The organism is Phytohalomonas tamaricis, from assembly GCF_003012345.1.
Taxonomy (GTDB): domain Bacteria; phylum Pseudomonadota; class Gammaproteobacteria; order Pseudomonadales; family Halomonadaceae; genus Phytohalomonas; species Phytohalomonas tamaricis.
On the sequence record NZ_PVRV01000024.1, the window covers coordinates 1 to 57,671 of the forward strand.

The following is a 57,671-nucleotide window of genomic DNA, read 5'->3' on the forward strand; positions in this document are numbered from 1 at the left end:
GCCATTCCGAAGAATTTTCCAAACAGAATCAATGTCTTGCGCTTCCTCCGCCACCGACCCGAAGGACTCGTCCCCGGCAGCGGATGCGTACTTTACGCCTCCCTCTCTTCGAGCGCAAGCGGTTTTTTGAAAGAAAAAAGATAGAGCTTTTCAGGCCTATCATGGAGCCTTCATATTTCGACCGACGAATAACTGCTTAGATCGAAAATAGCTCGGTGAAACGATGTACGGGCGTGGCCTCGAGCGCTTTTTGGTTCTTGCATAACGCGAAGATCTGCTCACAGCGCTGTGTCGGAAAACGGGTCGCCAGGTTTGCTCTGAACTTGGCCTCCAGCAGCGGTATCCCCTCCTCGCGGCGGCGGCGGTGACCCAGCGGATATTCTACCGCGACCTGTTCGGTACTTGAGCCATCCTTGAAGAATACCTGTATTGCGTTGGCAATCGAGCGCTTGTCAGCTTCAAGATACTCGTGGCTGTAACGCGGCTCTTCGACAATTTCCATCTTGCCGCGCAACTGATCGATGATCGGATGGGCGTGATGGAATGCATCTTCATAATGTTCGGCATTCAATTCACCAAAGACAAGCGGTACGGCAATCATGTACTGCAAGCAGTGGTCGCGATCGGCCGGGTTGGCTAACTGCCCGACTTTGGAGATGATGCGAATCGCCGACTCATGAGTAGTTACCACGATGCGCTCAATCTCGTTAAGCCTGCCTTCAAGCCGGGGATAGAGGCGTACAGCAGCTTCGGCCGCCGTCTGGGCATGAAACTCGGCCGGAAAGGAGATTTTGAACAGCACATTCTCCATCACGTAGGTACCGAACGACTGCGGCAGCTTGAAAGTCCGCTCCGCCTCCGTCTTCAGCCGCTGATCCTTGTTGGTCTTGGCAAACAGCACATCGTAAAAGCCCCACTGCGGCGCGGTGAGCACACTGGGAATGCCCATTTCTCCGCGCAGAGCAATATCAGCCAGCCTGACCCCACGTGACGTCGCATCCCCCGCCGCCCAGCTCTTGCGCGAACCAGCATTGGGTGCGTGACGATAGGTACGCAGACTCTGCCCATCGACGAAGGCGTGAGACAGCGCGGAAAGCAGCTGTTCACGATCAGTGCCCATCAGCTTGGCTGCAACTGCCGTCGAGGCGACCTTGACCAGCACGACGTGATCAAGCCCGACGCGATTGAACGAGTTCTCCAGCGCCAGTACGCCCTGAATCTCATGGGCCATAATCATCGCTTCGAGCACGGCCCGCATGGTCAGTGGCGCTTCACCCTGAGCGACACGCTTTTGTGACAAATGATCGGCCACAGCGAGAATGCCCCCCAGATTATCGGAGGGATGGCCCCACTCTGCCGCCAGCCAAGTGTCGTTGTAGTCGAGCCAGCGAATGATGCAACCAATGTCCCACGCTGCTTTGACTGGATCGAGCCGGAAAGAAGTACCTGGTACCCGTGCGCCATGTGGCACTACCGTGCCTTCAACGAGGGGACCGAGATGCTTGGTACACTCCGGGAAACGCAGCGCCAACAGACCACAGCCCAGCGTATCCATCAGACAGCTGCGTGCCGTATCGAGCGCCTCAACACTGTCGATGTGATACCCAAGCACATAGTCAGCGATCTTCTGCAGTACCTCGTCATAATCGGGGCGCACATTCACATCGACATTAGTACTCATCCAGATAATCTCTTGTTATTTCAATTATTAAACACTTAAGCGCGCTGCTCAGTTGGCACCCATTCACGCTGGTGCTCCCCGATGTAGTCAGCGCTCGGACGGATGATGCGATTGTTGGCGCGCTGCTCGAAAACATGGGCGCACCAGCCCGCGGCCCGTGCGCAGACGAAGATCGGCGTGAACAGCTTGGTTGGGATGCCCATGAAGTGATAAGCGCTGGCGTGATAGAAATCCGCGTTGGGAAACAGCTTCTTCTCGTCCCACATCAGCTGCTCACAGCGCTCGGAGACGGTAAAGAGCGTTTCATCACTCGTCTCGTCCGCGAGCCGCTGGGCCCAGGCCTTGATGATATCGCTACGCGGGTCATGGTCACAGTAGATCGCATGACCGAAGCCCATGATCTTCCCCTTGTTTGCCAGTATGCTTTTGAGACCACGCTCCGCCTCATCCGGGCTCTGCCACTGAGCGATCATATCCATCGCTGCCTCATTGGCTCCGCCATGCAGTGGGCCACGCAGCGAACCGATGGCTGCCGTCACGCAGGAATACAGATCGGACAGGGTCGAGGCGCAGACCCGCGCCGTAAACGTCGAGGCGTTGAACTCATGCTCGGCATAAAGAATAAGTGAGGTATTCATCACGGCGGCATGTAACTTACTTGCAGGCCGACCGTGTAGCAGATGAAGAAAATGCCCGCCGATCGATTCGTCGTCGGACTCAGTTTCGATACGCTCGCCGTGATGAGAGTAGCGATACCAGTAGAGCAGGATCGAGGGCAGCACGGCGAGCAGGCGATCGGCCCGCATCTGCTGCTCATCAAAGCTCATTTCCGGTTCAAGGTTGCCGAGCATTGAGACACCCGTACGCATCACATCCATCGGATGCGCCTCGCGCGGAATCTGTTCAAGCACGCTCTTGAGCGCCTCGGGTAATGCGCGCAGCCCCTTGAGCTTACCGATATAGTTAGCCAGCTCGTCACGTTTGGGCAATTCACCCTTGAGCAGTAGGTAAGCGACCTCCTCGAAACCTGCCTTGTCGGCCAGATCGTGAATATCGTAGCCGCGATAGGTTAGCCCCGAGCCCTCCTTGCCCACCGTGCACAGCGCTGTTTCACCTGCGCTCTGGCCTCTCAATCCCGCACCAGCAAGAACCTTACCTGCCATGGCGTGCCTCCTTGAACGTACTGGCCCTTTTGGTTACTGATGCCCATCGGCAGAGGCCGAAGAAAAGAGCGCGTCGAGTTTTTCTTCATAGGCGTGATAATCAAGAAATTCGTAAAGCTCATCGCGCGTCTGCATCAGCTCAACCACAGCCTTTTGATCACCGTTGTCGAGAATGCTGCGATAAACCTTAAGCGCTGCGGCGTTCATGGCGCGGAACGCCGACAACGGGTAGAGCACCATGCGGCAGCCGACCTCAGCCAGTTGTTGCTGATTGAACAGCGGCGTGGCGCCGAATTCGGTGATGTTAGCGAGTACGGGAGCATCGAGCCTGTCACAGAAGGCACGGTAGTCCTCCAGCGTATGCACTGCCTCGGCGAAGATGCCGTCGGCACCGGCCGCGAGACACGCCTGTGAACGCCCAATCGCCGCATCGAGCCCCTCCTTTTGGAAGGCGTCGGTACGGGCAATGATGAAGAAATCGGAATCGACGCGGGCATCGACCGCCGCCTTGATGCGATCGACCATTTCCGGCTGCGAGACGATGGCCTTATTGGGACGATGACCACAGCGCTTCTGTGCCACCTGATCCTCGATATGAATCGCCGCCACGCCGGCGCGTTCCATCTCACGGATCGTACGTGCAATATTGAACGCCCCGCCCCAACCGGTATCGACATCGACCAATAGCGGCAGCTCAGACGCAGCTGTGATCCGGCGTGCATCTTCGGTGACGTCATTCAATGTGGTCATTCCCAGATCGGGCAACCCGAACGAGGCATTGGCCACACCGCCTCCCGACAGATAAATCGCCTGATGACCTACCTTCTGCGCCATGAGAGCGGTATAGGCATTGATCGTACCCACAATAGGCAAGGGACGATGAGCGTCGAGTGCAGCGCGAAAACGCGCACCGGGAGTAAGCTGACTCATGGCGTGCGCCTCCGAGAAATAGGGTCGTTGTAATCCTCATCGTCCAGAGCCATCGCATAGCGCTCGGCCACACTCTTGCGCGATGCAGTGATATGGCGACGCATCAACATTTCCGCGAGTTCTTCATCGCCTGCTTCAATGGCATCGACAATGCGATGATGTTCGACAAACGCCCGCTGTGGCCGTGCGCCCTTGGCACTGAACTGGGTTCGATACAGCCGTACCAGATAATAAAGATCGTCACATAGCATTCTCACCAGCATGCGGTTGTGACTGCCATGTGCGATCAGATAGTGAAAATCAAGGTCTCCCTCGCGCTGAAAATAGGCCTCACCCTGCTGCATATCGCTCTGACGTTCATGCGTATTCAGCACTTCACGCAGCGCCCTGACCTCGTCAGCCGTCATATGACGCGCAGCAAGACGTGCCGCCATGCTTTCAAGCGCCTCACGCAAGTCAAAAAGCTCAAGTAGCTCACGCATCGACAGCTTGACGACACGGGCCCCCACATGAGGTTCGCGTTCAATCAGGCGATGCATTTCAAGGCGCCTCATGGCTTCTCGCAACGGCCCACGTGAAATACCATAAGTACGTGCAAGTCCAGGCTCGGTAATCTTGCTGCCGGCAGGCAACTCGCCCTTAACGATAGCTTGTTGCAACTGCTGGAAGACGCGCTCGGCGAGCGTACGGACTTCAGGGGAAGCGGGATCCTGATTAAATTCAGTCATGCTCATTGTCAACAATTGAGAACATCGCTCAAGATAACTTAACAGAGCAACTAATCAAGCAATACCAAGTCAGATTGCTATTTATCTTTAGTGGTATGCGACTATTCATACTTCTTAATTGTCAACACTCACAGCGCGAACCCTTTGTCACCACCCCACCGCTACTAACCCACTATAGAGGCCAGCCGCCGCGGCTTTTGAAAAGGCAGAGAGTGATCGGTTCCCGGTAACTCAATGAACGTCCAGTCAGCTCGCGCAGCCGCCAGTTCGCTGTGATAGCTCTTCATGGCAGCCAAGCTTTTGCCGCCCACCACACTTGTCACGTTACACTGTGCAACGAGCAGTGCATCACGGTCGAGCGTATTTACTGCATGAGTCACGCAATCGAGAGCGTTAGCGAACCCGAGATGGCGTCGTGCCAGACGGCTTATGGTCATTCTCTCTACACGTGGATTACGTGAGCGATGCGGTGAAATCAAATCAAGGAAACGAGTGATTCCCAGCTCTGGCGTGGGCGCACTACGAATTTCTTCGGCAGCCTCAGCATAGCCTTCGCGCACGCGTACCATCATGGCGTGATCGGCTCGCTCAAGCATTGCCGGTTCCAGTAGAGAGATTGCCGCGACCCGCTCCGGCATGCGCTGCTTGAGCCGCATTGCCACCAATCCGCCGAAGGAATAGCCGACCACATCGACACAAGCCAGCTGCTCATGATCAAGTAGCCCGATAATGTCATCGACTACCTGATCCAGCTCGAAGGGATCCTCACGCCCCTGAAGCGCGCGGGTCTCGCCCGCTCCTCTCAGGTCCGGAATGAATACTTGCCTGCGTGTATGAAGATGGGGACAAAACGGCCCCCAGGTCAGTACCCCCGCGACACCGGCGCCGTGCAACATCAACAATGGATACGCGCGGCCCGGCTCTACATTTTCGGGATACTGCCGCTCAAGACGCTGCCAGCAAAGATGTTGGTCAGAGAGCGTCACGTTAACCTGATGATGGTTAAACTGCTGAAAAAACGACTGGCGCATGATGATTTCGATCTAGGGGGGGCTATTCTCTTGCCATGCAAAGCGGCGGACAAATCGCCGCCCCACTTATAGAATGGCGCGTCACGTTTAATCTAGATGGATGCCCCTCATGCCGCAACGCCTAGAATGCCATCCGTTGACCTACCATCGCTCGCCTCTGGCCTATTTTGCTCAGCTGCGTCAGCGGCCGGGCGCGGTTCTACTCGATAGCGGCCGACCGGAGATCTCGAGCGGGCGATACGACATCATGTCGAGCGATCCGCTTTCCCTGCTTACGACGGATCAAAATGGCGCGGTAAGCTGTGACGCGTATCCCGATCTGTCTCCACATCCGGTCAAGGCACAGCGTGAGCTACTGGCACAGCTTGACCTTACTCTGCCGGAGACATCGCTACCCTTCACTGCCGGCCTGATCGGTTTCTGGAGCTATGACTTCGGACGTGTTGTTGAGCCGTTGCCTACTCAAGCCGTTGCCGATATCGACTTTCCGCTCTGTCGTCTCGGCCTTTATGACTGGTCAATCGTGCAAGATCATCAGCAGCGCACTTGCTGGCTACTGGCAACACCGGAACGCCGCAAGCAGGTACTAAACTGGCTGGCGCAGCCCCCTCCGCTTGACCGGCCTTTCACGTTAGCGTCACCTTTTCAGCCGACCATCACGCGTGCCGCGTATGGCCAGCGCTTTCATCGAATCCAGCACTATATTCATAGTGGCGACTGCTATCAGGTCAATTTTGCTCAACGTTTCTCGGCTTCCTACCAGGGGGATTTGTGGCACGCCTATCAAGCACTACGCGAGGCCACCCCAACGCCCTTTTCTGCATTCATGACCTGGCCAGACGATTCAAACCGCGAGTGCGGCGTGTTATCGCTGTCGCCTGAGCGCTTTTTGCGTATCGATCATGGTGAGATACTGACCCAGCCGATCAAGGGCACCCGTCCGCGTGGCGTGACGCCCGCGCTGGATGCACAGCTTGCGCACGATCTACAACACAGCACCAAGGACCGTGCCGAGAATGTGATGATCGTCGATCTGTTGCGCAACGATATTGGCCGTGTCGCGACACCTGGAAGCGTTCATGTCCCAGCTCTCGCAAAACTGGAAAGTTATGCCAATGTTCATCATCTGGTGAGTACGGTAACCGGCACACTGGCCACTGAGCATCACGCACTCGATGCATTGACGGCCGCCTTTCCCGGCGGATCGATCACCGGCGCGCCCAAGATACGGGCCATGCAAATCATCGATGAACTCGAACCCTTTCAGCGCAGCCTTTACTGCGGCAGCATCGGTTACGTCGATATTCGCGGTCACATGGATACTTCCATTGTGATCCGTACAGCAGTGGCTAGTCAGGGACAGCTTCACCTTTGGGGAGGAGGCGGTATTGTCGCTGACTCCAATGAACAAGCCGAATTCGATGAAACCTTGGCTAAAACCGGGCGTCTCATCGCCGCACTTGAAAAAACTGAAGGCTAATTACGACGATATGCGGCTGCCGTCGGTATCGCGACTGTACCCCTTTCCCGTTGACGTTTATGATTGAGAACGATTTTCGACCGCATTGTTGGCGTGTGTTCATCATCTGTTTTATGCGTTTCGTACGGCACGAGCTGCCATGGTGGCAGTCATACTGGTGCCGCAATCTGTGGTACACGCCTTCTTGGGACTCAGACGAATAGCCTGCGCCCCGGTAGCACAACACCGCTTCATCCACATTCCAAAGGGTCTGCAATGCCCCGTAGCCTGACTGCCGCAGCAACACATCACCCAGCTCCCGAGGACAGTATCAGTCGTTACCACGCCCGCCGTCGGCGTCATTACTGGCTGTTGGCAGCGATGGTCATCGTGACGATAGGCGCCGTGATTGCCGATATTTCGATCGGCCCCGGAAACTATCCCTTGCAGGACATCATTACTGCCGTCATCCATCCCAGTGAGGCCCCGCGCATTCTGGCCGTTGTCATCTGGGAAATTCGCCTGCCCGTCGCGCTGATGGCCATCGTGGTGGGCACCTCGCTTGCCGTCGCTGGCGCTGAAATGCAGACCATTCTTAATAATCCCTTGGCTGATCCCTTCAATCTCGGCATCACCCAAGCCGCGAGCTTCGGTGCAGCGCTTGCCATTGTGCTGGGTTTCGCAGTCATCCCCGGCTTTGGCCCATTATTGACCACCATCAACGCCTTCGTGTTGGCGATGTTCTCTTCCTTGATCATCTGGAGCATCAGCCGGTTGCGTGGCGTCAGCATCCAGACCATGGTACTGATGGGCATCGCGCTGATGTTTTTCTTCAATTCCCTGCAGGGCATTTTGCAATACATCGCCTCGGCCGAAGCGCTGCAACAATTGATTTTCTGGACACTGGGCTCACTGTCACGTTCGAGCTGGCCCAAGGTTGGACTCGCCGCATTGGCCCTGGTGATCACGCTGCCGTTCTTTTTCAGCGCGGGCTGGCGTCTGACGGCATTGCGCCTGGGAGACCTTCACGCTAAAGCGCTCGGCGTTAATGTCGGCCGATTGCGACTGACGGTACTGATGTGCAGCTCGCTGCTGGCTGCCACGGCCGTTGCCTTTGTCGGTGCCGTGCCCTTCGTCGGCTTGGTTGCCCCCCATATTGCACGGCTTCTGGTGGGTGAAGACCAACGCATCTTTCTACCGATGTCGGCCCTGACCGGAGCACTATTGATGTCCCTGACATCCATTTTGTCGAAGACATTGATCCCTGGCGTGCTATTGCCCATTGGCATCATTACCGCACTCATCGGCCTGCCCTTCTTCATCTCACTGATTTTGAAAAGTCGCAAGGAGCTGTGGTGATGAGTCTGACCGTCGAGAATCTCTCTGCCACGCTAGGTCGCACGCAAATCCTGCATGATGTCAGCGGTCTTCATGCCCGACCGGGAGAAGTCACTGCGTTGATCGGGCCCAACGGTGCCGGCAAATCGACATTGCTGAAGGCCATCGCCGGCATCGAGCGCGCACGTGGCAACATCATGCTTGATGATCATGACATGTCGTCTCTCGGCTTTGCAGAACGTGCTTCGCGCCTTTACTACCTGCCTCAGGATGTCGGCTCACGTGCGGCCCTCAGCGTATTTGAAGCCGTGTTGCTGGCACGACGTACCGTGGCGCTGCCCGGCCAACGCAGCAATGATCTCCAACTGACTCAAGATGCGCTGTATGCTCTGGAGCTTGAGCACTATGCCGAGCGTGAGCTCGGCCAGCTCTCTGGCGGTCAGCGTCAACGTGTCGCTATCGCTCAGGCCATAGTGCGCTCGCCACGTCTTCTCATGCTGGACGAACCTACCAGCGCACTCGATCTTCATCACCAGCTGCAAGTGCTTGACTGGCTGTCCTGCCTGGCGCGCGAGCGCAACATGATTATCATTATTGCCATCCATGACCTGAGCATGGCGGCGCGTTTTGCCTCCCACATCTGGGTCATGAAAGACGGCCGTACCGAAGCTACCGGCTCACCGCATGAGGTGCTGACGCCGGACAGATTGCGCGCAGTTTACGCCATAGAAACGCATGTTGAATGGCCAGAAGGCGAGCCACCTCGGATTACGCCTTTGGCCGCCACGCGCCGGTTGGGTGAACGCGAACACTGATCTGTCGTGTCAGGGCGCTCTAAGCTTCGAACCAATCGCTATTGGGTGTCGTACTCGGCTTTTTGCTAGGGTAGATGCATTCCTTGGAGGATCGTGAGGTTACCTGTCCTTGCGATCATGAGTTTACTTACCGGAGTGAGTGATGGACTTTGATCTCGATGCCATCAACCGTGATTTAGGCAATGATCCACAAAAACTGGTCGAGTGGGCGCTCGGCCTTGGCAAGCCAGCCATTTGCACTACCAATTTCCGCCCTTTCGAGGCGGTCATTTTACATATGGTGTCACGCGTTCAGCCTGACATTCCCGTCGTGTGGATGGATTCAGGCTATAACACGCCAGCGACCTATGCCTTCGCTGACGAAGTGACGCAAAAGCTGGGATTGAACCGTATCATCTATCTGCCCAAGCGCACCCGCGCCCACCGTGAAGCAGTCGAGGGTGAGCTGCCCAGCCTGGACGACCCACGCCATGCCGCCTTCACACAGGAGGTCAAACTCGAACCGTTTGAGCGTGCGCTGCGCGAGATGAACCCTACTGTCTGGTTTACGGCGCTACGTGCTTCTGACACGGCGGCCCGCGCCCAGATGCAGCCGGTCAGTATCAACAAAGATGGGCTGATAAAGGTCGCACCGGTGCTGCATTGGTCATCAAAAGATATGTATGACTATCTTGTCGCGCACGACCTGCCCAATAACTTCGATTATTTCGACCCTACCAAGGGTGAAGAAACACGCGAGTGTGGCTTGCATATCGAACATTGAGCTAATGGCTGAATGCCAGCAGACAAAAACGCCTGACTAGTTGATAGTCAGGCGTTTTTTTAGCCTAGCGATTTGCCAGCATTGTGCTGCGTAGCACCAGAGCTTGACGTCAGCGAACCGGCAACTCGACATGCTCGAATAAAGCCTGATCGGCACGCGGGCCAGCATAAAGCGCTGCTTCGACGGTATCGCGATCCAGGTGTGCGGCAAAACGCTGCAGAAAATCGAACATGTAGCTGCGCATGAAGGTGCCGCGCCTGATACCGATCTTGGTCGTCGAACTAGCAAACAGATGGCTGGCATCAATGACGACAAGATCACGATCTGCGACTGGATCGACTGCCATATGCGCGACGATGCCCACCCCCATGCCAAGCCGGACATACGTCTTGATGACATCGGCATCGGAAGCGGTCAGTACGACATTAGGCGTCAGGTCATGCTCGCGAAACGCATCATCAAGCTGTGAACGCCCGGTAAAACCAAAGGTATAAGTGACCAGCGGGTAGTCAGCCAACTGCTCGAGCCCCAGCTTTTTGGTACCCACCAACGGATGATCGCGCGGCACCAGGATACAGCGATTCCAACGGTAGCAAGGCAACAGCACCAGATCATTGAATAGCTCCAGCGACTCGGTACAGATGGCAAAATCAGCCAGCCCCTCCGACACCATCTGGGCAATCTGCTTGGGTGTCCCCTGCTGCATGTGCAGCGCCACATCCGGGTATTTCTGCGTGAACTCTCGAATCACCGGCGGCAATGCATAGCGTGCCTGAGTATGTGTCGTTGCAATCGATAAGCTGCCGCGGCGGTTGTCACTATGTTCCTGAGCAACATTTTTGATGTTTTCAACCGTGCGCAACACGCTGCCTGCCAGCTCGATGATTGAACGACCGGCAGGCGTTATCCGCGTCAGATGTTTGCCGCTACGCGCAAATATCTCAACGCCCAATTCATCTTCAAGCAGGCGAATCTGTTTGGAAATCCCCGGCTGGGAGGTAAATAGACTTTGCGCCGTAGCTGAAACGTTCAGCTGATGACGGGAGACCTCCCATATGTAGCGCAATTGTTGAAGCTTCAAAGCTCATCTCTCCTGACGAGATCACTTTTTTAATGCTATCAAGCAATAAAATAATGAACAATGATTCCTTTCGGATATATCGACGTCCGCGTAAATTATAGATCCGACCTTATAGGTATCAGGACAGCTTCAAGGATAGCTGATGCATTTCACAGACTTTATTTTATACGTACTCGCCGGTGCCGGAGTAGGCGTCGCGGTAGGCCTCACAGGTATTGGCGGTGGTTCATTGATGACGCCCTTGCTGCTGATGTTTGGTATCCCCCCCCATGTTGCTGTCGGCACCGATCTACTTTACGCCTCTATCACCAAGTTCAGCGGTATCTATAGCCATCAGCGCCAGGGCCATATCGACTGGCGGGTCATGAGCTGGCTGGCATACGGGAGCGTTCCGGCCGCCATCGTTACCGTAGTGGTGCTGGATCTATTTTTCGCCGATGCCAAAGGATACAGCGAACTCATTACCAGCATGCTGGGCATCATGCTGATCATGACCGCCATTATTTTGATCTTTCGCGGCCCATTGCAGCGCTACGCTGCCAATCATGACGCATGGATGTCACGTCATTCGAGAACCCTGACCATTATTTCAGGATTGATTCTAGGAGTCTGCGTCACGCTATCTTCAGTAGGTGCCGGTGTATTCGGCACTGCTGTATTAATGCTGCTGTACGTCAAATTCAGTCCGGGCCGTATTGTGGGCACCGATATTGCCCACGCCGTACCGCTAACCTTTGTCGCTGGGGCCGGACACCTTTTTCTAGGCAACATAGACTTTTGGTTGCTGGGGGCCCTACTAATAGGTTCTATACCCGCCATTCATCTTGGCGCGATGATGACGAAGCATGTCCCGGACAAGTTGCTACGCGCTTTCTTGACCACCCTGCTACTTGGATTAGGCATCCACTATGCTTTTTCCTGAATGTGCACTGACTTGCAGCGGCTCATTGAGCGCCTATATCATCATCATGACATCAACGCATTTGCCTCACTGAGTTGCAACCGCTACCATCACCCACAAAGCTGCTTAGCAGCGTAATGATATGGAGATCTTCCCATGGCAAATAATGTCGATGTCACCAATGCTAATTTTGAACAGGAAGTACTGCAGTCAGATAAGCCGGTTCTTCTGAAATTCTGGGCGCCGTGGTGCGGCCCTTGCAAGATGATGGCGCCTGTTGTCGAGGAAGTCGCCGCAGAGAAATCTGACGCAGTCAAGGTTGTCAGCATTAACGTTGACGATGCACCTGACATTGCTGCTGAACAGGGCGTCCGTGGTGTTCCTACCGTCGTCATGTTCAAGTCCGGCACCAAGGTCGCTTCATTGGTCGGCGCACAATCCAAGCCTCAACTGACGCAGTTTATTGATCAAAATATTTAAAGACGTTTGATGGCATTCATAGGGTCGTATGGCCTGACACCTTAACCGTATGATTGCTTATTATGTGGCGATTTGAATACTAGCACTAGCTTGATGAGACGCGGCCTGCCTTCGAAAGAAGGCAGGCCGCTTTTATTTAAGACTGCTTTTACTTAAAGCTGCTAGCCTCAGCTACGTTTCGGTTTTCGCTGCGTTGGGCCAATCATGATCGATAACCAGCGGGTATCAGGATGACTGTCGAGCGCTATCTTGAGCGACATCGTCAAGGGCACCGACAGGAACATGCCTACCGGGCCAAAGATCCATCCCCAGACGACCAACGACAAGAACGCTACCAAGGTTGACATACCCAACGTCTGCCCCATCACACGCGGCTCGATCAGGTTGCCTAACAGGAAGTTGATCGCCGTATACGCCCCTCCCAGCAGCAGTGCTTTAACCCCTCCTCCATCAGGCATGACCAAGGTCAGCATTACTGCTGGAATCGCGGCCAGAATCGAACCGATATTGGGAATGTAGTTAAGAAAGAAGGCTAATGCCCCCCAGAGAAAAGCAAACTCGATCTTGAGCAGCACACAGGAAAGGCTAACCAATGCACCGGTAATCAAGCTGATGATGGTTTTGACGATCAGGTAACGCTGAAGGGTTAGAGAAAATTGCGTAAAGCGCTTCAGGCTCGCATCAGGACGCTGCACGGCAAGTGCCAGTTTATTTGGAAAGTCGAGAATTTCGAACAGAAGAAAAATGATCATGATGAAGATGATCACGCTCTGCGAAAGAACATTGCCAATGCCGCCCAGTAACATTGGCATCATCTGGGTCAAGGTAGTGGGATCAAGCAACTGTGACGTAGCATCGGGATTGATCGGAATGCCTATATCATTAAACCAGCCCAGCAGTCCCGCATAATGATGGCGTAATTCTGATTCAAGTTTCGGCACCTCATCGCTGAACTCGCTCAAGCGGCTGATGACCAGAGAGGTAAATAAGCTTAATGCCAGCCCAAGCACGATCAGTACACAGCATACCGACCAGGTAACTCCTAATCCCCGGCGATGTAACCACTCAACGGGGCGTGCGCATAACACCGCGATAAAGGTAGCCAACAGGATCGGTACGAAAAGCGCCGTGCCGAGCTTCAGCCCCGCAACGATAACAACCAGCGAGGCACAGGTAAGCACCAGATGGTAAGGAAAGTGCGACGCTTTCTTTTCAGGGTCTTCCATGACCACCTCTTGCTTTGCCATAAGACCAAATTGGTCTGTGAGATGAGCGTCCCGCTTATTTGACAGTTTCAACCTCATCATGAGTAGACAACTACCTCTGCCAACTCATATCTATCAGTCAGTTATTGGCACGGGTCCTATCAGAACGCTTTTTACTTGAGCCTTTTGAGGCATCTCTTTGTGGTAAAACGGCCTCACAACCAATGCTTTATCATTACCATAGTCATAAAGTAGCCATGGTGGCATTCATCAAGCCTTACTAACTTTAGGCGTCAGCGTACGTATCAGTATATTAGCCAGCACGCTAGCACCCAGCATACCTATAACCATTGGCCATACACTGGGGATTTCGAAACCGCTGACCAAAAAGCCAACTAATCCCCCCGTAGTAAACTGAAGGCTGCCCAGCACCGCATTGGCAGTCGCACTCATCTTAGGAAAATGGTCAAGCATCGCCGAGACTGCATTAGGGGTGATCAGTCCGCCCACGCCAACAAACATCATGATCAAAACCATCATGACCAGCACGGTATCAAGACCGGCCGCGATGACCAGTACCAGCGCAATACCTGCAGTCAACTGAATGCCGAGCCCGATACGCAACAGGCGCTGAGGCGAATATTTACCGAGCAGACGAATATTGAGTCGGTTCGATGCCGCCATGACAATGATGTTAGCCCCGAACAGAAAAGGATATACCGAAGTCGAAACCCCATAATACGAGATATAGACATAAGGGGAGCTGGTGATAAAGGCAAACAGTCCAGCGAAGGAAAATGCGACGGCGGCAATATAGCCCATCGCCTCGCGATGCTTCAGTACACTGGCATAATTGCGCAATACCTGGCGTACGCCAGGCGGATGGGCTTCTCGGAGCTTCGTTTCGGGTAGTTGCGTAATCACCAGCCACAACAAAAAGGCGGCATAAACGCCTAGAAACGCAAAGATAAGCCACCACCCGCCCATCAGCAGCAACATACTGCCGATAGAGGGTGCAGCAAGCGGCGCTAACATGAGAATCAGCACCATTGTTGAAAGCACCTTGGCTGCTTCACGCCCTTGAAAACAGTCACGTACGATAGCAGGAGAATTCACCACACACGCCCCGCCACCCAGCGCCTGAATGAAGCGCAACAGCCATAACATTTGCAGGTCGTTGACCTGCGTAATGGCCAGGCTCGCCAGCATAAACGTTGTAATGCCGCCCAGCAGCACGGGCTTACGCCCTAAGCGATCCGAAAGTGGACCGAAAATGAGTTGCCCGAGCGCAAACCCCAGTAGAAAGACGCTAATGGATAGCTCGGTATGATGAACGCTGGCACCAACGTGCTCAGCCAGCGCGGGAATTGCTGGCAGATAGGCATCAATAGCCAGCGGCGCAAGCGCTGTATTGGCCGCGACCAACAATGCCAGGCGCCGTGCACCTATGAGTTGCAAGCGAAGCTCCTTAACTAAAAGGCAGGGTTTGACAAAATACTCTCATGACGCCATCCGGCACACGCGCTATGGAACGCGTATCCGCTTATTACCTGACAGCAACCGTATCGTGAAACCCACTATAACTAGTGGGCAGATCGATCCTTCCTCAAGGATGACTAACAGCCGCGTTGCTGCTCAAGTAGCTCGATCAACGGCTGGAACTCAACACGGTTATGCTCATTGAGCAAACCCAGCGTACGGTGAGCATCAAGAATACGAGTACGCAATTCTTCCTCGCCACTCTCGACGGGTGGCAGCTCATTTAACACGCTGGGTTCCATCGTGGGCGTCTCCACAATCGTTACATAGTCACGCAACCCCATAACTTCCAGCATTCTGATAACGTCAGGATGCTGCACAACGACCAAAGGGGATGCATGCAGATGCGCACGTACGGCCAGTGCTATCTTGGCGCAAAACCCCAGTGCGGTGGAGTCCATATTATTGACTAGGCGCAGGTCAATGATCACCTTGTCGAGCCCTGGCAATTCAGCAAGCGACTGCGCCTGCTGATCCAGGGTCGCACATAGCGTCAAGCGCACATCTCCAGACAGCTTAAGGACAAAAACGCCCTTTTCAAAAGCGGCCTGGATCCGTCCCTCATCCATCGTCGAATCCGGATAACGTCATAAAGGTGAGATCATCTGGCAGAGCATCAGCCAGCGCCAGCGAAGCGCGAAAAGCTGCGATGTCATCTGCCTCGGCTATTCGGCTTCGAAGCGCTTCCAAGCGTTCTTCAAGATTAGTGCCAGGAAGGCAATCGAGCACACCATCGGAACATAGCCATAATGTGAATTGCTCGGGCAACGTCACGCAGTAAGCGGGGTACTCGATATCGGGAAAAAGCCCCACCGGATGCCCTTCGCCTTCCAAAACCGTCACATTGCCATTGGCGCTTAAATAGGGCATCGGCAACTGGGCGCCCAACGAATAGTGAAGTTTACGCGTTTCGCGATCGATCACACCGATAAACAACGCAGCATGCTTGCCGACGCCTGTGCCCAGCAGCTCGCGATTGATGCGAGCCAGCCAGCGTGCGGGCAGAGCCTCGGGAGACCGGCCGTTCCAGAGCCCTTGCCAGCGTTGGAACAGCGCCTTGAGCAGTACCGTGACAAATGCTGAAGAAGCGCCATGGCCTGATACATCGGCAAAACAAAACACGGTGTAACGTTCACCCACCACTTGATAGTCGAGATAATCGCCTGACAGGTAAAGTGAAGGTGCCAGCCAGTAACTTCCTTGGACGCCGTTCAATTGTTGCTGGCTTGGTGGCAACAGCTTGCGCTGTATCTGACCACCGGCATGCAAATCGTGACGCAGCAACGCGAGATGAGTTTCAAGCTTCTCGTTAAGTTGCTCCAAACGCTCGCGATCGCGTTTATTCGCCAGCGCCATGCGCCGATATTCCAACGCACGACTCAACAGGCGACACAGTACCAAGCGATGCGCCAGAGGGTCGATGACATAATCAATTATGCCAGCATCAACGGCAGCAAGCAGGTCAGCGTCGTTTTTATGCTCACTTACCATGATCGTGGGACAGCGATTCGCAAGGAGCGCCCACTGCTCACGAGTGGTCACTCGCGCATGAGCCACCACCCCGTCGAGCTGTTCGGGCAAATCCACGACTTGATCCACCGCAATCACATCAAAAAGATGCTCGCGTTGCAGTTCGTCAAGCAGCGCATCACGATCAGCCCCTGGTTGATCAACAAGGCCAATCACCGGAATGGACTTAGGCATAGCGCGAAGTCACTTTCCTTGCAAAGGTGTTATTGCGCAAAATCGTCGTCGTTGATATCACCAAAATCCCCACTGGCAAACGGATCTTTACCGGGCTTGCCATCGTCAATCAGGAACTGACGACGCTGCAAATAAGTATCGCGGATGAAGCTGTAACGATCGCCTTGCATCAGCTTCTCCTGCTCGAGCAGGGCAGCACGCGTATTGACCAGATGTACAGCACGCACTCCCCAACGCGTGGTGTCATCTTTGACATATGCGACCGGATCGCTATACCAGTCCACCGGAAACCCTGCCGTATCACGTACCGTACTTGGGCCCAACAGCGGCAACATCACAAAAGGTCCCTGACCGACACCCCAGGTAGCCAATGTCTGGCCAAAATCTTCATCATGACGCTCCAGACCCATACGGCCTGCTGGATCAAGCACGCCACCTAGCCCCAATACCGTATTAATCACGAAGCGTGAGGTGGAGATACCCGCATTGGTCCACTTCCACTGCAAGACGCTATTAAGAGTGTTGCTGACCTCACCGAGGTTATTGAAAAAATTACCGACGCCTGTCTGAACCGGTTCAGGAGTCACGTAATCATATCCCTCAGCAACAGGCTTTAACGCGTAGTGATCAAGCGTATCGTTGAAGGCAAAAACACCGCGGTTAAATCCTTCCCATGGGTCGTTAGGGTTAGCGTCCTGAGTCTGCGTGCCTGCACAACCCGTCAGCGATACTGCAGCTGCCGTCGCGGCCGCTAAACTTATCCATGAATTCATGAGTCACCTTACAAAATTATACCATCTGTCTCGACGCATAGGCCCATGCGCTGCAGGTTGCAATGCTCAAGCAAACCCAAGGGTTCCGACACTCATAGCGCTCAGAGAAGAAAAGTATCGCTCCGGGCACTATCATCCTGCTTACCTATCCAAGGAGGAGAACGTAACGGCCTCCATCATGCAAAAGCACTTTACGCGCTCCTGACTTAAAAAGCTTACTTTATGACATGATTTTGCGCTTATCAGCACGCTATTAGCCAGACACATGCCAGCGATACTAAAATTGTTCGATCGCAACATGAACGGCGAAGATATCGCCCTCCCTGCAACGTCGCAAACACGAAACTAACCTGGCCGCCTCGTCCTTCAGCGTTGATTAAGCTGACGCTTACCCTTCCGTCAGCTCACGCCAGCGTTTCTCCAACCGCTTACCCGACACCGGTGCTTGCGTTCCGAGCTGTTGAGCAAAGAGTGATACTCGAAATTCCTCAAGCCACCAGCCAAAGTCGATAAGCTCCGGATCAATCAACCCATGACGGCGATCACGTCGCTCATCCAGACGCCGCTGGAAGGCATTGACCTCCTCCATCGCCAGCTGATCTCGACGCATCTCGCGCGGTGCTTTCTCAAGTCGAATCTCAGCGGCTTCCAGATAACGCGGATAGTGTTTGAGCCATTCTCCCGCTTCGCTGATAAATCCGGGATGCACCAGACGCTTCAATTGCACCTTCACATCGGAGAATGTCAGCGCCAGGGCAAAATTGACCTTACCCTTGAGCAGCTTGCTGACACGCAGATGGCCCTCAAGGGCTCGTTCAACCTGAGCAAGAAGCTCATTACCATGCTCGACAAGAAGTTCCCGACCCTTCTCGATACGTGCCTTCATCTCATCGGCATCGCGTGGCAGCGGATCGAAGGCGAATACCTGCAGGAAGGTCGCCTCGACGAAATCATCAATAAACTGTCGTTTGCTACCCACGTTGGTAAAGAGCAGCGCGCAGCGTTCAAGCCCCGGCAAATCACGTGATAGATAACGGACCTGATCAGGTAGCTGACGCATTGCCAGACGCTTGATACCGTGCCGATGCCGGACAATTGCCTTGCCCGGATGGTCGAACAGCTCAACGCCCAGCGTATCCCCCTCATCAACCAGCGCGGGATAGGCCTCTACACGAATGCCCGCCTGCGACTGGGTATAGGTCTCTGGCAGATGACCACGTGGCCAGTGTGTAAGTCCGCTCTGCGCCAATTCGCTGCCGGCAAGCGCCTGCGTGCTCTGAAGCGCCGCGTCAGCAAAGCGCTGTTCAAGTACATCAACATCACGCCCCTCACCCAGCACGTTGCCGTCATGATCGACAACGCGCACATTCATGACCAAATGCGTCTCGAGCTGATCGTAGCGCCACATATCCGGTGACAAGCGTACACCTGTCTTCTGACGCATGAATTCCGTCAATGCCGAACTCAACGAAACTTCATTACTGGGCACCAAGGCCTGAAGCGCTGCATCAACCCAATCAGGAATGGGCACTACCTGACGGCGATACTGTTTCGGCAAAGACTTCATCAGCGCGATAGCTTTTTCGCGGCGCAGCCCCGGCACCAGCCAGTCAAGACGCTCGCGAGGCAAGGTTGACAGCATCGACACCGGCACCGTAATGGTCACCCCATCATCACTTACCCCTGGTGCAAAGTGATAAGTCAGCGGATAGCGTACCCCCTTGATCTCTAACTCGTCAGGGTACTGCTCAACCGTCACCTCCTCGGCATCACGGGCCAACAGTGTCTGCTTGTCGAGAAACAGCACCTGAGGGTCGTGTTGCTCCGCCTTGCTGCGCCAGCGTTCAAAACTCTTGCCATTGTAGATATCCGCTGGCAGACGCTCATCGTAGAAATCGACCAGCGTTTCCTCATCAACGAGAATGTCGCGCTTGCGCGCGCGATCCTCGAGGTCCCCCACTTCCTCGATCAAGGCGCGATTGTGTTCAAAGAACGCGCCTTGGGTACGAAACTGTCCTTCGACCAGCGCTGCGCGAATGAATATCTGACGCGCCTCCTCAGGCGATAGCGGGCCATAATGCACCTTACGACGCGCAACAATCGGCAGGCCAAACAGGGTTACCTGCTCAAACGCCACTACCTGAGCACGCTTCATCTCCCAGTGCGGCTCGCTATAGCTGCGCTTGGTCAAATGCCTGGCTAAAGGCTCAACCCATTCCGGTTTAATCGCCGCCACTTCACGGGCGAACAAGCGTGTGGTCTCGACCAGTTCGCCAGCCATGATCCACTTCGGCGTTCGCTTGGCCAGCCCCGACCCGGGATGGATCATGAACTTGCGATTGCGCGCGCCGAGATAATCACGGTTTTCATGATGCAGACCAATGTTGGAGAGCAGACCAGCCAGCAACGCCTGATGAAGACGGGTGATATCGGCCGGCTCAACGTTTTCGGTTAAATCAAGCTCACGCGTCAGCTGTTTGAGCTGGCGATAAGTATCGTGCCACTCACGCAGACGCATGTAGCTTAAATAGTTTTCTCGGCACCACCGTCTGAGCTGGCTGCCGGAGAGCTCTTCGCGCTTTTCCTCAAAACCGCGCCATACGTTGAGCCAGGCTGCGAAGTCGGAATCCGGATCAAGCCATTGACGGTGCGCCTGGTCAGCCGCCTCACGCTTTTCTGCCGGCCGTTCACGCGGGTCCTGAATCGATAGCGCACTGGCGATGATCAGCGTTTCCTTGAGGCTGCCTACCTCACCACCAGCAAGCACCATTCTGGCCAGACGAGGGTCAATAGGCAGCCGTGCCAACTGGCGCCCTCGCGTGGTCAGATGAAACTGCTCATCGACAGCGCCTAATTCATGCAACAGGCGAAAGCCGTCCTTGACGAAGCGGCTGTCGGGTACATCAACGAAGGGGAATTTCTCAATGTCGCCGAGCTTGAGCGACAGCATCGACAATATGACTGACGCCAGATTGGTGCGCCGGATTTCCGGCTCGGTGTACTCGGGGCGCGACAGAAAGTCCTCTTCGCTGTAGAGGCGAATACAGACCCCTTCAGCAATACGACCACAACGCCCCTTGCGCTGATTGGCGCTGGCTTGGCTGACCGGCTCGATGGGCAGACGCTGCACCTTGGCGCGATAGCTATAGCGGCTGATCCGCACCAGGCCAGGGTCAATGACATAACGAATCCCCGGGACGGTCAACGATGTCTCGGCCACGTTGGTCGAGAGTACAATGCGTCGTCCGGTATGCGGAGAAAACACCCGGTTCTGCTCGGCATTGGATAGCCGCGCATAAAGCGGCAGCACTTCCGTGTCGCGCAGTTGGGCACGGCGTAGCGTATCGGCGGTTTCGCGAATTTCTCGCTCGCCAGGTAGAAAGATCAGTACGTCCCGTGGTCCGGTAAACCAGCGTTTTTCACGCTCGATCGCCTGTACCTCTTCCACGGCGCGCAAAATCCCTTCCTGCAGCGTCAGGTCTTCTTCATCGGCCTCTTCCCGCGCCAATGGCTGATAACGTGTCTCAACCGGGTAGGTACGCCCTGATACCTCAACGACCGGTGCTGGCCCCTGAGGTCCGGCAAAATGTTTCGCGAAGCGGTCTACATCAATCGTCGCGGAGGTGATGATGACCTTCAGGTCAGGCCGCCGCTCAAGCAGACGCTTCAAATACCCAAGCAAGAAATCGATGTTGAGGCTACGTTCGTGAGCCTCATCGATAATGATCGCCTCGTAACGTTCAAGGTCACGATCATGCTGGGTCTCGGCCAGCAAAATACCGTCCGTCATCAGCTTGATGAGGGTGGTATCGGCGGTCTGGTCAGTGAAGCGCACCTGATAACCGACCTGATTGCCCAGCGGTACGGCCAACTCTTCGGCCAGACGTGTGGCAACCGAACGCGCCGCAAGCCGACGCGGCTGGGTATGGCCAATCAGGCCACGGCGGCCAAGTCCGAGTTCAAGACATATCTTCGGCAGCTGGGTGGTTTTCCCCGAACCCGTTTCCCCGGCAACCACCACTACCTGATGATCACGGATCGCGGTCAGGATATCGTCGCGTTTCTCAGCAACGGGCAGCTCAGCGGGATACTGCAGCGTAAAGGGCTGGGCACGGCGTTTCTCGACGGCAGCTTCAGAGCGCTCAATATGACGCTCGATATCAGCCAAGGCGCGGTCGACCGGCTTGTTGCTCGCCAGTCGGCCGATCAGTTTGGCTAGACGGCGCTCTTGGTCATGTGCATCCGCCAGCAAACACTTGTCGAGTCGCTGGCGTAGCACGTCGAGTTTTTGACGGGAATCGATTGCGGTATCGCTCAAGACGTCCTCATGACGATGGAAATCCTCATGCAATGATTATCAACGGCACCGGAAACCGGGCCGTCTCCTTGCATGAGGATGATATAGATGGGATTACCGCTATTGTAGCGCTAGCATGTCCGCTCGCCTACACATGCGACTTCTGTCTGGCCTCGTCACGCAGCTCGCGCCTTAACACCTTGCCAACATTACTCTTGGGCAGTTCGTTACGAAACTCAACGTGGCGGGGTAACTTGTAACCTGTCAGGCGCTCCTTGCACCAGGCGCGCACCTTGGCCTGATCGAGCCTGTCATCCTTGGTGACGATAAATGCCTTGACCGCTTCACCCGATGCTTCGTCGGGTATACCGACCACTGCCGCTTCAATGATATCGGGATGGGCCATTAGCACGTCTTCAATTTCATTAGGATAGACGTTGAACCCTGACACGATAATCATGTCTTTCTTGCGATCGACGATACGAACGAAACCGTCCTCGGCAATCACGGCGATATCGCCTGATTTCACCCAACCATCAGCTGACAATGCCTTGGCGGTATCCTCGGGCCGATTCCAATAGCCCTTCATGACCTGCGGTCCTTTCACACACAGCTCTCCTGACGCGCCGATGTCCAGCGTCTCTCCTGCATCGTCAATGACCTTGAGCTGTGTATCTGCCACCGGCCGGCCGATGGTACCCAGCCGGATATCTTCGGGAGGGTTGACGCATACCACCGGCGATGTTTCGGTCATTCCATAGCCTTCAAGAATCTGGCAATTCGTTATCGCCTCCCAACGCTGCGCCACCGCCGAGCTGAGTGCCATTCCACCAGAGACGGACATCCGGAGGTTGGAAAAATCCAACGCCTTGAAATCATCGCGTTTGGACAGAGCTGCAAACAGTGTATTCAAGCCGATAAATACAGAGAAAGAGTGTTTGTGCAGCGTCTTGACGAAGCCATCAAGATCGCGCGGGTTAGGAATGAGGATACTGTGATTACCGGTCTTGCAGGCAAACATGCAGTTCAAGGTGAATGTATAGATATGATAGACCGGCAGTGGCGCGATGATGGTCTCGCGTCCCTCTTTCAACATCCCTTCCAACACTTGCCCGGTCTGCAGCATGTTGGCAATCAGATTGCGATGGCTCAGCATCGCTCCCTTGGCGACGCCGGTTGTCCCTCCTGTGTACTGCAGCACGGCGAGATCGTCTCCGTCGCGCCGTGGTGCCCGGTCGGTATTGCCCGTATTTGCCAGCGTGGTACGAAATCGTACGGCGTTAGGTAAGCGGTACTTCGGTACCAGACGCTTTACGTATTTGGCACCAAGATTGTAAAACCAGCGCTTGGGCCCGGGATGCAGATCGGCGATTTCGGTAATCACCACATGCGCGACCTGCGTCTTCTCAATGACCTTATCGAGCTTGTCCGCCATGTGGGCAAAGATCAGCGCGCCCTTTACACCGGCATCTTCGAACTGATGCTGAATCTCTTCCGGGGTATAAAGCGGATTGGTATTGACCACTACCAGTCCCGCACGCAGTGCCCCGAATACAGCCACCGGATACTGGAGCACATTGGGCAACAGAACTGCAAACCGGTCGCCCGGCTCAAGCGAGGTCTCGTTAACCAGCCAGCTCGCAAAGCGTCTGGACAAGCGATCCAGCTCTGTATAGTTCAGCGTATGCCCCATGCAACTAAAAGCCGGATGCGCGGCATAGCGCTGCGAAGCCGTTTCAATGACATCCATGATCGAAGCATAGCCCTGTTCATTTTTCAGAGGGGGGCCGCTCACGGTCGATACCTGGGCCTGCTCGGTCATCCACTATCCTCTAACAACTGTCAAAATACTTTGATTCTAAACGAAAACGCCGCCGCTGCCCGGCACTGGTTCCTATGGAGCATAGGCGTATTCCCCAGACTCATCATTATCCATTGTGATAGAAAGATAACCTGACATCCGCTCCAGCATGGTATTTCCTAGCCGTTCGTCTTAGGCTTGGTGACATTGACTAAGAAGAAGGAGCGTCTCACCTCATGGGCCAGATTTTTGCGGACAATTCACAAGCCATTGGCAATACCCCACTGGTCAAGATCAATCATCTGACCAGCCATCCCAGAGTGTATGTCAAGCTCGAAGCACGCAATCCGGCACTTTCAGTCAAGTGCCGGATTGGTTCGAACATGGTATGGGACGCCGAGAAAAGCGGCGCCCTGAAGCCCGGCATGGAGATCATCGAACCTACCTCTGGCAATACCGGCATTGCGCTGGCCTTCGTAGGTGCAGCGCGTGGCTACAAGGTCACTCTGACCATGCCCTCCTCAATGAGTCTGGAACGCCGCAAGGTGCTCAAGGCATTAGGGGCCGAGCTGGTACTGACCGAGCCGGCAAAAGGAATGAAGGGCGCCGTCGACAAGGCGCGCGAAATGCGCGATGCCGAACCCGAGCGCTACTTCATGCCTCAGCAGTTCGACAATCCGGCCAATCCCGAGATTCACTTCAAGACGACCGGACCTGAGCTTTGGGAAGCGACCGATGGCGATCTCGATGTGCTGGTGGCGGGCGTTGGCACCGGCGGCACCATTACTGGCGTATCTCGCTATTTCGAAAAGGAACGGGGCAAGGCGCTTTACTCGGTAGCGGTCGAACCCGCCGAATCACCGATTATCGCCCAGCACATGCGCGGTGAGGACATCACGCCAGCCTCGCACAAGATTCAGGGCATTGGCGCCAACTTCATCCCCACCAACCTCGACCTTGAACTGGTCGATCGCGTCGAGGCTGTCACTGGCGATGACGCCATGGCCATGGCGCGTCGATTGATGAGCGAAGAAGGCATTCTCTGCGGCGTCTCATGCGGCGCAGCCATGGTTGCTGCACTTCGTCTGGCCGAAGATCCTGAATATCGGGACAAATCGATTGCCGTCATCATGCCCGACAGCGGCGAGCGCTATTTGTCAGGCCCACTGTTCGAAGGGCTTTTTACCGAAAAAGAACTCAATCAGTAAGCGCTGATTGTTAAACAGAAAACGCCCGCCTCTCAATGTGAGACGTGGGCGTTCTTTATATGCAAACAGCTATAAGCAAACAACAGGCCTTTTAACTTGCTCTTCGCTTATCCTTGAGTAATTCAACCTGTTCGCCGTTGTGAAACACGGCCAGCTCGCCTGGAGTCATGCACACCCAACCGTCCTCATCGGTCAGCGGGTTGGTAGCGACGACCGTTGCCACCATGTCCGGATCGAGCTGCGCATCAAGATCAAGTTCACATGCGTTATCTTTCAGCGCCGCCTGCCCAAAAGGGGCGCGCCGCGTAATGTACGTCAGACGCTTGGAGCAGAAAGCGTAAAGCCGGCTACCCTCTGACAGCAGCATGTTATACACCCCCATTTCGTGTAACTGCAGGCACCAGATGTGCAAGGCGGCACTCAATTGGGGCGAGGTGAACGTGAACGGTGCTGACAGACTAAACTCATACAACCGATCGAGCAGCCAACAAAAGGCGCGCTCACCATCAGTGGAGCCCAATGGTTGGAAACGTCCACTCAGCGTTAGCGTCTCGGGCCGCTCAATCTGGCCGTGCATCACATAACTCCAGCAGACCCCACCAATTTCGCGCTTGAAAGGATACGTGTTTTCGATGCACGTCTCGCCGACATTTCCTTGTCGCACCTGCCCTAACGCAATGGTGCTTTCGATCGGATATTCACACAACAACCGCGCTACAGGTGAACGCGCGGCCGGTAGAATGTCGTGAAAGTCGCGGTAGCCACCCGGCTCGAAAAAACCAATGCCAAAACCATCCACATGGGAGCCGGTAATCCCGCCGCGCGGAAAGAAGCCTGTCAGACTGAAGCAAAGGTCTGTCGGCTTGCTGGCACTCAAGCCGATCAACTCACACATGCGGCTCTCTCCTCTGCTGGCGACGGCGCCGCCTCTGCTGACGACGACGCATAGCCGTTATCAGAAATAACAGTACCAAAACACCTATCACAGCCCAGACCCAAGGCTTGCGTACATACTCCTGAACATAGCGCTCAACCGTAGGCCACCACGGCTTGAGCGTTTCCCATACCCGCTGCAGCGACCATTGCTGGTCCTGGACTTTCTTCTCCTGCTGCGGCTCATCGGGCAACTGTTCAGCGTTGACAGCAGCGCGGTCGAGCGAAGCACCGGAAAGGCCGATACGGGCCTCTTCATTTAATCGTACCGGAGGCAGCGGAATATGCCGCGTCTCGCCGTCCAGTGTGACCTGAGCGTCCAGCACCACGGGAACTGACTGTTCAGGCAGATCAGCCGGTAGTGCAACACGCCAATGTTTATCATCACGCGTCTCGACCGCAAGCGACTCGCCCTGCAACGTTGCGGTAAGCGTCGTGTTACTGCTATCAAGGCGAGGGTGTGCCGCCTGCAGTGCAATCGATGACTGATCGGGTGCCAGCGCTGCACTGATGGCCGGCGCAACGTTGACACTCTGAACGCGCAAACGCTGAAAATCGGCGCCGCTGGCCAATACGCTCAAACGAGCATTGCCCAACAACTCAGGCTCAACCAGCGTTCCGCGATAATGGCCATCTTCATCCCGCGTGAGCACCGTGGATATTTCATTACCATTGTTGTCGCGTAGACGCGCACTTACCGTCATATCACCTTCAGCTGCATAGGGTTCACCATTTTCAGTGAGCCAGGCGTCGAGCGGTACATCAAAATACTGATACAGCGTGGCCGAAACCGACGACGTCTTCAGCATAAGTGAGGAGGTAATCAGGATGCGGCTACCAGGTCCCACCTGCCCTTCGACATGCCACTCACCGGGCGTCGGCGACGGCACGGTAATCAGGTCATAGCGACGATCGCCGCGCCAATGCACGCCGCTATCATTGGCCACATCGTCTCGCTGGATACGTTCACCATTGGGCCCCACCAGGGTAATGGGTGCGGCCGTATCATCATGAAAGATCAGCGCGGTAAACTCATCGACACGATCATCAATGGAGAAGCGTCCATCGATAAGCGGAACCTGCTCGCTCGGCACGACCTGATCAAGGACGTCGAGAAACGAGCGCAGCAACGCCTCAGACGTTTCCGCCACCGCAGCAAGCCCTCCTGTACGCTGGGCCAGATCTCGCAACAGATTGGCATCGGCATTGTGCGACAGCGCAATGGTATGCACGACGACATCATTACCTGCCAGGCGTGGTGCCAGTTGCGTCAGGATACGCTGACGCGAAGCGGCGTCGCGCTCGGCCTTGTCCTGGCCGTTTGCGGGAATATCGACCATGCCATCCGTCAGAAGAATGACATGATTGTGCCGCGTGTTATTGCGTTGGCCCTCTGGTGTTACGCTTTTCAGCGCCGCTTCAAGGTCGGTGAATTGCTGATAGTCACTTAGCTGAGGAAGCACCGCCAGTGCCTTCTGGCGCCAACTGTCGTCGACGTTATCCATGGGAAGTGGATTGGCCACCCGAGCGCCGAATGTCCAAAGCCCTGCTCGGGTGTTCAGCGGAAGCAAATCGACAAGCAGACGCACACCACTGGCACGAAGATTGGCCGGATCGTTGGCTTTCATACTGCCGGAGACATCGATCAACAACCGGACATCGGCAGCATTGTTGTCTTGCGAATTTGCATCCTGCGCACTCGCCATGCTCCAGCACAGGCACAAAAGCATACCAAGGAGGACTTGCTGCATTGCCTTCATTGCTTCACCGCCTGTTCAAATCGATGGTTCACGACGTGCCTGTCCAGCGTGGCGCTGTACGGGCCGACGTTCATTACTATCGTGTTCATCATCTTCGTCATCATCACGACGACGTTTCAGAGCAATCGCAGCGCCAAGGGCAGCACCTATCCCCATTCCCACAAGAAGCAGCGCACCTGCTCCGGCCATCTGTCCCGTATCATGCTGAAGCTGACCGACAATGGCGACAATCAACGCCGGTGCCCAGCCAGAATAGCCGAGCTGATTCTCGGGCCCAGGTACGGAGAACGTCGAAGGCGTTGCCAGCAGGCCAGCCACCAGGCCCACCAGTGCCCAGCGAGGTAACCGAGGCAGGAACGATACGCCGAAATAACCTGCAGCGAGCACGATCAGTGACAAGACGCCATAACAGAGCCAAAGTAGTGGCAGTGAATCGGAAATCAGCATTCTCAACCTCGTAAACGATCTTTGATCTGCCATGTTACACTTCAGACTATGAAAGCACAGCCGTCTACTCACTCTCCAACGCTTCGCTTCCGGCGCGCCGATGATCCCCACTGGCACTGGCTGGAAAATCGCGACGATGCCGAAGTCGAAGCATTTTTAAATGCCGCCAACGAAGAGGCCGATCAGTGGTTCGCACCGCTGAGCGCGCTTACCGAAACGCTATACACAGGGCATCTCGCACGTCGAGAGCTTGCTGTTACCGGCCTGCCTACGCCTCTCGATCACTACACTTACTGGAGTGAGACAGCATGTGACGCCAATTATCCGGTCTGGTGGCGTAAACCGCTCGATGCCGAAACACCGCATGAAAAGCTGCTCGATTTAGAAGCCATGTCGAAAGGTGAGGCATTTATCGAGCTGGGCGATCTCACGCTCTCGCCTTCCGAGCAGTGGCTTGCTTATACGCTCGATACTCAGGGCAACGAATATTACGACCTTTATTTGCGGCGTCTTCCCGATGGTGAGCCGATACGCTTGATTCGCGACATCGGTCCTGAGCTGACATGGGCCGAGGATGATCGCACGCTACTGTTTACACGCTACGACGCTACTCAGCGCCCGGCCAGCGTATGGCGGCTCGACCGTCAAGGCGGTGAGCCCGTATGTCTGTTCGAGGAAGATGATGTCGAGTTCTGGGTCGGTCTGGGCAAGACCCGCTCAAATCAGTGGTTGATGCTTGAAACAGCATCAAAAGACACTTCGGAATGCTATCTGATCCCCGCGCATTCGCCCGAGACGCCACCGCGCTGTGTCAGACCGCGCGAGACCGGCGTCGAGTACAGCCTGGAGCATCGGCCCGGCTATTTTTATGTGTTGCATAACCTCAAGGCGCCTCATTTTCAGCTCGATATCGCAACAGAGGACGCCCCCGGGCATTGGCAGCCATGGATCACGCACCGCCAGGAAACCACGCTTGAAGACATTGACGCCTTTTCCTGGGGTGTCGTACTGACAGAGCGCGATCACAATGAAGCGCAGGTCCACCTGCGCCTGATCGAATTTGATACATCAGCAGAAGATGCCCATACCCAACGGCGCGACTTCTGGTTACCGCTGCCGGAAACGCCCTGCAGCCTAATGCTCGGCGATACACCGCACTTCGATGCGCGCAAGCTGCGTCTGCGTGAGGAGTCATTCACAACCCCGCCGCATTGGACGGAGTTTGATCTCGACAGCAATACGCGGACGCTGCTTAAACAGCAACCCTTGTATGGCAGCCTTCAGCCCGAACACCTCGAGTGCCGCAGAATATGGGCAACCGCAAGGGATGGTGAGCGTGTACCGGTCTCGATTGTCGCACGCAAGGATGTATTGGGTCGCAGTCCGCTCCCGACGCTGCTGTACGGCTATGGTGCCTATGGCGAGGTGCTGGACCCCTGGTTCTCGATTGCACGCCTTGAATTGCTCGACCGTGGCGTTGCCTTTGCTGTCGCACATGTGCGCGGCGGCGGTGATCGCGGTGAACCGTGGTACCTGGCCGGAAAGCTTGAGCACAAGGAAAACAGCTTTCACGACTTTATTGCCGCGCGCAATGCACTGGTCGATAGTGGCATTGCCGATGGTCATCGCATTGCTGCCTATGGTGCAAGTGCCGGCGGCCTGCTGGTGGGCGCGAGTTTGAACCTTGATCCTGAAGCGTTCTGCGCAGCGGTACTTGATGTTCCATTTGTTGACGTGCTGCGCACCATGGAAAATCCGGATCTGCCGCTGACCACGGCCGAGTATAGTGAATGGGGCAACCCCGGCGAGACGGATGCGCGGCGCAGAATTCGCGCCTACTCTCCGCTCGATAACCTGTCAGCGGCTCCTTACCCTACCGTCTTTCTTCAGGGCAGCTGGCATGACTCACGTGTGCCTTACTGGGAACCGGCAAAGCTGTACGCCCGCCTGACTGAAATCGGTACAGCACGCGGCCCTGTGCTTTTGCGTACTGATATGACCTCGGGACACGGTGGCGCGTCTGGGCGCTTTAGTGCATGGAAAGACAATGCTCGCCAGGATGCGTACATCCTTTGGGCCTTAGGACTAGTCGAGCATCCCTGAGCACCCTTGACGAAAAAAGGCCCGTCACGAATGAATGTGGCGGGCCTTTTTACATGCAGTCATACACACCCGTGGCGGCCTCTCAATACTCGATCGGCAGTACGGCAATGATGTGATCTTCATAATCTTCTTCGTCAACGTCGCGCTCGGATACTGCAAACGAACGCACGCTGATCCCTTTACGGTGGACCCGCTCGGGATCACCGGAACGCAACGGATGCCACCGTGCCAGCCCTCTCCCCTCCGCCATGCGCCGATAACCGCACGTTTCGGGCAACCAGCGAAAGAGTTCGACGTTATCAAGCGACAGCTTTGTACACTCAGGCACCTGTGAAAAGCGGCTGGGATAATCGCTGCAACGGCAACTATCAATATCAAGCAGCTTACAGGCGACATTGAGCGTTGCGATATCGCCGGTATCTTCCTCTTCGATCTTGACCAGACAGCAGCGTCCGCACCCGTCACAGAGCGCTTCCCATTCTTCGTCGGTCAATTCTTCAAGCGTCAGGCGCTCCCAGAATCTTTCACGCATCGCCGGCCTCAACTGAACGGAGGTCATCAATAGCGATCTTGCGTCGGCGCACGATGAGGGTCCAGCTTCGACTCATCACGAGGCGGCGGCATCTGTAAATAATACCCCTGACTGCGTATCGTCTCGATCACCTTGGTAGCATCGGCGCGTGCCAGTTTCTTTTCCGGCGTCAACAGCACCGTCATGACGGGTTCGGGGCGCCCGAACATCGCGCTTAACGCCTCGGGGATATCCTGCAAGCCACGCGCCTTATCGACATAAAGATACATTTCATCCTTGCGTGTGCTTTTGAATACCTGGCATATCAATCGCTCTGTCATGCGTTTTCCTCAAGAGTGATGAGCGCCTTGCGGACCTCTTCGGCGAGTAGCTCGCTGCGCCAGCCCTCATTGATCGGCAAAGGGCGATTGGCCAGATCAGCGGCCACCCATGTTTCCAGCTCGCGTCGACGTGCCAGCAGCTCTGGCTCGATTTCAAGCCCTTCCGCACGTGCCGCAACCACTTTCTTTAACGCTTTCAACCGTTTCTTGAACGGTGGTGACAATGGGGATGGCAACGCTTCAGGCAAGCTATCTTCATCGAGCGCCAGCGCTTCGCGCACAATCGCTAAAATGGCGTCGCCTTCACGCTTGACCATGGTCGGCTTGATATCCTCAATCTGCGCCAGTTCATAGCGATTTTTGGGCATTGTTTCCGCAATCGTATACAGCAACGCGTCAGAAACGAGCCGGCCACGGGGAATATCGCGAGTCTGCACCTCACCTTCACGCCAGGTAGAAAGGCGCTGCAAAAGAGCTAGCTGACGGGGTGAAAGCCGCCACGCTTGGCGGTGTCGACGCAGCCACTGCGAGTCGTCGCGAGGGGTACGTGCGGCATCAACCAGCTGTGCACAATCGGCCTCAAGCCAGCCCAAGCGATCATATTGGCGCAACCGCTCTTGCTGTGCCTTCCATATATCGGGCAGATAGGCTACATCCAGCGCAGCATAGGCACACTGTTCTTCAGAAAGGGGCCGCGCCAGCCAATTCGAGCGCGTTGCATCCTTGGGAATATTCTCATCAAGCCAATAGGCGACTAGCCGCTGGTAACTCATTGCGGTTTCACCCCCCAGCAGCCCTTGAGCGATCTGCGTATCGACCAGAGGACGCGGCACATCTCCCAGCCAGAGAGAAAAAATATCCATGTCCTCGCTGCAGGCATGCAACAGCTTCAATGGGCCATCAGGTCCCATCAACGCTTTTAGCTCCGCATTGGGCGCCACGGCCTGAGGATCAATCAAGTAGACGGATTCCCGCGTCCCGAGCTGAATCAGCGCAGGGATTGGATGAAATGTCGTCTCACGCATGAACTCGGTGTCTACGCCGATCACGTCGACATTGGCCAGCGCTTGACAGGCACTTTTCAGCGCCTCAGATGTCGCGACCCAGTGCCGCTCAATAGAAATCATGTCGTACGTGTTCTCAGCAAGACTCATTCACTAAAAGGTTGTCGTCCGACGAATGCCCGCGACAGCGTGCCCCCATCGACGTACTCAAGTTCGCCCCCCATCGGGACGCCATAGGCCAGACGCGATAAGCGCACACCATAACCACGCAGCTGCTCGGCAACATAATGCGCCGTAGCTTCGCCTTCGACCGTCGGGTTGGTGGCCAGCACGATCTCTTCAACCATGCCTGCGTTGACCTGCTGCTCAAGCTGCTCAAGCCCCAGATCACCGGGGCCGATGCCGTCAAGCGGCGAAAGGTGGCCATGCAACACAAAATAACGGCCACGAAAGCCACCTGCTTCCTCGATCGCCAGCAGGTCAGCCGGCGATTCGACCACGCACAGCTGACTATCATCACGGCGTGAGCTTTCGCATATCGCGCAAAGCGGATGCTCAGTCAGGTTCCGGCATTGCTGGCAATAGCCGACGTGTGCAAGAGCCTCTTCCAGCACACGGGCAAGGTGCTGCCCGCCCTCACGATCACGTTCGAGCAGATGCATCGCCATGCGCTGAGCGGTCTTGGGCCCTACGCCTGGCAACACACGCAGCGCATCCAGCAGTCGATCAACCAGCGGAGAAAATGTCATCAGAACGGCATCTTGAAACCAGGCGGAAGGTTCATACCATTGGTGATGTCTTCCATCTTCGATTTGGAATTCGTCTCGACCTTACGTACGGCATCGTTGACCGCCGCAGCCAGCAGATCCTCAAGAAAATCCTTGTCTTCTTCCATTACTGAAGGATCAAGCTCGACCTTGGTGACATCGTGACGACCATTCATGGTGATCTTGACCATTCCGGCACCGGCTTCACCCTGTACTTCCTGCTGGGCGATCTCCTCCTGTACCTGCTGCATCTTTTCCTGCATTTCCTGAGCTTGCTTCATCAGGTTGCCCATGCCGCCCTTGAACATGCTTGTCACCTCTCGGTAGAAACTGTCTGATAGATAATATAGGTAAATCACACTGCACTATCGTTTCGAACGTAAGCGGGCAAACTCAACGCTCCTGCTCGAAGGATGTCACGCTCTGTTCCAACAAACGAGCCGCAAAGTGCTGCTCGATTTCCTTGATATGCGGGTCATGACGCAAAGCTTCAACTGCGCGTCGATGTCGCTCGGCCAGTTCACGGTCACGCCGGGACTTGGGCGTTTCCCAGTCCTCGGGTATGGCACCTTCCTCGATCGCTACTCGACGGGCACAGCCAGCGTCTGATAGTGCCGCTTCGAGGCGCTCACGATGAATGTCGGAGTTCATCGCACCCTGTGAGGGATCGAGAATCAGCTTAAGCGTGCTGCCATCATCATGGGAGACAATGCAGTGCGCGACGAGATTGCCCGTCATGCCACTCAGTCCAAGCTGTGGAAAAAGCTCAAGCCACTGCGCATGGGTAATCTCACCCTGCACCGAGGAAGATGGTGGCATCGGCGCTACCGGTGCTGTCGGCGCTGCAGCATCGGCGGAAACGGCAATAGTGCCGGTGTCAGTTATCTTTTCGGCTTGCCACTGCTCAGAATAGGTATCCGCGCCATGTTGCTCATGAACAGGCATTGACTCAGCGCTGATATCTTTAGGCGCCTCTACCGCCTTATGTACATCTTCGTAATTACCCTGTAGTGGGACGGATTCATCGTCCCAAGGCGGTACATCTTCAATTGAAGAGACATCGTCACGTACAGTGAATGCCGCGGGCAGCGGGTCAGCCGCTACCGTCTTTTGATCGGCCCACGCCTGTGCAGTGGCGGCTTCGTGATCGCCATCATGGTCATCATACGATGCACCACTCATCGCAGGATAATCACGGTTCTCATGGAAGTGCTCTGACTCGCTTGTCTCTCTAACAGGCGATCCAGGCGATGCGGACACAGGCGCAGGGACTGCATCCTCATCGCCTGCATCCTTACTGCGGGTTGTCGCACCGTTTTCCTGCGACTCCCGCGTTCCTTGCTGAGGACGTGCGCTAGCGTCACCACGCATCGGCAGCGGAGTCTGCGCTGGCTTCGGAACGCCCTGAGGACGAAATGCCAGCATGCGCAGTAGGGTCATTTCAAGCGCTGTACGCGGCTCGGGCGCATACTCCATATCGCCGCGCCCCTGCAGAGCGATCTGATAATAGAGTTGCACATCTTCAGCGGTGAAACGCTGCGCCAGCGCCAACAGGTCGCGTTGATCACCGTGACTGTTATCGAGCGCATCAGGCACCATCTGCGCAATCGCCAAGCGATGAAAGACGCCGCCTAGTTCATCGAGCACGCCACTGAAATCAGGGCCCTGCTCAGCCAGACTGGCGACCTCACTTAATACGCGCGCCGCGTCACTTTCCGCCAACGCCTCGGTGAGCGCAAGCAGATGGCGATGATCAAGCGTCCCGAGCATTGCCGCAACATCGTCGCCTTGCACCTCACCCTGACCAAAGGCTATGGCCTGGTCGGTCAATGACAGCGCATCGCGCATCGAACCGTTGGCCGCCTTGCCTAGAAGCCACAGTGCCCGTTCATCGAACGGCACGTCTTCAGCGCTCAGCACCCGCGTCAAATGCTCAACGACACGCTCAGGTGGCATATGTTTGAGCGAAAACTGCAGGCAGCGCGACAGTACAGTCACCGGCAACTTCTGCGGGTCCGTGGTTGCCAGCAGGAACTTGACGTGAGGAGGCGGCTCTTCCAGCGTCTTGAGAAGCGCATTGAAGCTATGCGTCGACAGCATGTGCACCTCATCGATGAGATACACCTTGTAGCGTCCCTGCGTCGGCGCGTACTGGACGTTATCGAGCAGTTCGCGGGTGTCTTCCACCTTGGTACGCGAGGCAGCGTCCACCTCAATCAGATCGACAAAGCGCCCTTCGTCAATTGCCCGACAGGTTTCGCATTGGCCACATGGCTTGGACGTGACCCCATTCTCGCAGTTCAAGCATTTAGCGAGAATACGTGCCAGCGTGGTCTTGCCGACGCCACGGGTCCCGGTAAACAGGTAGGCATGATGTAGCCGTCCCTGATCGAGCGCGTTGACCAACGCGCGCTGGACATGTTCCTGACCAACGAGTTCATGAAAGGTGCGCGGCCGCCATTTGCGGGCCAATACTTGATAGCTCATGCAGCGAGGGTGTCCTTGCACGCGATACGACATGCTCAAACACATGCCGGAACCTGATGAAAAAAGGCTCGGTGTTGGGCTTACTGACGCTCATGGTAACGAACGTGGGGAATCATTTTATAGCGAGCGAATGGCGCATACCAGCAACTTGCAAGCCAATGCGTAAAAGACAAAGAATTCAGAATAAAAAACAGGGGAAATGAAGCAGCACTAACTTCAGGCGCAAAAAGAACGTTGAGTTAGATTGACAGGCTACGAAACTAGAAATATGCCAGGAGGAAACACGCCGTTGCAGCGATACCTAGGCTAATTAAGGAGGCAACCCCCACCAGCCACATCCCGGCACACGCAGCCACCGCTACCGTTGCTCCCTTCCGGGCCTGGCGGGGTTCGCAGTTTAGCGTTGCGGGAGGACCGGCGGGGGCCACCACAACCGGACAGCCACTTAAGCATCAATTAGTTAGACGCTGTGCTGACCGAGGCGTGCATCATACCAGCGTGATTGCCGGGCGACAAGCACATGACGATGCATGGCATTGTATACGAAGATATCCGTATAGTGCACGGCAAGGAACGCGACAACCCAAGACACCATGAAACCGGTCCATTGGTACATAACGATTGATGAAAAGTACGAAAACCAGCCCGATCTCGCACGACAGCGGCATACAAACCTGCGCTAACAGCACGCTTCTCGCCAGCACCTAGTGCAAGTGAGCGCATAAGTGGCGACAATAAATGATGAAATTCCGTTCACGCCGAATCCGCACAGATGCTTGGCCGATTCAGAACGACAGATAACCACAGCTTAATCATTAGCGGGAAACGGCATGGCTCTACTGCTGATAGAAGATGATCCTCTCCTGTCGGAAACGCTGGAACAGCTCCTTTCTCAAGCGGGGCATGACGTCACCAAGATTACCGATGGCAACGATGCCTACCAGCAGCTTTTGTCTCATGACAATGACTGGCAGCTCATCATTTTAGATTTGAATCTTCCCAAGCGTAACGGACTCGAAGCCTTGGCCGCCTTGCGTAGCCATGACCGTGACACGCCGGTGTTGATCCTCACCGCGCGCGCCACAATCGAAGACCGCGTCAAGGGCCTTGATCTCGGCGCCGATGATTATCTCGCCAAACCGTTTGCCCTCGATGAGCTTGAAGCACGGATACGCGCCCTGCTACGGCGTCACCGCAATGGCAACGATATATTGACCCTGGGTTCGATCAAGCTTGATGTGACTACGCAACGTGTTTATATCGAAGATGAACCACTTTCACTGCCACCGCGTGAACTGCGTCTGCTTGCCTGTCTGTTGCGTAACGCCGGGGAAGCGGTCGACAAATCGCGTCTGGTAGAAGAGGCCTTCGGTGACGATGAATCGCTGCGCGATAATGCACTTGAGGTCTATATTCATCGCTTGCGCCGCCGCCTGAGTCATAGTGATGTCAATCTGCGCACTGTACGTGGCTTTGGCTACCTGCTTGAACGCGCCTGATCTCATCGCGAAATGAACGTCACGACAAGCCTCCATCGACGCCTACTTGTGTGGTTGTTGATACCCTCCATCATCCTTGGCACCGTGTTGCTTTTCCAAGCCTATGCCAGCGCTCGCGATGGTGCCAATCGCGCCTATGACAGGTTGCTCGACGCCTCCTCACGCGTGCTTGCCGAACAGGTCAAATGGCAGCAAGGCCACCTGTGGTTCGATGTACCTGCCTCAGCGCTCGACATGCTCGCGCCCAACGAGGAGCGCGTGTTTTACACGCTGGTGGATAATCAGGGACGCTTCGTCAGCGGCAATGTCGAACTGCCAGCCCTTCCTCGTCGTTCTCTACCTGACACGCATTCCTACGAATTCGCTGCCGCGACCATTGAATTTGAAGGGATGCCGCTGCGTCTGGGGGTAAGACGTGCCCGTCTTTCCGACTGGGATCGCAACGATCATTTCGAGATCCGTGTCGCCCATACCATGGAGTCGCGTCAGCAACTCACACGCGCCCTGATTGAAGGCAGCATGCTACGTTTTGCAGGTATTTCTTTGATTGCCATCGCAGCCGCCTTCGCTGCTATTCGCGCTGCACTACTTCCCCTCAGGCGACTGCGTCACGCGATCAAGGCACGCTCAGCGCATGATCTTTCTCCCCTAGCGTTGCCTGTGCCTCATGAAGTGCGTGAACTGGTTAACGCCTTAAATGAGCTACTTGCCCGCCAGCGTCAGGCGCGGGCCCATCAGCAGCGCTTTATCGGTGATGCATCACATCAGCTCAGAACGCCGCTAGCCGGTCTTTCAGCGCGTGCCGAGTTGGCCTTGCGCAGCCAGGACCCCACACATTGGCGCGAGGCATTAACAGCCATGCTGGCCACTTCAAACCGTGCCGCACGTCTGGCGAGTCAGCTCCTTTCTCTGACGCGCCTGCAAGCCAATGAAACACCAGCGGAAAAGCGCCCCGTCAGGATCGATCTATTGGCGCGTAATGCCCTAAACACTACGTTGGCTCACCAACGCCATCGCACCATGGATTTCGGGCTTGAATTGCCCGAGTCACCGGTAATCGTCATGGCAATGGACTGGCAGCTTGAAGAAGCACTGGCCAATCTGATCGACAACGCCACACGCTACGGTGCGCAACGTATCACGCTGGGTGTCACCGCCATGCCGCCGGCCCTATGGGTAGAAGATGATGGCCTGGGGATCGCTTTAGACAAGCGCCGCGAAGTGTTGCGCCCTTTCTACCGCGGACAGGAGGATGGCCAAGGCTCAGGCCTGGGATTGTCCATTGTTGCCAGCATCGTCGAAGCACATGGCGCAACACTTCACCTACTATCTGGCGCTGATGGAAAAGGATTACGCGCCATTATTGAATTCTCATCTACTGACGCCGAGCATATCTTATGAATACTATTTGCGGCGTGGCGCTATGGATTGGCCTGACGCTCTCTTTTAACGCCCAGGCTGAAGACGTGCATTTTCCCGCCTCAGTTGAGCCGGCAAGACATCTGATCATCGAAGGTGCGCTTGAATCTGAAGTCTTTACTCCCGTACTTGCGGCCTTTCATGCGACTCATCCAGATATCGAGCTGACCTATCGCAATCTGGATACGCGCACACTCTTTGCCCAATATCGTGATCAACCTCAGCGGCCCACAGCAGATTTAGTCATGTCATCGGCCATGCCATGGCAATATCGTCTTGCCAATAACGCTAATGGGGACACCTTGGGTAACGCTATCGACCCACAATGGCCAACCTGGGCACGCTGGCGCAACGAACTGGTGGGTTTAAGCTTTGAGCCGGTGGTCATTGTCTATCGCCGTGAACTTATCGAGCAGATCGGAGCACCGCGCAGTCATGCCGAACTGGTGGACGTACTCATGACGCAACGTGATGTGCTGAAGCACCGCGTGGTGACCTACGATCCTAGGCGTAGCGACACGGGATTTACGTATGCCGTTGAGGATGCCCGGCTTTCACCGCAATATTGGACACTCGTCAGCGCCCTTGGCGAGGTGCAGGCCAGCCTGACTGATAGTACAGCGGCAATGCTTGAGGGGCTCGAAAGCGGCCGCTACCTCATTGGGTATAACCTTATCGGCTCGTACGCCTACGCCGCTGCGGCCAGAAACCCCGAACTTATCGTTCGGATACCCAGCGATTATGCGCTGGTTAATCAGCGTCTGGCCCTGATCCCGCACAATGCCACCCATCCGGACACCGCACGACTGTTTCTTGATTTCTACACCCACCCTGCCGGACAACGCGTCGTCGCTGAACGCACATCGCTCGGTGCGCTCTCACCGGCCCTTTCCGGCAAAGGCACAGCCGCATCGTTACGTGCGCAACACGGTGATGCATTACGCCCTATTCAGCTCGGCCCAGGCCTGCTGGCATTAGTCGACCCGCTAAAGAGAGAAAGCGTCATGACCCGCTGGCAACGTGAATTCGAACGCGCTCAACCAGTAAAATCACCGCCAGGCACCGCACCGGAGCCACTTAACCTTCCTGCCCACTCAACCGGAGAACACCATGACACGCGCTGATCAGCTTCTCGTCGTGCTAGGCCTCGTCCGCTCACGTACACGTGCCCAGCGCCTGATCAAGCATGGCCGGGTGATGCTGCTCGGTGCCCAGGGGGCCCGGCGCCTCGACAAGCCCAGTGAAAAGCTGCCGGATGACAGTCACTTCACGATCGAAGAAGATGCTGAGGAACGCTACGTCTCGCGCGCTGGGCTCAAACTTGAAGCGCTACTTGAATCGGGCGGTATTACCCTGAGTGGCATGACCGTGATCGATATTGGCCAGTCGACGGGCGGCTTTACTGACTGCGCCCTGCGCTTTGGAGCAGCTAAGGTGATAGGCATTGAGGTGGGCCGCGGACAACTCGACTCAGAATTGCGACAAGATGACCGTGTGGTCTGCCTTGAGGGAATTAATGCGCGCTCATTACCCCACGAAGCGCTAGCCGAGCTTGCACCGCAGGGTTTCGATGCAGCAGTGATCGATGTGTCATTTATTTCCCAAACCCTGATTTTGCCTGAACTGGCTGCCCTGCTGCCTCAAGGTGCGCATATGCTCTCGCTGGTCAAACCCCAGTTTGAACTCTCGCCTGAACTTATCGGCGCGGGCGGCCTGGTGCGCCATCCCAGCGCCTATGCTGATGTGGAAAAACGGCTGCATGAATGCTGCGCTGCGGTCGGCTTTGACATTCGTCTCTGGCGCGATAGCCCCATCACCGGCACAGATGGCAACCGTGAATTCCTGCTGCACGCCATGCGTAGCTAGCCTGGAACAACCGGCGCTCAATGCGCCGGCACATCACGCTCCGTTCATGCCCAGTTGATCGGCAGCCTTGGTATCGATCTTACGAGCATCGCCATTGCTGTTGTGTAGCCATACATCCATCTGCTGGAAGGCGACACGTATGCCCTGCTCACGGAACAGCGTATCAACACGACGATTGATCTCATCGGTCACCGGCAAGCGATCGCCCAGATCGTTGACGTAAACGCGCAATTCAAAATCGAATGCATTGATGCCATAACTCATGCAAAACACCTGCGGCTCCGGATCCTTGAGCACGCGGCCATGTTCATCGGCAATCTGATGCAGTAGCCGATGTGCGACATCAAGATCAGTTCCATGAGCAACGCCGAACTTGAGTACCACGCGCGTGATGTTATCGCTCAATGACCAGTTGATCAGCCGGTCCGTCACGAACGTCTTGTTAGGAATAATGATCTCCTTGCGGTCGAAATCGGTCACCGTCGTTGCACGAATGCGGATACGACTCACCGTGCCATGCAGATCATTCAACGTGATGGTATCGCCAATACGGATTGGTCGTTCAAACAGGATGATCAAACCAGAAATGAAGTTGGCGAATATCTCTTGCAGGCCAAAACCAAGCCCTACCGACAGTGCGGCCACCAGCCACTGCAACCTGTCCCAGGAAACGCCGAGCGTACCCAGGGCCACCACAACACCACTGCCTACAATGACATAGGAAAGCAGGGAGGATATCGCGTAGGCGCTACCCTGCTTGAGGTTCATTCGAGAGAGCACCATGACCTCAAGGAGTCCCGGCAGGTTGCGCGCCATGACGGTCATCAAGCCCACCGAGATGAGCGCGGTCAATACATTGGCCAGGGAGATATTCGTCATGGTGGCGTTTTCGCCCTCGCCGCGTCTCACTTCCCAGACATTAATGGTGTCGAGATAAGAGAGCACGGTGAGCAAATCAGCCCACACCAGATACAGGACCAGCGTAAAAATTAGAAACAGGATCAACTTGGACAGGCGCAAGGACTGCTGATTGACTTGCTCCATATCAAGCGGGGGCTCCTCGACCACTTCAAGACCGCCCTCGGCTCCCTCCTGTACCTGGGCACGGCGGCGCGCGACGGCACGGCGGTAGGCCAGACGCCGCGCGGCTACGGCCAACCCGCGTACCACACTGGCCTCAACCAACAGCCACAGGGCGAGAATGTAAAGCGTAGTGATGAAGCGGCCACACAACTTCAACGCCGTATATTCATAGCCAAAAACCACCAGCCCGGCCAAAACCAGAGGTACGCCGGAGAGCAAAGCGCCCAGCACCATGCGAAACATCTTGACGCCAAAATAAGGCACATGCGCAAAGATCAAACGCGCCATCACCACACTCATCGAAATGAGTCCGGCCAGCAGGATCAACAACCCGATCGGCTGATCGGCTAGCCGATTCTGCGACTGATCAGCGAGCGTGGATATGGTAATGATCGGAATCAGCGAGATGCCCAGCCAGAACAGCAGCCGGCGCAGGCGAGCAACGTAGGCTGTGGGCCAATGAAAATGGCGGGCGGCGACACCGTCAGGTACCAGCAATCTTCTCATTAACGCGAATATGCCCCAGACAAGCGCCAGGCGCAGCACCACCTCACCTAACGATACGGCAAAGTTTTCCCCACCCAGCCTCAGCACGCCACCAACGCCTAGTAACAACAGCGGGCCGGTAGATGCCAATACCAGGTTGAGCAAAATGGCGCGTGGCGTGTGCAACTGGGTATCACGCTTCAATCGGCCAATTTCATTATGTAACTTGAGCAAATGCGCTTTGATACGGCGGCGATAATAGGCAATCCCCAACGCCATAAACAGGATCGGCAACATCCATAATGCCTGTACGGAGGGCCGCTGGACCAATGATGTTAACGCATCGCGCCACTCCTCATCGGCCACTTCAGCCGCTAGCGCCTGCGGCAGGTTCTTGAGCCATGACCAGCCCAGTGGCTGACCATTGGCAATCCAGAACAGTTGCTCTTCAATCGTTGAACGTACCGTATCGCTGATACTATAAAGCTGCTGCTGGTTTAGCTGGAGATCAATGGCACGCCCGAGTAAATTGCCATATTCACGATCTAGCTGATCAATCAGATCACGCCGCGACTGATACAGCTGCGTAAGCGTTGTCTTGAGTTCAGGCGTAATTTCAATGTTGGCTTTGGCTATTTGCTCATTAACATAGCGCTCAACGTTCGTCAGCGCTTCACGTGCCTGGGCAAGATCGAATTGCTTAAGGCGCAGGTCGCCTATCTCTTCCTTTAGCCCCTGCTGCATATCCACATCAGGCAGTGACTGACGCTGTTGACGCAGGATCTTAGCGAGCAGCAGGCTCCCCTGCAGTGCCTCGATCTGCTCGTTGAGCGTGCGTTCAACCTGCCGTACGCGATCGAGTTGTGTGCGAACTTCAATACCTTTACGGATTAGCGTGTTCACACGATCAGTAGTCGTGAGCAGGTCCTGGCTCAACGCCCGGTTGTGTGCCCGCGCCTGCTCGATTAGGGGGCTATTTTGCTGGGCGTTGCTATCATTTTTGATCGCATCGGCAATAGCCTGTTCAGACTTATCGCGCCGCCTCTGATTGATGACCGTCTGCAAGACAAGCAGCACACTCTCGTTTTCTTCAACCTGGCGGGTCAGAAGCTCACGGCGCGTCTGAGCAAGATCACGCAGCTCGGTATTATTGGCCAACTCACGACGATTCTGCTCGATTCTGGTTTCAAGCAGTGCCTGCTGAGCACGTAAGCGATCACGCTCAGCATCGCTAAGGGCACCCGTATCATCGTTGGTCGCACCATTAAGCCGACTCTGAATCTGCAGAATCTGTGTAAGCGCGTCCTGAATAGAAGCCTGAGCCCGCTCAGGTAACGTCTGCGCATTGATCAACTGCCGGTTGGTCTCGGCCAGTGCATCCTGCTGCTTTTTGAGCAGGTCAAGCGTAGCCGCCATCCGCTCCTCAAGCGTATCAAGCGACATCTGATCCAAGGCATCGGTGGACAACGTATCGTGTTCATCGAGCTGCCTTAGCTCACGCTCATAGCGTTGACGTAAATTGGGCGCTTCCTGGGCCTGGCGCTCAAAGGCCTGCAGATCAGCCTGCGCTTCATTGTATTGCTGAAGCAGCTCAAGTGTAGCGTTCAGCGTTTCAATGGTTGAGCGAGTATCTGCATCGGGAGATTGAATCGATTGCAGCTGATCGAGACGCTGCTTGACATCAGCCGCGCTGGGGAGATCATCAGCCGCCCACACTTGGCTACTGCCAAATACGCCACTCATACATACAAGCAGTACCAGCACCCACCAAAGAGGCCGGACCCATTGCCACATTGCAACAGCGCACGCGGAGCCTGCTACGTCTGGATAGGCAGCAGTGCGTTCCCTCCCCCTACCGTTATGCATTATCGGAACATTGTCTTCGTATACTCGATTCAACCCGGGAGATTGATCGCCTGCGAGTGCCTTCAACCAGCTTTTACGCATCACTACCGCCATTCGTTAGATGCCAGCACACGACTGCCTGGGCATCGGCCACCCATCAACCTCATCACGACATTGTGCATCGGGACGTTCACTGGCGCGCATTGTCATGAGTGGAGGGGCTTCTGACAATCCCCCCCGGTAAGACAATTATCACCTTCGAGCTGCAACGTGGCATGTTCGATGCCGAAACGCTCCTTAAGCACGTTGTAAACACGTCCCATCAGCGCGTCACGATCGGTACCTCTGCGCACGACCAGATGCATGCTGACCAGCGGCTCTTGTGCAGTGAGCCCCCAGACATGAATGTCATGCAGGCTGTCTACGCCTTCAAGGGGCTCAAGCGCCGCACGAATATCATTGATGCCGATGCCCTCTGGCGTACCTTCAAGCAACAGGTGTGTTGAACGCCGCAGAATTTTCCAGGCCGCACGCAGAATCAGCACTGCCGCCAGCATCGACAGGATTGGATCGGCTATGTTCCAGCCCGTCACCATGATAATCAGTGATGCGGTAATCGCGGCAATCGAGCCTAGCAAGTCACCCATGACATGAAGCGCGGCACCACGCATGTTGATATTGCCCCGGTCGCCGTGATGCAGAATCCAGAAGGCCGCGATATTCACCAGCAGCCCCAGCACAGCGATCCATAACATGGGCCCGGCCAGCACATCGACAGGCATGAAAAAACGCTTGATTGCTGAGCCTACTATCCATAAAGCAATACAGAACAGTGCCAAACCATTGACGAAAGCCGCCAGCACCTGAAAGCGTTGATAGCCATAGGTACGTCGCCTGTCCGGAGTGCGCCGTCCCACGCGAAATGCCGCCAACGCCAAGGCCAACGCCGCCGTATCGCTGAACATATGCCCCGCATCGGCCAATAATGCCAACGAACCTGATATCACTCCTCCGACTATCTCTGCCAGCATAAATCCGCCAGTCAGCATCATGACCCAGCGCACACGCCGTTCACTGTCTGCTCCGCTGGGGATGTGACTATGGTCATGGTCATGGTCATGGTCATGGTCATGGTCATGGTCATGGTCATGGTCATGAGTATTAGGTGCCGATCCCTGTTTCGTCATGATAGGTACCCTCATCTCTTAATTGCATTTCAGCTTAAGACTGCAGCTTTTTGTGTTGCCTTAATCGACATTATCAGTACAAATCGCCATTATAAGTCATCGCAATATGCTGCTCTGTCAGGACACTTATTATGGCTTTCACTATGCCGCCTCGTGCTGCACTCCCCCTGCTTATTACTGCTTCATGGCTACCTTTCGCTGCACAGGGCGCAGAAGAGATCCAGATCAGTAAGTTACAGCCCGCCTTTGAATCGCTGATGGGCATTAACGATGTCCATGACGTTCATGTCTGGGAGCTTTCGCCGCAGCAAAAGCTAGTTAGCGCCCATCTCGTTGTAGACCCCACAGTTGATCGTGATGCATTACTCGTACGTGCCCACCGTATGCTCCAGGAACGTTTTGGCGTAGCACACGCCACCCTTCAGCTTGAAGGAACGGATGAGCACGCAGCACAGCAGCAAATAGCAAGCACGGAAGAAGTAGACGCCTCACCCGAAACGGCGGCTGCCCGCCAAGCTGAGCAAGAGCAGTCGACACGCAGGTATTATGAACAGATGGCTGAAGAAAACCCCATGGCCATCTCGGTTTATAGACGCAACTACATCATGCCCTGGACATATAACGCGCGGCCTGATCAGGAAACTTTTCGTGATATCGACGACGATGGTGAGGTCGATAAAATGGAAATCAAATTCCAGCTCAGCCTGAAAGTCGGTCTTCTCAATGACGTCTTCAGCAGCAATGGCGATCTGTTCTTCGCCTATACCCAGCGTTCATGGTGGCAAGCTTACAATTCGGACTCATCCTCACCGTTTCGTGAAACCAATTACGAACCTGAAGTGTTCATGAGCTTCGATAATGACATGACGCTTTTTGGCTGGACCAACACGCTCAATCGAGTTGGTTTCGTTCATCAGTCTAACGGTCGCTCTGATCCCTTGTCCCGTAGCTGGAACCGTGTGTATCTAGACACGCTATTTCAAAATGGCCCTTGGAGCGTGAGCGTCGCGCCGTTTTGGCGAATTCCCGAATCAGAAAGTAACGACGACAATCCTGACATCGAGAATTATGTCGGTTACGGGGATATCACGGTTGGCTTTGCCAGAAATGAACAGGAAGTCACGTTATTGACTCGTGGTAACCCGGGCAAGGGCAACTACGGTAATCAACTCGATTATTCTTTCCCTCTCTTTGGTAAGGTAAGAGGCTTCGTTCAATATTACGAAGGCTACGGCGAAAGCCTGATCGATTATGATCACTATAACCGTCGCATCGGTTTAGGGTTTAGCTTGAATGCATTTTCAGCTGGCTTGCCTCAGGCCCGTTGAAGCGACAAGCGGGACTGCTTATGATGAAATTGCTCTTAAATGTCAATGGAGGACTGTTACATGGCTATGTACCCTACCGATAAAAATGATCGCGACGTAAGCAAGGAGCAGTTGCGCGAAGATCTTCGTCAGCTCTCTCAAACCGTTGAAGAATTGATGAATGCCAGCGCTGAAGATAATAGCGAACGCATGTCAAAGCTGCGTAAGCAAGCGGAAGTACGTCTTCAGGCAACACGTGCCCGCTTGGCAGAAAAAAGCGATTATCTGCGTTCGCAAACCCGTGATATCACGGATTGCTGCGACAACTATGTCCATGAGAACCCGTGGCGCAGTGTCGGTATCGGTACGGCAGTGGGCGTCTTTGTTGGGTTGTTGCTGGGACGTCGCTAATGACCGAGCGTAACGGCCCCGCTGAGAATGTCTTCAGCGCTGCCCGACGCTTGTTAGGCACTCTGCTCGCCACAGGTGAGACGCGCTTGCGTCTCGCTGTTATCGAGCTTGAAGAGGAACGCGCCCGCGCCTTTGCACTTCTGCTTATGGCGGGAATCGCGATGCTCTTGATTGCCTTTGGCATCGGCATGCTGATGTTACTGATCATCGTCACGTTCTGGGAAGATCATCGCCTTCTCGCCATTGGCATTTCAGCACTCGTTCTGATGCTTCTAGGCATCATCATGGCGATGAGGGTACGCGCGTTGGCCAGTCAGCCTACTCTGCTGCGCTCAACACTGAGCCGTTTGGCAGAAGACCGTGACAGTGTTGAGCATAACGTGGAGCGATATAATGAATCTTCGTGAGCTTCAGGAAAATCGAAGGCGCCTAGAATACAAGATATTTCAGCAACGCCTCGATATGGCCGTTGCAGTACGTGATTGGCACGAAGCCACTGCTCCCATCGATAACGGCTGGGCCGTGTTGATGCGCTATAAAAAACCCATCATGTTAGTTGCCAGCACGGTACTCGTGGGTGGGGTCCGCCGTCCTAAACGTTCATTTAAATTGCTGCGCCGCGGTGTGCTGGCCTTTACGGTAGGCAATAGAATCAGAAAACTGTTGCATAAGGTTTAAAAGCAGATCACACCGCTCGCTCTTGTTGCCACGTAGCCTGGGTACATCACAAGGCTTGTCCGCACGCGACACCTGATGCCCAGGCCCACTGAAAGTTATAACCTCCCAGTTCACCGGTAACATCCAGCACCTCCCCAATGAAATGCAGCGCTGGCTTTTCATTCACGGCAAACGTCTTTGACGAAATCGCTTGGGTATTTACGCCACCCATCGTTACCTCTGCCGTGCGCCACCCCTCAGTCCCTGCAGGCTTGATTGTAAAACGGTTTAATTTCTCTTCCAGCTCTTCCAAGGCACTATTTGAACATTGTGCCAGCGTGCCCTCAATTTCGAACCATTGACAAACTGCCTGCGTAAGCCGTTTGGGAATATAGTCATTCAACCAGGAGGATAACTGCCGCTTGGGGGTATTATTGCGCTCAAAAGCCAGCCTCTCGGCAATGCGCACCCCAGGCAACCAATCGATCGTAATACTATCTCCGGGCAGCCAATAGCTTGAGATTTGCAGCATCGCAGGGCCTGACAGGCCACGATGGGTGATCAATAGCGGCTCACGATAGAACCCATTACGACACGCCACCGTTACGGGCACCGAGATTCCAGCTAACGGAGACAGACGCTCTTTCCATTCCGATGTAAGCGTAAAGGGCACCAAGGCCGCTCGCGTCGGCAGTATATCCAGCCCGAACTGCCGCGCAACATCATAGCCAAAACCGCTGGCTCCCAAGGTAGGAATTGACAATCCACCCGTGGCAATGACGACCTTTACGGCACTGATTCGTCCAATCGAGGTATCAAGCATCATGCCGTCGCAATCATCCTCAATGGCATTAATTGACGTGCCCAGACGCAGCTCAACCCCGGCCCACTCGCACTCAGTGAGCAACATTTGAACAATAGATTTACTGGAATCGGCACAGAACAGCTGCCCCGGTGCTTTTTCTACATGTTCGATACCATGGCGCTCAACCATATCGACGAAATCATGGGGGCTATAACGCTTCAGTGCCGAGATACAAAAGTGAGGATTATTTGAAAAGAAATTGCCAGGCTTCGTATCTAGATTGGTAAAATTGCACCGCCCGCCGCCTGACATCAGAATTTTTTTACCCGCTTTATTGGCATGGTCGAGCACCAGCACACGCTTCCCGCGATAGCCCGCCGTTAGCGCACACATCATTCCTGCCGCCCCTGCCCCGATGATGACAGCATCATATCTTGTCATGTTGCTAACTCCGAAGAACCTGGTATCACAAACGCACTCCAACACATTCTTCAGTTCAAGAAGCAGGCTGATCAATAAGTCTGTTAGCCATTAACCTTACTAGTAACCGAACATAAAAAGACCGCGCTCTATCAAAAGCGCGGCCTTTTTCAATGCTTATATGTTTGACTATTTCTTATCAAACGGCGCCTCGACGTGGCCGCCAAATTGCTTACGCATCGCAGACAGTAATTTTTCACCATAGGTGTTGTCAGAGCGTGAGCGAAAACGTGCAAACAACGATGCCGCCAGTACATCAGCAGGTACAGCTTCTTCGATAGCCGCCTCAATAGTCCAGCGGCCCTCTCCAGAATCACTCACCTTGCCTGAGTACTCGGCCAGCGAATCATCCTCAGCCAAGGCGATAGCCGTCAGATCAAGCAACCATGAGGAAATCACACTGCCACGACGCCACAGCTCAGCAATATCAGCAAGTTCTAAATCGTAACGCTGATTATCGGGAAGCTCAGGCTTGTTGCGGTTTTTCAGAATATCGAAGCCTTCGGCATATGCCTGCATCATGCCGTATTCGATACCATTGTGGACCATCTTGACGAAGTGGCCCGCGCCATTAGGACCGCAGTAGAGATACCCCTGCTCAACGCGAGGATCACGCGTTTCTCGCAATGGGGTACGAGAGATATCGCCCGCCCCAGGTGCTAGCGTAGCGAAAATTGGGTCTAGTCGCTCAGCCACATCTTTTTCACCGCCAATCATCAGGCAGTAGCCGCGCTCACGCCCCCACACTCCACCGGAAACGCCAACATCAATATAATGGATCGATTTTTCGGCAAGCATCTCGGCACGCCGTACATCGTCTTTGAAATTGGCGTTACCCCCATCAATGAGCGTGTCATCGGCGGCGAGCATGCCTTGCAATTCAGCAATAGTATTTTCGGTAATGTCGCCGGCAGGCAACATCAACCAGATGGCCCGAGGCCGAGGTAACTTAGCAACAAGGTCATCGAGGGACGAACTGGCTTCAGCGCCGTCCTTCTTTAGGGTTTCAATAGCTTCAGGGTTGGCATCGTATACGACACATTCATGCCCGGCGTCCATAAGGCGACGAGCAATGTTTCCGCCCATGCGGCCCAGACCGATAATTCCAAGTTTCACTGGCGCACTCCTTGACGTTGATAGGGCAGCAGCCTTGCTGTGGATGAGAATCACTTATTCCAACAAGTCTATCAAAGAAGCACCCATCTCGCCTGTTAGAGCCAATCAAATCTAGTGGCTGTGCGCGATAGATAGCCAGAGCGGAACATTCACGTTGAGCATGGCCTTTCGCTTTTAGTTTGTTCTTATTTCTTTTCTCATTTTCATATCTGCTTCCGCCCTTAGCTCAGTCGCTGCTGTGATGAACTTGAAGATCGTTGGCTGTAGCAACAACGACACCGGATCAGCACAGAAACTAGCCTCAATATTCATTGATAGTATTAAACATTATTTTTCTCAGATAACTTAAAATACACACTAACATACTTTCATTCACAAATCTGAATTACTCAGCACAGCTATACATCATTCGTCACCCACAATAACGAACTAAACGATGACTTAAAAAAGCGAATGGCTGAGAAAAGCAAGAGGGTAGCATCGTGGTCAGAGAAAAGTTCGTTGCACTAGATTGGCTCCGCTTCGGTCTTGCCATCTACCTTGTGCTGTTTCACACCATTAGAGAATATTCTGAAATAAGCGATATTCCTGCTCTGTATAGCGCACTGAGCCTTGGCTTTTTTTCTACGAGTACATTTTTTGTTCTTTCGGGCTTTCTGCTGGCACACGTTTATATCGGTCGCAACACCAAGGCACGCTTTGATACTAAATCCTTCTTTATAAAACGTTTTGCTTCGCTGTATCCCCTTCACCTACTGGCATTAGCAATCGCTATTCCATTGATGATGACAACGTCAGCTAACATGGGAGAGATACATGTCACGCCCAACACCAATAGCTGGTTATTAGATAGACCTGACATTGATGCACGTGCTTTAAGCCCGACTGGTTTCATTACCAACCTAAGCCTGCATTTCACCATGTTGCATGCCTGGAACCCGATCTACACCACGTTCAACTCACCAACATGGTCATTGTCAGCACTGTTTTTCTTTTATCTGACCTTTCCTTTCTTTGCGCCACGTATATCTAAAACACGCCGCCCACTCATTCTGCTAACGGTTCTCTGCATCATTTATTCGATCCCCGCCTGGATCATGTTTATCGCGGACATCCAAAGCGTTGTCGCCCACGGCCTTCTGCACCGCAATCCCCTACTACGCCTACCAGAGTTTCTGGCGGGTATCATGCTTTACGTAAGCTATGTCAAATACAACCATTGGCTACGCCATAAAATGACGAGCACACATATTGGCGCCATGCTGATGTTTATCGTGGCATCCTTCGCTGCTACCGCTTACTTGCACAGTGAAGTAGGTGAACAGTGGTATTATCTGGTCCATAACGGACTGCTACTTCCCGCTCAGTTGATGCTCGTGCTGCTCTGTGCCTGCTACCAACCCTCAGCGCACACATCAACGGCACTGTTAGCATCTCGTCTGGGGTGCGCTTCTCTATCGGTCTTTGCTCTTCATGTCCCTTTAAACATCATCGCTTCCAAAGCCGAAAAAGTGGTGTTAGCCCTCTATTCGATTATCGAAAATGGTGGATCACTGTCGTCATTCATCACAGTCGCTATGCAACAGCAACGCGAGCTTGAGCTTTATCCTGTTTACCTGTTCGCCACCATCATTATTTGCGTGGTGTTCCAAGAGCAGTTGGTGAACAGAATAAGACAAGCGCTTCAGAATAGGCTGCTTCCCGCACAGGCTCGCCTGAAGCGTGCTTCACCAAACTCATCCTATCGAAGAGCACAGCCCGAGTAATTACCACCAATTCCATCTAAGACATTTGAAACAGCTATGACTATGGTTATTAGTAGTGAGGCACTAATAACGTATGGAAGAGGCTATAGACATGTTGCGATACATCGTTTTGGGACTAGCGGGCATGGTGGGCTCTGTCATGTCTACCGCTGCCTTGGCCCAAGCGGGGTTTAGTACTGAACCAGTACAGCTAGGGCACTATCTGCTCGCTAAAGGCCAGGAAGGTATGGGAACGAATGCTCTCGATGATGAGGCGATCGACATGACACCCGATCCAATTAATCAGCACCAGGACCAACGCCTCGGCAATGATGAACAGCCTGATTCACCATCCGAAATGGTAAACGATAAACACGGTAGTGAAACAACACGAGAACCTACCAAATGGCGAGAAGACTCTAACTCCAGATCATATCTTGGTGACGATGATGAGTAATGCTGGAGAGGATCTAAGAAGAAGTGAGCCAACAAACGTACATAAAAAAGAAGAGCAAATGCTCTTCTTTTTCGTTTAGTCATAACAGATCTTAGGAGGCACTCTGAAAGCATTCATACTCATCAGTGCCAACTTACACCTAGTCTATGCTCCGATAAGTGCCTTAGATTGACTCAGCACGAAGTGGCCCTTATCGCCAAAGTCTGCCTGCGCTACGTCGTGAACATCTCTGGCCTCGTTTATCTGAAAAACAGATATTAGAGATTTCATCTCGTCCGCTTGATTACCGAGCAATACCGCTGCCGCCGTTGACTCTTCAACCATTGCAGCGTTCTGCTGTGTCACTGAATCCATTTGAGATACCGCCAAGTTGACCTGCTCGATACCTGAAATCTGTTCACGAGTCGCAGCAGATATTTCCTTCATCATGGCGGCCAACTGATGGATCGCCGCCTCGGTCTCACCGATGGTTTTGCCACTTCGCTCAGCCTGTCGTGAGCCTGCCTCGATTTTTTCGCGCATATCTTCAAGCAATGAGCGGATCTCACTTGCTGAGGTAGCGCTACGGCTCGCCAATGCTCTTACCTCACCCGCTACGACAGCGAATCCTTTACCTTTTTCGCCGGCTCTCGCTGCCTCAACCGATGCGTTCAGCGCAAGGATATTGGTCTGAAAGGCGATAGCATCGATTGCCTCGATGATTCCATTCACTGTTTTCGAGCTAGCTGCGATCTGGTGCATCAGAGCGATGTTCTGCTGAACATCCTTGCCACTACTCTGAGCACTCTGCGAGGCGGCAACAGCCAACTCACTGGCCTTTACCGTGGTTGCAGTATTCTGTGAGGCGGTAGCTGTCATCTCTTCCATACTGGCAGCCGTTTCCTGCAGCGCTGCTGCCTGCTGCTCCGTACGCGTAGAAAGCTCCTGGCTTCCGGATTTAACCTCATGAGCACTGCTATGAACGGTATTACTGGAGTGTCTTAACGAGACAACCAGAGTAGCCAACGAGCGACTCATCTCGGCCATTGCCTTGAGCAGTTGTCCCGTTTCGTCCTTGCTCTTCACAGTAATGTTCTGTCTAAGGTCACCTTCGGCAACACGCTGCGTAACATCCAGAGCATGGCGCAAGGGCACGGTAATACTACGCGTGATGGTATAAGCCAGCGCTATAGCTAAAATAAGCGCTATGATGGCCACGCCTAATAGGACTGACGCTGCCAAATGGTACTGGTTAGCAATCACATGACTGGCATCTTCCATGCGCCTTGCAGCGGTTTCATTAATTTTTTCAGCCAGTGACTCAAGCTGATAGACTTGGTCCTTATATTGGCTGAAGGCCGTATTAGCTTGGCCTGCACTCGTCAGCTCCCCGCTGATGATGCGCTGATAGATGGCTCGGTAACCCACTGCATAGGCTTCCAGCGCCTCAGTGGCTTCACGATAATATCCCCGTAACTCTTCAGCGTCGGTGAGTTGCATGCCTTTTGCAAAGGCATCAGCTAATCCCTGTTTAGTGTTTTCCCATTTATCATGATAGGAATGCACCTCATCCAAATTTTCAATATTGATGAAGGTGTCTTTCTCATAACGCCGCTCTTCCAAAGCGAGCCGTTTGATGTTTAGAGCATTCTGCGCTAAGGCGGCGTCACGCTGCAGGGCTAGGTCTGCTGTTCTTTTAACAGAGTTCAGTCCGTAGAATCCCGCCCCGACGCAAACGGCGAGGAGTACAGACATAATCGAGAAGGCAATACCTAGCCTGAGGCCGATGCGGAAACGGGACAACATTGCTGAAATCCTTGCTGATAGGAATGAGAGTGCAATATCGACCGTCTCTATTATTTCTTTCTATTGCTTAAGAAAATATCAAGTAGTCCTAACCGGACCTTAGGCTGCGTTGGACGCGTCTTTTATTGGGATGCACCCTGCCCACCCAACTCATACGGCCTAAACCGAATCACCTCCTCCCCAACGATATCGTTGATCTCAAGGAAAGTGGCCTGCAACGGCTCTAGCTCATTCATTACGAACACGCGCGCCGCTTTCTCAACATCACCAAACCCACCGGTATTCTGCGGAATGATGCCCATCAACTGCGGCGGGATCCGGTGACCGGCGAGCTGATCGTCACGTGTCGCGTTCTTAATGCTCATGAACTCATCCTTCGCGGCGACCTCGCTGATCGGAATGATCTGGATGCCATCCTTGCTACCGTTCGGTGAGTACATGAACAGGTTCTTGAAGTTGCCGACGCCCTTCGACTCCTTCAGTGCCGCACGCATCGCATCGATGTCTTCCTGATTCTGGGCCGGATCGCTGACGTACATGATGAAGCCGGCATGAGAGCCATTGAGGTAATAGCGCCGACGAAACAACGTCGCGGATTCGTTCAGCCATACCGACTGCAGCGCGCCGAGATAATCCGGTACCCCGTAGATCTCCTGGTCAACATCAGGCTGCAGTAAATGGATCAGCCGGTTGCGCGGGAGCTCGCTGCGATCGGACCAGTTCGGCACCCAAAAGTACCGATCAAGATCCGCACCGCGCCGCACGTACTTGGCCCGCGCCGGTCGAAGGTCGAGCAGCTTGCCCAGCCGGCCGCGAATCTGTTCGAGGTAGCAGTATGTAAGCGCACGCAGGAACTGAACATGATTGAGTTCATGCTGTGGATGGTCCTCGCCTCTCTGAAGCAATGACACTGGATTGGGAGGATGTGGTCGATCTGGAACGAGGAATCATCAAATACCAGCGGCGGCAATTCCGACACGCCTATCGCGTAACAAAGACACGCCGATCGACGCGAGAGAAGACCCTGCCCGCTCCGGCACGCGAGGCCTTGAAACGACAAAGGGGAAACAGCGATAAGTTGCTGTTTCCCCTTCGAAATTCTGTGGCGGAGAGGGAGGGATTCGAACCCTCGAAGCCTTGCGACTTACACACTTTCCAGGCGTGCTCCTTCGACCACTCGGACACCTCTCCGTACTGCGCGCCCTATCGGGCTTAGCCCGACAGAACGGCGCACATCCTAGCGCGGCAACGCATTGATTGCAAGCGAGTTATGCCAGAGCCACTATTAAGCCGCTGGATCACTGCCATCGCTCAACAAAATCTTCCGGTTCACGCACTGGCAAACGCTTGGGCCTGCCTGCCGGCTGGCCGAGGTAAATGAACCCGACCAGTTCGTCGTTATCACCCACGCCCAGCCCTTCACGTACAACGCCATGCCCAGAAAACTTGCCGGTACGCCACATTGCCCCGAGCCCCTGCAACTGGGCCGCATAAAGCATGGCGTGAGCTGCGCAGCCTGCCGAGATGATCTGTTCAATGCGCGGTACTTTATGATGCTCCTGCACGCGGGCAATGACGGCGATAATCACTGGCGCACGCAATGCCTTCTTGCGCGCCTTGTCGAGAGCCTGTTCATCTACCTCAGGATCATCAGTCTGCACCGCACGAGCAAAAAGCTCACCGAGACGCTCACGCCCTGCACCTGCAATTTCGATGAAATGCCACGGCGTCAGTTGATCGTGATCGGGGGCACGTAGCGCAGCACGGTAGATCGCATCGAGCTGAGACGCGTCAGGTGCCTGATCCGTCAACTTACCCATCGAGCTGCGTTCATGCAGCAGCGTCATAGCATCCATAGCATCACTCCTTGATGGCCTGGTAGGTTTATAGTGGGTCGTGAGCTTGCCGCACAAGGCATCATCTACTGCCGCGCTAGTCGCATCGCGGCCGGAGGGCTTTCTCCCTTGGTTGCCCGCCAAGGGTTGATATCCAGCCCGCCGCGTCGAACGTAGCGCGCCATGACCAACAATTGTTCAGGCTGCGCTTCTCGCATCAGATCCATGAAAATGTGTTCAACACAGTGCTCATGAAAGTCCTGATGCTGGCGATAGGAAATCACATAAGCCAATAATCCAGCACGATCCAGTTTTGGCCCGCGGTAACGAATCAGCACACTGCCCCAATCCGGTTGCCCTGTCACAGGACAGTTGGATTTCAGCAGATGGGAGTGGAGCGTTTCTTCGACGATTTCCGTACCAGCCACAATCAATCGAGGCGATGGTGAGTAAGTATCGATCTCGATATCAATGTCATCTATACATTCCCCTGGCATTGGCGCTGACGCTAATGCGGTGTCATCCACGCCGAACAGTTCGGCGCTCACCTTGGCACCAGCCGCATGAGATAAATCATGCACAAGACGCTCTCTCACAGCCTGCTCGTCATCAAAATGCGTCTGATTGAAGCTATTGAGATAAAGCTTCCATGATTTTGATTCGATCAAGCGCGGCGAGCTGGCCGGAAGACGAAAGCGAGCAATTGCCACTATCGGCTTCCCTTTTGCATTCAGCCATGACAGTTCGAAGGCCTGCCATTCATCTTCACCAATGAAAGGCAGATCATTTTCGATAATCCCGAGCGGCTCACGATTGATGGCACGCTCGATAGGAAAAAGCAGCGTCGGATCATAACGATCGGGATAAGCCGACACTTGGCCTAGTGGCGCATTATGTAAAGGATTCTGTATCTGAGTCATAGTCAATTAGCTACGCAGCCCTTTGCCACGCTTTAAAAGCCATAGGCCAAAACAATAAAAAACGATAATGAATGCCGCGATGGCCGCAAATGCCAAAGTCACGTTGATATCGGAAATCCCAAGAATACCGTAACGGAACGTATTCACCATATAGAGGATCGGGTTGATCAGCGAGACGTGCTGCCAGAACTCCGGCAACATGCTAATCGAATAAAAGACACCGCCCAGATAGGTCAGCGGCGTCAGAACGAAGATAGGGACAATCGAGATATCATCGAACTTGTTGGCCAGTAGCGAGTTGATAAAACCACCGATCGAAAACAGTACGGCCGTCATGATGACCACAGCTATAGTCAGCAAGGGATGCTGTACGTCAAGATGGGTAAAAAACAGCGAAACGGCGGTGACAATAATCCCCACGCCGAGCCCGCGTGCCACGCCACCAATGACAAACCCCATCATGATGACCCAGTTCGGCATAGGCGAAACGATTAACTCCTCGACACTGCGCTGGAACTTGTTCGAGAAGAACGATGATGCCACGTTGGAATAGCTGTTGGTAATCACCGACATCATGATCAGGCCAGGCACGATATAACTCATATAAGGCACCCCTTCCATCTCGCCGACACGCGATCCGATCAGGTTGCCAAAAATAATGAAATACATCGTCATGGTAATGGAAGGTGGCAGCAACGTTTGCGGCCAGATGCGCATGAAACGACGCACTTCGCGAACAATAATCGTCCACAATGCGGTCCAGGTCTGCTTGGCATTCACGAGCGAATCCCTCCGGCAGCCTTGGGCGCCGAACCGCTACTCTTCTCCACTAACGACACGAATAACTCCTCAAGGCGATTAGCACGATTACGCATCGAAACGACTTGAACGCCCTGCGCGCTCAATTGTGAAAAGACATCGTTGAGCTTCTGGCCTTTGACAATCGAAATCGCCAACTGCGCTGCGTCGATCTGGGCTAGCTCGAAACCTTCAACGAGAGGCATCTGTTCAATAGGTGCCGCCAGATCAAGCAGGAAGGTTTCGGTATCGAGTTGAGTCAACAGATCACGCATCGTCGTGTTCTGAATGATTTCACCCTGATTGATGATCGCAATATTGCGGCAAAGGCTTTCAGCCTCTTCGAGATAGTGAGTCGTCAGGATGATTGTGGTGCCTTCATCTTCGTTGATGCGGCGCATGTATTCCCACATGCTACGACGCAACTCGATATCGACACCGGCGGTCGGCTCATCGAGAATCAGCAGGCGCGGCCGGTGGATCAAGGCACGCGCAATCATCAGGCGACGCTTCATCCCTCCTGACAGCATACGTGCCGTGCTATTGCGCTTATCCCACAGCCCAAGATCCTCAAGCAACTGCTTGGCACGCGGTTTGGCATCACGCATCGACATGCCGTAATAACCTGCCTGAGTGAGGACAATATCCTCGACCTTCTCGAACTGATTGAAGTTGAATTCCTGTGGCACTACGCCTAGATAATACTTGGCCTTCGAGAAG

51 protein-coding genes, 1 tRNA gene and 1 other RNA gene (1 of these 53 running past the window's edge) are annotated in these 57,671 nt (G+C 54.5%); 18 read left to right on the forward strand and 35 right to left on the reverse strand.

Features of this window, described 5'->3' with window-relative positions; all coding sequences use genetic code 11:
• Window positions 1-196 precede the first annotated feature (196 nt).
• The 5 genes from prpD to C3Z11_RS13845 form a co-directional block, all read right to left on the reverse strand.
• Window positions 197-1,681 carry a 2-methylcitrate dehydratase gene (gene prpD, locus C3Z11_RS13825; protein WP_106478553.1) on the reverse strand — a complete coding sequence of 495 codons (1,485 nt, stop codon included), beginning with the start codon at window positions 1,679-1,681 and terminating at the stop codon, window positions 197-199.
• Window positions 1,682-1,716: 35 nt separating this feature from the next.
• Entirely contained in the window at window positions 1,717-2,844 is a 1,128-nt protein-coding gene (prpC, locus tag C3Z11_RS13830; RefSeq protein WP_106478554.1) for a bifunctional 2-methylcitrate synthase/citrate synthase, read from the reverse strand.
• 33 nt (window positions 2,845-2,877) lie between these two features.
• On the reverse strand, window positions 2,878-3,774 hold the full coding sequence (gene prpB, locus C3Z11_RS13835; RefSeq protein ID WP_106478555.1) for a methylisocitrate lyase: 897 nt from the start codon (window positions 3,772-3,774) through the stop codon (window positions 2,878-2,880).
• A complete protein-coding gene (locus tag C3Z11_RS13840; RefSeq protein ID WP_106478556.1) occupies window positions 3,771-4,502 on the reverse strand; it encodes a GntR family transcriptional regulator in 732 nt (243 codons plus the stop codon). Before C3Z11_RS13840 ends, prpB begins: the two co-directional genes overlap by 4 nt.
• A gap of 164 nt (window positions 4,503-4,666) precedes the next feature.
• On the reverse strand, window positions 4,667-5,533 hold the full coding sequence (locus C3Z11_RS13845; protein ID WP_106478557.1) for an alpha/beta fold hydrolase: 867 nt from the start codon (window positions 5,531-5,533) through the stop codon (window positions 4,667-4,669).
• Window positions 5,534-5,642: 109 nt separating this feature from the next.
• Here C3Z11_RS13845 and pabB point away from each other — a divergent pair, with 109 nt between their 5' ends.
• From pabB to C3Z11_RS13865, 4 genes are all read left to right on the forward strand, one after another.
• Complete coding sequence (gene pabB / locus C3Z11_RS13850; RefSeq protein ID WP_106478558.1) at window positions 5,643-7,013, forward strand: aminodeoxychorismate synthase component I; 1,371 nt, start codon at window positions 5,643-5,645, stop codon at window positions 7,011-7,013.
• Window positions 7,014-7,268: 255 nt separating this feature from the next.
• Window positions 7,269-8,351 carry a FecCD family ABC transporter permease gene (locus C3Z11_RS13855; RefSeq protein ID WP_106478559.1) on the forward strand — a complete coding sequence of 361 codons (1,083 nt, stop codon included), beginning with the start codon at window positions 7,269-7,271 and terminating at the stop codon, window positions 8,349-8,351.
• On the forward strand, window positions 8,351-9,145 hold the full coding sequence (locus C3Z11_RS13860) for an ABC transporter ATP-binding protein (protein ID WP_106478560.1): 795 nt from the start codon (window positions 8,351-8,353) through the stop codon (window positions 9,143-9,145). The genes C3Z11_RS13855 and C3Z11_RS13860 overlap by 1 nt, the downstream gene beginning before the upstream one ends.
• Window positions 9,146-9,287: 142 nt before the next feature.
• A complete protein-coding gene (locus C3Z11_RS13865) occupies window positions 9,288-9,908 on the forward strand; it encodes a phosphoadenosine phosphosulfate reductase domain-containing protein (protein ID WP_106478561.1) in 621 nt (206 codons plus the stop codon).
• A gap of 109 nt (window positions 9,909-10,017) precedes the next feature.
• Here C3Z11_RS13865 and cysB read toward each other — a convergent pair whose 3' ends face one another.
• Window positions 10,018-10,989 carry an HTH-type transcriptional regulator CysB gene (gene cysB / locus C3Z11_RS13870; protein WP_106478562.1) on the reverse strand — a complete coding sequence of 324 codons (972 nt, stop codon included), beginning with the start codon at window positions 10,987-10,989 and terminating at the stop codon, window positions 10,018-10,020.
• A gap of 142 nt (window positions 10,990-11,131) precedes the next feature.
• Between cysB and C3Z11_RS13875 the strand changes: the two genes are divergently transcribed.
• Together C3Z11_RS13875 and trxA are read left to right on the forward strand one after the other, a co-directional pair.
• The gene (locus C3Z11_RS13875; RefSeq protein ID WP_106478563.1) at window positions 11,132-11,911 is read left to right on the forward strand and encodes a sulfite exporter TauE/SafE family protein; all 780 of its coding nucleotides are present in this window, start codon (window positions 11,132-11,134) and stop codon (window positions 11,909-11,911) included.
• Window positions 11,912-12,046: 135 nt separating this feature from the next.
• A complete protein-coding gene (gene trxA, locus C3Z11_RS13880) occupies window positions 12,047-12,370 on the forward strand; it encodes a thioredoxin (protein ID WP_106478564.1) in 324 nt (107 codons plus the stop codon).
• Window positions 12,371-12,537: 167 nt separating this feature from the next.
• Here the strand turns inward: trxA and C3Z11_RS13885 are convergent, their stop codons facing one another.
• From C3Z11_RS13885 to C3Z11_RS13915, 7 genes are all read right to left on the reverse strand, one after another.
• A complete protein-coding gene (locus C3Z11_RS13885) occupies window positions 12,538-13,596 on the reverse strand; it encodes an AI-2E family transporter (RefSeq protein WP_106478565.1) in 1,059 nt (352 codons plus the stop codon).
• Between the two features lie 249 nt (window positions 13,597-13,845).
• The gene (locus tag C3Z11_RS13890; protein ID WP_106478566.1) at window positions 13,846-15,033 is read right to left on the reverse strand and encodes a Bcr/CflA family multidrug efflux MFS transporter; all 1,188 of its coding nucleotides are present in this window, start codon (window positions 15,031-15,033) and stop codon (window positions 13,846-13,848) included.
• A 158-nt stretch (window positions 15,034-15,191) separates the two neighbouring features.
• Window positions 15,192-15,683, reverse strand: coding sequence for an STAS domain-containing protein (locus C3Z11_RS13895; protein ID WP_106478567.1), 492 nt, complete (start codon window positions 15,681-15,683; stop codon window positions 15,192-15,194).
• Entirely contained in the window at window positions 15,676-16,818 is a 1,143-nt protein-coding gene (locus tag C3Z11_RS13900) for a PP2C family protein-serine/threonine phosphatase (RefSeq protein WP_106478568.1), read from the reverse strand. The genes C3Z11_RS13895 and C3Z11_RS13900 overlap by 8 nt, the downstream gene beginning before the upstream one ends.
• Window positions 16,819-16,847: 29 nt before the next feature.
• Window positions 16,848-17,591 carry an MlaA family lipoprotein gene (locus tag C3Z11_RS13905; protein WP_106478569.1) on the reverse strand — a complete coding sequence of 248 codons (744 nt, stop codon included), beginning with the start codon at window positions 17,589-17,591 and terminating at the stop codon, window positions 16,848-16,850.
• 388 nt (window positions 17,592-17,979) lie between these two features.
• Window positions 17,980-21,909: an ATP-dependent RNA helicase HrpA gene (gene hrpA, locus C3Z11_RS13910; protein ID WP_106479048.1), complete on the reverse strand. Its 3,930-nt coding sequence runs from the start codon at window positions 21,907-21,909 to the stop codon at window positions 17,980-17,982.
• 127 nt (window positions 21,910-22,036) lie between these two features.
• Window positions 22,037-23,710 carry an AMP-binding protein gene (locus C3Z11_RS13915; protein ID WP_106478570.1) on the reverse strand — a complete coding sequence of 558 codons (1,674 nt, stop codon included), beginning with the start codon at window positions 23,708-23,710 and terminating at the stop codon, window positions 22,037-22,039.
• A gap of 215 nt (window positions 23,711-23,925) precedes the next feature.
• On the opposite strand from C3Z11_RS13915, the gene cysK reads away from it, so the two are divergent.
• A complete protein-coding gene (gene cysK, locus C3Z11_RS13920) occupies window positions 23,926-24,897 on the forward strand; it encodes a cysteine synthase A (protein WP_106478571.1) in 972 nt (323 codons plus the stop codon).
• A 91-nt stretch (window positions 24,898-24,988) separates the two neighbouring features.
• Here the strand turns inward: cysK and C3Z11_RS13925 are convergent, their stop codons facing one another.
• The 3 genes from C3Z11_RS13925 to C3Z11_RS13935 form a co-directional block, all read right to left on the reverse strand.
• The gene (locus C3Z11_RS13925; RefSeq protein WP_106478572.1) at window positions 24,989-25,792 is read right to left on the reverse strand and encodes a class II glutamine amidotransferase; all 804 of its coding nucleotides are present in this window, start codon (window positions 25,790-25,792) and stop codon (window positions 24,989-24,991) included.
• A complete protein-coding gene (locus C3Z11_RS13930) occupies window positions 25,785-27,536 on the reverse strand; it encodes a VWA domain-containing protein (RefSeq protein ID WP_158701049.1) in 1,752 nt (583 codons plus the stop codon). The genes C3Z11_RS13925 and C3Z11_RS13930 overlap by 8 nt, the downstream gene beginning before the upstream one ends.
• 69 nt (window positions 27,537-27,605) lie before the next feature.
• Window positions 27,606-28,037 (reverse strand): hypothetical protein, encoded by a 432-nt coding sequence (locus C3Z11_RS13935; RefSeq protein ID WP_106478574.1) that lies wholly within the window; start codon window positions 28,035-28,037, stop codon window positions 27,606-27,608.
• A 48-nt stretch (window positions 28,038-28,085) separates the two neighbouring features.
• Between C3Z11_RS13935 and C3Z11_RS13940 the strand changes: the two genes are divergently transcribed.
• Entirely contained in the window at window positions 28,086-30,140 is a 2,055-nt protein-coding gene (locus C3Z11_RS13940) for a S9 family peptidase (RefSeq protein ID WP_106478575.1), read from the forward strand.
• A gap of 82 nt (window positions 30,141-30,222) precedes the next feature.
• Here C3Z11_RS13940 and C3Z11_RS13945 read toward each other — a convergent pair whose 3' ends face one another.
• From C3Z11_RS13945 to C3Z11_RS17155, 8 genes are all read right to left on the reverse strand, one after another.
• Complete coding sequence (locus tag C3Z11_RS13945; RefSeq protein WP_262927414.1) at window positions 30,223-30,672, reverse strand: YcgN family cysteine cluster protein; 450 nt, start codon at window positions 30,670-30,672, stop codon at window positions 30,223-30,225.
• A gap of 26 nt (window positions 30,673-30,698) precedes the next feature.
• On the reverse strand, window positions 30,699-30,992 hold the full coding sequence (locus C3Z11_RS13950; protein ID WP_106478576.1) for a YcgL domain-containing protein: 294 nt from the start codon (window positions 30,990-30,992) through the stop codon (window positions 30,699-30,701).
• A complete protein-coding gene (rnd, locus tag C3Z11_RS13955) occupies window positions 30,989-32,119 on the reverse strand; it encodes a ribonuclease D (protein WP_262927415.1) in 1,131 nt (376 codons plus the stop codon). Before rnd ends, C3Z11_RS13950 begins: the two co-directional genes overlap by 4 nt.
• A gap of 23 nt (window positions 32,120-32,142) precedes the next feature.
• A complete protein-coding gene (gene recR, locus C3Z11_RS13960; protein WP_106478578.1) occupies window positions 32,143-32,745 on the reverse strand; it encodes a recombination mediator RecR in 603 nt (200 codons plus the stop codon).
• Window positions 32,745-33,071 (reverse strand): YbaB/EbfC family nucleoid-associated protein, encoded by a 327-nt coding sequence (locus C3Z11_RS13965; RefSeq protein ID WP_106478579.1) that lies wholly within the window; start codon window positions 33,069-33,071, stop codon window positions 32,745-32,747. The genes recR and C3Z11_RS13965 overlap by 1 nt, the downstream gene beginning before the upstream one ends.
• An 85-nt stretch (window positions 33,072-33,156) precedes the next feature.
• Complete coding sequence (gene dnaX, locus C3Z11_RS13970; protein ID WP_106478580.1) at window positions 33,157-35,250, reverse strand: DNA polymerase III subunit gamma/tau; 2,094 nt, start codon at window positions 35,248-35,250, stop codon at window positions 33,157-33,159.
• 323 nt (window positions 35,251-35,573) lie between these two features.
• An RNA gene (gene ffs, locus C3Z11_RS13975) (signal recognition particle sRNA small type) lies at window positions 35,574-35,670 on the reverse strand.
• Between the two features lie 40 nt (window positions 35,671-35,710).
• On the reverse strand, window positions 35,711-35,845 hold the full coding sequence (locus tag C3Z11_RS17155; RefSeq protein ID WP_262927416.1) for a hypothetical protein: 135 nt from the start codon (window positions 35,843-35,845) through the stop codon (window positions 35,711-35,713).
• A 235-nt stretch (window positions 35,846-36,080) separates the two neighbouring features.
• Between C3Z11_RS17155 and C3Z11_RS13980 the strand changes: the two genes are divergently transcribed.
• Genes C3Z11_RS13980 through C3Z11_RS13995 form a run of 4 tightly spaced genes read left to right on the forward strand, consistent with a single transcriptional unit; the run spans window position 36,081 to window position 40,034 of the window.
• Window positions 36,081-36,749 carry a response regulator gene (locus tag C3Z11_RS13980; RefSeq protein WP_106478581.1) on the forward strand — a complete coding sequence of 223 codons (669 nt, stop codon included), beginning with the start codon at window positions 36,081-36,083 and terminating at the stop codon, window positions 36,747-36,749.
• Between the two features lie 48 nt (window positions 36,750-36,797).
• Window positions 36,798-38,150: a sensor histidine kinase gene (locus C3Z11_RS13985; protein ID WP_262927417.1), complete on the forward strand. Its 1,353-nt coding sequence runs from the start codon at window positions 36,798-36,800 to the stop codon at window positions 38,148-38,150.
• Complete coding sequence (locus C3Z11_RS13990; RefSeq protein ID WP_106478583.1) at window positions 38,147-39,292, forward strand: ABC transporter substrate-binding protein; 1,146 nt, start codon at window positions 38,147-38,149, stop codon at window positions 39,290-39,292. The genes C3Z11_RS13985 and C3Z11_RS13990 overlap by 4 nt, the downstream gene beginning before the upstream one ends.
• On the forward strand, window positions 39,279-40,034 hold the full coding sequence (locus C3Z11_RS13995; RefSeq protein ID WP_106478584.1) for a TlyA family RNA methyltransferase: 756 nt from the start codon (window positions 39,279-39,281) through the stop codon (window positions 40,032-40,034). The genes C3Z11_RS13990 and C3Z11_RS13995 overlap by 14 nt, the downstream gene beginning before the upstream one ends.
• Before the next feature lie 33 nt (window positions 40,035-40,067).
• Here the strand turns inward: C3Z11_RS13995 and mscK are convergent, their stop codons facing one another.
• Together mscK and C3Z11_RS14005 are read right to left on the reverse strand one after the other, a co-directional pair.
• Entirely contained in the window at window positions 40,068-43,397 is a 3,330-nt protein-coding gene (mscK, locus tag C3Z11_RS14000; protein WP_106478585.1) for a mechanosensitive channel MscK, read from the reverse strand.
• A 257-nt stretch (window positions 43,398-43,654) separates the two neighbouring features.
• A complete protein-coding gene (locus C3Z11_RS14005; RefSeq protein WP_106478586.1) occupies window positions 43,655-44,635 on the reverse strand; it encodes a cation diffusion facilitator family transporter in 981 nt (326 codons plus the stop codon).
• 131 nt (window positions 44,636-44,766) lie between these two features.
• On the opposite strand from C3Z11_RS14005, the gene C3Z11_RS14010 reads away from it, so the two are divergent.
• The 4 genes from C3Z11_RS14010 to C3Z11_RS14025 are packed head-to-tail and all read left to right on the forward strand — an operon-like array spanning window position 44,767 to window position 47,031.
• The gene (locus C3Z11_RS14010) at window positions 44,767-45,963 is read left to right on the forward strand and encodes a phospholipase A (RefSeq protein ID WP_262927418.1); all 1,197 of its coding nucleotides are present in this window, start codon (window positions 44,767-44,769) and stop codon (window positions 45,961-45,963) included.
• A 60-nt stretch (window positions 45,964-46,023) separates the two neighbouring features.
• Window positions 46,024-46,353, forward strand: a complete 330-nt coding sequence (locus tag C3Z11_RS14015) for a DUF883 family protein (RefSeq protein WP_106478587.1) — start codon at window positions 46,024-46,026, stop codon at window positions 46,351-46,353.
• Window positions 46,353-46,760, forward strand: a complete 408-nt coding sequence (locus C3Z11_RS14020; protein ID WP_106478588.1) for a phage holin family protein — start codon at window positions 46,353-46,355, stop codon at window positions 46,758-46,760. Before C3Z11_RS14015 ends, C3Z11_RS14020 begins: the two co-directional genes overlap by 1 nt.
• On the forward strand, window positions 46,747-47,031 hold the full coding sequence (locus C3Z11_RS14025) for a YqjK-like family protein (RefSeq protein WP_106478589.1): 285 nt from the start codon (window positions 46,747-46,749) through the stop codon (window positions 47,029-47,031). Before C3Z11_RS14020 ends, C3Z11_RS14025 begins: the two co-directional genes overlap by 14 nt.
• A 46-nt stretch (window positions 47,032-47,077) precedes the next feature.
• On the opposite strand, the gene C3Z11_RS14030 is transcribed toward C3Z11_RS14025, so the two are convergent.
• Both C3Z11_RS14030 and gnd read right to left on the reverse strand, forming a co-directional pair.
• Window positions 47,078-48,256 carry a BaiN/RdsA family NAD(P)/FAD-dependent oxidoreductase gene (locus tag C3Z11_RS14030; protein WP_106478590.1) on the reverse strand — a complete coding sequence of 393 codons (1,179 nt, stop codon included), beginning with the start codon at window positions 48,254-48,256 and terminating at the stop codon, window positions 47,078-47,080.
• Between the two features lie 168 nt (window positions 48,257-48,424).
• Window positions 48,425-49,411, reverse strand: a complete 987-nt coding sequence (gene gnd, locus C3Z11_RS14035; RefSeq protein WP_106478591.1) for a phosphogluconate dehydrogenase (NAD(+)-dependent, decarboxylating) — start codon at window positions 49,409-49,411, stop codon at window positions 48,425-48,427.
• A gap of 482 nt (window positions 49,412-49,893) precedes the next feature.
• Between gnd and C3Z11_RS14040 the strand changes: the two genes are divergently transcribed.
• Window positions 49,894-51,177, forward strand: a complete 1,284-nt coding sequence (locus C3Z11_RS14040) for an acyltransferase family protein (protein ID WP_158701050.1) — start codon at window positions 49,894-49,896, stop codon at window positions 51,175-51,177.
• 91 nt (window positions 51,178-51,268) lie between these two features.
• Window positions 51,269-51,613 (forward strand): hypothetical protein, encoded by a 345-nt coding sequence (locus C3Z11_RS14045; protein ID WP_158701051.1) that lies wholly within the window; start codon window positions 51,269-51,271, stop codon window positions 51,611-51,613.
• 144 nt (window positions 51,614-51,757) lie between these two features.
• Here C3Z11_RS14045 and C3Z11_RS14050 read toward each other — a convergent pair whose 3' ends face one another.
• The 7 genes from C3Z11_RS14050 to C3Z11_RS14080 form a co-directional block, all read right to left on the reverse strand.
• Window positions 51,758-53,398, reverse strand: a complete 1,641-nt coding sequence (locus tag C3Z11_RS14050; RefSeq protein WP_106478594.1) for a methyl-accepting chemotaxis protein — start codon at window positions 53,396-53,398, stop codon at window positions 51,758-51,760.
• Between the two features lie 122 nt (window positions 53,399-53,520).
• Window positions 53,521-54,303: a phage portal protein gene (locus tag C3Z11_RS14055; protein ID WP_262927419.1), complete on the reverse strand. Its 783-nt coding sequence runs from the start codon at window positions 54,301-54,303 to the stop codon at window positions 53,521-53,523.
• 198 nt (window positions 54,304-54,501) lie between these two features.
• Window positions 54,502-54,589, reverse strand: a tRNA-Ser gene (locus C3Z11_RS14060).
• A 107-nt stretch (window positions 54,590-54,696) separates the two neighbouring features.
• A complete protein-coding gene (locus C3Z11_RS14065) occupies window positions 54,697-55,254 on the reverse strand; it encodes an NAD(P)H nitroreductase (protein ID WP_106478596.1) in 558 nt (185 codons plus the stop codon).
• A gap of 65 nt (window positions 55,255-55,319) precedes the next feature.
• On the reverse strand, window positions 55,320-56,153 hold the full coding sequence (queF, locus tag C3Z11_RS14070; RefSeq protein WP_106478597.1) for an NADPH-dependent 7-cyano-7-deazaguanine reductase QueF: 834 nt from the start codon (window positions 56,151-56,153) through the stop codon (window positions 55,320-55,322).
• Between the two features lie 6 nt (window positions 56,154-56,159).
• Window positions 56,160-56,933, reverse strand: coding sequence for an ABC transporter permease (locus tag C3Z11_RS14075; protein WP_106478598.1), 774 nt, complete (start codon window positions 56,931-56,933; stop codon window positions 56,160-56,162).
• Window positions 56,930-57,671 carry the 3' portion of an ABC transporter ATP-binding protein gene (locus C3Z11_RS14080; RefSeq protein ID WP_106478599.1) on the reverse strand. The gene runs 218 nt beyond the window's last position, so only the last 742 of its 960 coding nucleotides appear in the window; its start codon lies off the right edge, out of view; its stop codon occupies window positions 56,930-56,932. The genes C3Z11_RS14075 and C3Z11_RS14080 overlap by 4 nt, the downstream gene beginning before the upstream one ends.

What these genes read in the sequence shown, in the direction of transcription:
- prpD (WP_106478553.1), bottom strand. Translation starts at nt 1,681, where the DNA reads ATGAGTACTAATGTCGATGTGAATGTGCGCCCCGATTATGACGAGGTA.
- prpC (WP_106478554.1), bottom strand. Translation starts at nt 2,844, where the DNA reads ATGGCAGGTAAGGTTCTTGCTGGTGCGGGATTGAGAGGCCAGAGCGCA.
- prpB (WP_106478555.1), bottom strand. Translation starts at nt 3,774, where the DNA reads ATGAGTCAGCTTACTCCCGGTGCGCGTTTTCGCGCTGCACTCGACGCT.
- C3Z11_RS13840 (WP_106478556.1), bottom strand. Translation starts at nt 4,502, where the DNA reads ATGACTGAATTTAATCAGGATCCCGCTTCCCCTGAAGTCCGTACGCTC.
- C3Z11_RS13845 (WP_106478557.1), bottom strand. Translation starts at nt 5,533, where the DNA reads ATGCGCCAGTCGTTTTTTCAGCAGTTTAACCATCATCAGGTTAACGTG.
- pabB (WP_106478558.1), top strand. Translation starts at nt 5,643, where the DNA reads ATGCCGCAACGCCTAGAATGCCATCCGTTGACCTACCATCGCTCGCCT.
- C3Z11_RS13855 (WP_106478559.1), top strand. Translation starts at nt 7,269, where the DNA reads ATGCCCCGTAGCCTGACTGCCGCAGCAACACATCACCCAGCTCCCGAG.
- C3Z11_RS13860 (WP_106478560.1), top strand. Translation starts at nt 8,351, where the DNA reads ATGAGTCTGACCGTCGAGAATCTCTCTGCCACGCTAGGTCGCACGCAA.
- C3Z11_RS13865 (WP_106478561.1), top strand. Translation starts at nt 9,288, where the DNA reads ATGGACTTTGATCTCGATGCCATCAACCGTGATTTAGGCAATGATCCA.
- C3Z11_RS13875 (WP_106478563.1), top strand. Translation starts at nt 11,132, where the DNA reads ATGCATTTCACAGACTTTATTTTATACGTACTCGCCGGTGCCGGAGTA.
- trxA (WP_106478564.1), top strand. Translation starts at nt 12,047, where the DNA reads ATGGCAAATAATGTCGATGTCACCAATGCTAATTTTGAACAGGAAGTA.
- C3Z11_RS13885 (WP_106478565.1), bottom strand. Translation starts at nt 13,596, where the DNA reads ATGGAAGACCCTGAAAAGAAAGCGTCGCACTTTCCTTACCATCTGGTG.
- C3Z11_RS13895 (WP_106478567.1), bottom strand. Translation starts at nt 15,683, where the DNA reads ATGGATGAGGGACGGATCCAGGCCGCTTTTGAAAAGGGCGTTTTTGTC.
- C3Z11_RS13900 (WP_106478568.1), bottom strand. Translation starts at nt 16,818, where the DNA reads ATGCCTAAGTCCATTCCGGTGATTGGCCTTGTTGATCAACCAGGGGCT.
- C3Z11_RS13905 (WP_106478569.1), bottom strand. Translation starts at nt 17,591, where the DNA reads ATGAATTCATGGATAAGTTTAGCGGCCGCGACGGCAGCTGCAGTATCG.
- C3Z11_RS13915 (WP_106478570.1), bottom strand. Translation starts at nt 23,710, where the DNA reads ATGACCGAGCAGGCCCAGGTATCGACCGTGAGCGGCCCCCCTCTGAAA.
- cysK (WP_106478571.1), top strand. Translation starts at nt 23,926, where the DNA reads ATGGGCCAGATTTTTGCGGACAATTCACAAGCCATTGGCAATACCCCA.
- C3Z11_RS13925 (WP_106478572.1), bottom strand. Translation starts at nt 25,792, where the DNA reads ATGTGTGAGTTGATCGGCTTGAGTGCCAGCAAGCCGACAGACCTTTGC.
- C3Z11_RS13930 (WP_158701049.1), bottom strand. Translation starts at nt 27,536, where the DNA reads ATGGCGAGTGCGCAGGATGCAAATTCGCAAGACAACAATGCTGCCGAT.
- C3Z11_RS13935 (WP_106478574.1), bottom strand. Translation starts at nt 28,037, where the DNA reads ATGCTGATTTCCGATTCACTGCCACTACTTTGGCTCTGTTATGGCGTC.
- C3Z11_RS13940 (WP_106478575.1), top strand. Translation starts at nt 28,086, where the DNA reads ATGAAAGCACAGCCGTCTACTCACTCTCCAACGCTTCGCTTCCGGCGC.
- C3Z11_RS13945 (WP_262927414.1), bottom strand. Translation starts at nt 30,672, where the DNA reads ATGCGTGAAAGATTCTGGGAGCGCCTGACGCTTGAAGAATTGACCGAC.
- C3Z11_RS13950 (WP_106478576.1), bottom strand. Translation starts at nt 30,992, where the DNA reads ATGACAGAGCGATTGATATGCCAGGTATTCAAAAGCACACGCAAGGAT.
- rnd (WP_262927415.1), bottom strand. Translation starts at nt 32,119, where the DNA reads ATGATTTCTATTGAGCGGCACTGGGTCGCGACATCTGAGGCGCTGAAA.
- recR (WP_106478578.1), bottom strand. Translation starts at nt 32,745, where the DNA reads ATGACATTTTCTCCGCTGGTTGATCGACTGCTGGATGCGCTGCGTGTG.
- C3Z11_RS13965 (WP_106478579.1), bottom strand. Translation starts at nt 33,071, where the DNA reads ATGTTCAAGGGCGGCATGGGCAACCTGATGAAGCAAGCTCAGGAAATG.
- dnaX (WP_106478580.1), bottom strand. Translation starts at nt 35,250, where the DNA reads ATGAGCTATCAAGTATTGGCCCGCAAATGGCGGCCGCGCACCTTTCAT.
- C3Z11_RS17155 (WP_262927416.1), bottom strand. Translation starts at nt 35,845, where the DNA reads ATGGTGTCTTGGGTTGTCGCGTTCCTTGCCGTGCACTATACGGATATC.
- C3Z11_RS13980 (WP_106478581.1), top strand. Translation starts at nt 36,081, where the DNA reads ATGGCTCTACTGCTGATAGAAGATGATCCTCTCCTGTCGGAAACGCTG.
- C3Z11_RS13990 (WP_106478583.1), top strand. Translation starts at nt 38,147, where the DNA reads ATGAATACTATTTGCGGCGTGGCGCTATGGATTGGCCTGACGCTCTCT.
- C3Z11_RS13995 (WP_106478584.1), top strand. Translation starts at nt 39,279, where the DNA reads ATGACACGCGCTGATCAGCTTCTCGTCGTGCTAGGCCTCGTCCGCTCA.
- mscK (WP_106478585.1), bottom strand. Translation starts at nt 43,397, where the DNA reads ATGTGGCAATGGGTCCGGCCTCTTTGGTGGGTGCTGGTACTGCTTGTA.
- C3Z11_RS14005 (WP_106478586.1), bottom strand. Translation starts at nt 44,635, where the DNA reads ATGACGAAACAGGGATCGGCACCTAATACTCATGACCATGACCATGAC.
- C3Z11_RS14010 (WP_262927418.1), top strand. Translation starts at nt 44,767, where the DNA reads ATGGCTTTCACTATGCCGCCTCGTGCTGCACTCCCCCTGCTTATTACT.
- C3Z11_RS14015 (WP_106478587.1), top strand. Translation starts at nt 46,024, where the DNA reads ATGGCTATGTACCCTACCGATAAAAATGATCGCGACGTAAGCAAGGAG.
- C3Z11_RS14020 (WP_106478588.1), top strand. Translation starts at nt 46,353, where the DNA reads ATGACCGAGCGTAACGGCCCCGCTGAGAATGTCTTCAGCGCTGCCCGA.
- C3Z11_RS14025 (WP_106478589.1), top strand. Translation starts at nt 46,747, where the DNA reads ATGAATCTTCGTGAGCTTCAGGAAAATCGAAGGCGCCTAGAATACAAG.
- C3Z11_RS14030 (WP_106478590.1), bottom strand. Translation starts at nt 48,256, where the DNA reads ATGACAAGATATGATGCTGTCATCATCGGGGCAGGGGCGGCAGGAATG.
- C3Z11_RS14045 (WP_158701051.1), top strand. Translation starts at nt 51,269, where the DNA reads ATGTTGCGATACATCGTTTTGGGACTAGCGGGCATGGTGGGCTCTGTC.
- C3Z11_RS14050 (WP_106478594.1), bottom strand. Translation starts at nt 53,398, where the DNA reads ATGTTGTCCCGTTTCCGCATCGGCCTCAGGCTAGGTATTGCCTTCTCG.
- C3Z11_RS14065 (WP_106478596.1), bottom strand. Translation starts at nt 55,254, where the DNA reads ATGGATGCTATGACGCTGCTGCATGAACGCAGCTCGATGGGTAAGTTG.
- queF (WP_106478597.1), bottom strand. Translation starts at nt 56,153, where the DNA reads ATGACTCAGATACAGAATCCTTTACATAATGCGCCACTAGGCCAAGTG.